General features: G+C 25.5%; 58 protein-coding genes and 1 pseudogene (1 of these 59 running past the window's edge). 12 read left to right on the top strand and 47 right to left on the bottom strand.

The window, feature by feature from the left end; all coding sequences use genetic code 11:
* Together ACQPVP_RS07205 and ACQPVP_RS07200 are read left to right on the top strand one after the other, a co-directional pair.
* Positions 1 to 929 carry the 3' portion of a DUF2828 family protein gene (locus ACQPVP_RS07205; protein ID WP_430848587.1) on the top strand. 574 nt of this gene lie to the left of the window's left edge, so 929 of the gene's 1,503 nt are visible here — the last part of the coding sequence; the start codon falls outside the window, past its left edge; it ends in the stop codon at positions 927 to 929.
* A gap of 568 nt (positions 930 to 1,497) precedes the next feature.
* Positions 1,498 to 2,493, top strand: coding sequence for a tyrosine recombinase XerC (locus ACQPVP_RS07200; RefSeq protein ID WP_430848786.1), 996 nt, complete (start codon positions 1,498 to 1,500; stop codon positions 2,491 to 2,493).
* A gap of 120 nt (positions 2,494 to 2,613) precedes the next feature.
* Here ACQPVP_RS07200 and ACQPVP_RS07195 read toward each other — a convergent pair whose 3' ends face one another.
* Complete coding sequence (locus ACQPVP_RS07195; RefSeq protein WP_430848585.1) at positions 2,614 to 2,982, bottom strand: hypothetical protein; 369 nt, start codon at positions 2,980 to 2,982, stop codon at positions 2,614 to 2,616.
* Between the two features lie 165 nt (positions 2,983 to 3,147).
* Here ACQPVP_RS07195 and lexA point away from each other — a divergent pair, with 165 nt between their 5' ends.
* Both lexA and ACQPVP_RS07185 read left to right on the top strand, forming a co-directional pair.
* Entirely contained in the window at positions 3,148 to 3,750 is a 603-nt protein-coding gene (gene lexA / locus ACQPVP_RS07190) for a transcriptional repressor LexA (RefSeq protein WP_430848583.1), read from the top strand.
* 61 nt (positions 3,751 to 3,811) lie between these two features.
* A complete protein-coding gene (locus ACQPVP_RS07185; protein WP_430848581.1) occupies positions 3,812 to 4,387 on the top strand; it encodes a metalloprotease family protein in 576 nt (191 codons plus the stop codon).
* Between the two features lie 97 nt (positions 4,388 to 4,484).
* Here the strand turns inward: ACQPVP_RS07185 and ACQPVP_RS07180 are convergent, their stop codons facing one another.
* From ACQPVP_RS07180 to ACQPVP_RS07100, 17 genes are all read right to left on the bottom strand, one after another.
* Positions 4,485 to 5,768 (bottom strand): aminotransferase class I/II-fold pyridoxal phosphate-dependent enzyme, encoded by a 1,284-nt coding sequence (locus ACQPVP_RS07180; protein WP_430848579.1) that lies wholly within the window; start codon positions 5,766 to 5,768, stop codon positions 4,485 to 4,487.
* Positions 5,769 to 5,910: 142 nt separating this feature from the next.
* Positions 5,911 to 6,144: an RNA chaperone Hfq gene (hfq, locus tag ACQPVP_RS07175; protein WP_430848577.1), complete on the bottom strand. Its 234-nt coding sequence runs from the start codon at positions 6,142 to 6,144 to the stop codon at positions 5,911 to 5,913.
* 33 nt (positions 6,145 to 6,177) lie between these two features.
* Positions 6,178 to 7,104, bottom strand: a complete 927-nt coding sequence (gene miaA / locus ACQPVP_RS07170) for a tRNA (adenosine(37)-N6)-dimethylallyltransferase MiaA (protein WP_430848575.1) — start codon at positions 7,102 to 7,104, stop codon at positions 6,178 to 6,180.
* 9 nt (positions 7,105 to 7,113) lie between these two features.
* Positions 7,114 to 9,000, bottom strand: a complete 1,887-nt coding sequence (gene mutL, locus ACQPVP_RS07165) for a DNA mismatch repair endonuclease MutL (protein WP_430848573.1) — start codon at positions 8,998 to 9,000, stop codon at positions 7,114 to 7,116.
* Positions 9,001 to 9,016: 16 nt separating this feature from the next.
* The gene (mutS, locus tag ACQPVP_RS07160; RefSeq protein WP_430848571.1) at positions 9,017 to 11,665 is read right to left on the bottom strand and encodes a DNA mismatch repair protein MutS; all 2,649 of its coding nucleotides are present in this window, start codon (positions 11,663 to 11,665) and stop codon (positions 9,017 to 9,019) included.
* A 163-nt stretch (positions 11,666 to 11,828) separates the two neighbouring features.
* The gene (gene fliB, locus ACQPVP_RS07155) at positions 11,829 to 12,986 is read right to left on the bottom strand and encodes a flagellin lysine-N-methylase (RefSeq protein ID WP_430848569.1); all 1,158 of its coding nucleotides are present in this window, start codon (positions 12,984 to 12,986) and stop codon (positions 11,829 to 11,831) included.
* A 160-nt stretch (positions 12,987 to 13,146) separates the two neighbouring features.
* Positions 13,147 to 16,398, bottom strand: coding sequence for a DEAD/DEAH box helicase (locus tag ACQPVP_RS07150; protein WP_430848567.1), 3,252 nt, complete (start codon positions 16,396 to 16,398; stop codon positions 13,147 to 13,149).
* Positions 16,399 to 16,473: 75 nt separating this feature from the next.
* On the bottom strand, positions 16,474 to 17,253 hold the full coding sequence (locus tag ACQPVP_RS07145) for a class I SAM-dependent methyltransferase (RefSeq protein ID WP_430848565.1): 780 nt from the start codon (positions 17,251 to 17,253) through the stop codon (positions 16,474 to 16,476).
* A gap of 201 nt (positions 17,254 to 17,454) precedes the next feature.
* A complete protein-coding gene (locus tag ACQPVP_RS07140) occupies positions 17,455 to 18,366 on the bottom strand; it encodes a diacylglycerol/lipid kinase family protein (RefSeq protein ID WP_430848563.1) in 912 nt (303 codons plus the stop codon).
* 155 nt (positions 18,367 to 18,521) lie between these two features.
* Complete coding sequence (locus ACQPVP_RS07135) at positions 18,522 to 19,763, bottom strand: 2-hydroxyglutaryl-CoA dehydratase (RefSeq protein ID WP_430848561.1); 1,242 nt, start codon at positions 19,761 to 19,763, stop codon at positions 18,522 to 18,524.
* A complete protein-coding gene (locus tag ACQPVP_RS07130) occupies positions 19,756 to 22,686 on the bottom strand; it encodes an acyl-CoA dehydratase activase (protein WP_430848559.1) in 2,931 nt (976 codons plus the stop codon). The genes ACQPVP_RS07135 and ACQPVP_RS07130 overlap by 8 nt, the downstream gene beginning before the upstream one ends.
* A gap of 72 nt (positions 22,687 to 22,758) precedes the next feature.
* The gene (locus ACQPVP_RS07125) at positions 22,759 to 23,787 is read right to left on the bottom strand and encodes a LacI family DNA-binding transcriptional regulator (protein ID WP_430848557.1); all 1,029 of its coding nucleotides are present in this window, start codon (positions 23,785 to 23,787) and stop codon (positions 22,759 to 22,761) included.
* Between the two features lie 82 nt (positions 23,788 to 23,869).
* Positions 23,870 to 25,387: a UDP-glucose--hexose-1-phosphate uridylyltransferase gene (gene galT, locus ACQPVP_RS07120; protein WP_430848555.1), complete on the bottom strand. Its 1,518-nt coding sequence runs from the start codon at positions 25,385 to 25,387 to the stop codon at positions 23,870 to 23,872.
* Between the two features lie 8 nt (positions 25,388 to 25,395).
* Complete coding sequence (galE, locus tag ACQPVP_RS07115; protein WP_430848553.1) at positions 25,396 to 26,382, bottom strand: UDP-glucose 4-epimerase GalE; 987 nt, start codon at positions 26,380 to 26,382, stop codon at positions 25,396 to 25,398.
* An 11-nt stretch (positions 26,383 to 26,393) separates the two neighbouring features.
* A complete protein-coding gene (locus tag ACQPVP_RS07110) occupies positions 26,394 to 27,557 on the bottom strand; it encodes a galactokinase (RefSeq protein WP_430848551.1) in 1,164 nt (387 codons plus the stop codon).
* 147 nt (positions 27,558 to 27,704) lie between these two features.
* Positions 27,705 to 29,561, bottom strand: a complete 1,857-nt coding sequence (locus ACQPVP_RS07105) for an ABC transporter ATP-binding protein (protein ID WP_430848549.1) — start codon at positions 29,559 to 29,561, stop codon at positions 27,705 to 27,707.
* On the bottom strand, positions 29,554 to 31,767 hold the full coding sequence (locus ACQPVP_RS07100; protein WP_430848547.1) for an ABC transporter ATP-binding protein: 2,214 nt from the start codon (positions 31,765 to 31,767) through the stop codon (positions 29,554 to 29,556). Before ACQPVP_RS07100 ends, ACQPVP_RS07105 begins: the two co-directional genes overlap by 8 nt.
* 143 nt (positions 31,768 to 31,910) lie before the next feature.
* On the opposite strand from ACQPVP_RS07100, the gene ACQPVP_RS07095 reads away from it, so the two are divergent.
* Positions 31,911 to 32,354, top strand: a complete 444-nt coding sequence (locus ACQPVP_RS07095) for a MarR family winged helix-turn-helix transcriptional regulator (protein ID WP_430848545.1) — start codon at positions 31,911 to 31,913, stop codon at positions 32,352 to 32,354.
* A 31-nt stretch (positions 32,355 to 32,385) separates the two neighbouring features.
* Here the strand turns inward: ACQPVP_RS07095 and ACQPVP_RS07090 are convergent, their stop codons facing one another.
* Together ACQPVP_RS07090 and ACQPVP_RS07085 are read right to left on the bottom strand one after the other, a co-directional pair.
* On the bottom strand, positions 32,386 to 32,589 hold the full coding sequence (locus ACQPVP_RS07090; protein WP_430838853.1) for a heavy-metal-associated domain-containing protein: 204 nt from the start codon (positions 32,587 to 32,589) through the stop codon (positions 32,386 to 32,388).
* A gap of 19 nt (positions 32,590 to 32,608) precedes the next feature.
* Complete coding sequence (locus ACQPVP_RS07085; RefSeq protein ID WP_430848543.1) at positions 32,609 to 32,875, bottom strand: metal-sensing transcriptional repressor; 267 nt, start codon at positions 32,873 to 32,875, stop codon at positions 32,609 to 32,611.
* 257 nt (positions 32,876 to 33,132) lie between these two features.
* On the opposite strand from ACQPVP_RS07085, the gene ACQPVP_RS07080 reads away from it, so the two are divergent.
* Positions 33,133 to 34,419: an NCS2 family permease gene (locus ACQPVP_RS07080; protein WP_430848541.1), complete on the top strand. Its 1,287-nt coding sequence runs from the start codon at positions 33,133 to 33,135 to the stop codon at positions 34,417 to 34,419.
* 15 nt (positions 34,420 to 34,434) lie between these two features.
* On the opposite strand, the gene ACQPVP_RS07075 is transcribed toward ACQPVP_RS07080, so the two are convergent.
* From ACQPVP_RS07075 to ACQPVP_RS07050, 6 genes are all read right to left on the bottom strand, one after another.
* Positions 34,435 to 35,052 carry an NUDIX hydrolase gene (locus ACQPVP_RS07075; RefSeq protein ID WP_430848539.1) on the bottom strand — a complete coding sequence of 206 codons (618 nt, stop codon included), beginning with the start codon at positions 35,050 to 35,052 and terminating at the stop codon, positions 34,435 to 34,437.
* Positions 35,053 to 35,116: 64 nt separating this feature from the next.
* Positions 35,117 to 35,344 carry a TIGR04540 family protein gene (locus ACQPVP_RS07070; RefSeq protein ID WP_430848537.1) on the bottom strand — a complete coding sequence of 76 codons (228 nt, stop codon included), beginning with the start codon at positions 35,342 to 35,344 and terminating at the stop codon, positions 35,117 to 35,119.
* 80 nt (positions 35,345 to 35,424) lie between these two features.
* Positions 35,425 to 36,117 carry a M48 family metallopeptidase gene (locus tag ACQPVP_RS07065; RefSeq protein WP_430848535.1) on the bottom strand — a complete coding sequence of 231 codons (693 nt, stop codon included), beginning with the start codon at positions 36,115 to 36,117 and terminating at the stop codon, positions 35,425 to 35,427.
* 5 nt (positions 36,118 to 36,122) lie between these two features.
* Positions 36,123 to 37,274, bottom strand: coding sequence for an MFS transporter (locus ACQPVP_RS07060; RefSeq protein ID WP_430848533.1), 1,152 nt, complete (start codon positions 37,272 to 37,274; stop codon positions 36,123 to 36,125).
* A 90-nt stretch (positions 37,275 to 37,364) separates the two neighbouring features.
* A complete protein-coding gene (locus tag ACQPVP_RS07055) occupies positions 37,365 to 37,745 on the bottom strand; it encodes a desulfoferrodoxin (RefSeq protein ID WP_430848531.1) in 381 nt (126 codons plus the stop codon).
* A 72-nt stretch (positions 37,746 to 37,817) separates the two neighbouring features.
* The gene (locus ACQPVP_RS07050) at positions 37,818 to 38,225 is read right to left on the bottom strand and encodes a reverse transcriptase-like protein (RefSeq protein ID WP_430848529.1); all 408 of its coding nucleotides are present in this window, start codon (positions 38,223 to 38,225) and stop codon (positions 37,818 to 37,820) included.
* Positions 38,226 to 38,367: 142 nt separating this feature from the next.
* Between ACQPVP_RS07050 and ACQPVP_RS07045 the strand changes: the two genes are divergently transcribed.
* Both ACQPVP_RS07045 and ACQPVP_RS07040 read left to right on the top strand, forming a co-directional pair.
* Entirely contained in the window at positions 38,368 to 39,228 is an 861-nt protein-coding gene (locus tag ACQPVP_RS07045) for a S66 family peptidase (RefSeq protein ID WP_430848527.1), read from the top strand.
* 96 nt (positions 39,229 to 39,324) lie between these two features.
* Positions 39,325 to 39,762 carry a GatB/YqeY domain-containing protein gene (locus ACQPVP_RS07040; protein WP_430848525.1) on the top strand — a complete coding sequence of 146 codons (438 nt, stop codon included), beginning with the start codon at positions 39,325 to 39,327 and terminating at the stop codon, positions 39,760 to 39,762.
* A gap of 31 nt (positions 39,763 to 39,793) precedes the next feature.
* Here ACQPVP_RS07040 and ACQPVP_RS07035 read toward each other — a convergent pair whose 3' ends face one another.
* From ACQPVP_RS07035 to ACQPVP_RS07005, 7 genes are all read right to left on the bottom strand, one after another.
* Entirely contained in the window at positions 39,794 to 40,678 is an 885-nt protein-coding gene (locus ACQPVP_RS07035) for a DMT family transporter (protein WP_430848523.1), read from the bottom strand.
* A gap of 84 nt (positions 40,679 to 40,762) precedes the next feature.
* The gene (locus ACQPVP_RS07030) at positions 40,763 to 40,954 is read right to left on the bottom strand and encodes a DUF1450 domain-containing protein (protein WP_430848521.1); all 192 of its coding nucleotides are present in this window, start codon (positions 40,952 to 40,954) and stop codon (positions 40,763 to 40,765) included.
* 258 nt (positions 40,955 to 41,212) lie between these two features.
* Positions 41,213 to 42,412: an acetate kinase gene (locus ACQPVP_RS07025; RefSeq protein ID WP_430848519.1), complete on the bottom strand. Its 1,200-nt coding sequence runs from the start codon at positions 42,410 to 42,412 to the stop codon at positions 41,213 to 41,215.
* Between the two features lie 262 nt (positions 42,413 to 42,674).
* A complete protein-coding gene (locus ACQPVP_RS07020) occupies positions 42,675 to 42,815 on the bottom strand; it encodes a hypothetical protein (protein ID WP_430848517.1) in 141 nt (46 codons plus the stop codon).
* Positions 42,816 to 43,053: 238 nt separating this feature from the next.
* Positions 43,054 to 43,539 (bottom strand): Cys-tRNA(Pro) deacylase, encoded by a 486-nt coding sequence (ybaK, locus tag ACQPVP_RS07015; RefSeq protein ID WP_430848515.1) that lies wholly within the window; start codon positions 43,537 to 43,539, stop codon positions 43,054 to 43,056.
* Positions 43,540 to 43,648: 109 nt separating this feature from the next.
* Complete coding sequence (locus ACQPVP_RS07010) at positions 43,649 to 44,512, bottom strand: SDR family oxidoreductase (RefSeq protein WP_430848513.1); 864 nt, start codon at positions 44,510 to 44,512, stop codon at positions 43,649 to 43,651.
* Positions 44,505 to 44,666: a hypothetical protein gene (locus ACQPVP_RS07005; RefSeq protein WP_430848511.1), complete on the bottom strand. Its 162-nt coding sequence runs from the start codon at positions 44,664 to 44,666 to the stop codon at positions 44,505 to 44,507. Before ACQPVP_RS07005 ends, ACQPVP_RS07010 begins: the two co-directional genes overlap by 8 nt.
* Positions 44,667 to 44,811: 145 nt before the next feature.
* Between ACQPVP_RS07005 and ilvA the strand changes: the two genes are divergently transcribed.
* Positions 44,812 to 46,011 carry a threonine ammonia-lyase gene (ilvA, locus tag ACQPVP_RS07000; RefSeq protein ID WP_430848509.1) on the top strand — a complete coding sequence of 400 codons (1,200 nt, stop codon included), beginning with the start codon at positions 44,812 to 44,814 and terminating at the stop codon, positions 46,009 to 46,011.
* A gap of 71 nt (positions 46,012 to 46,082) precedes the next feature.
* On the opposite strand, the gene ACQPVP_RS06995 is transcribed toward ilvA, so the two are convergent.
* From ACQPVP_RS06995 to ACQPVP_RS06960, 8 genes are all read right to left on the bottom strand, one after another.
* Positions 46,083 to 46,238 carry a hypothetical protein gene (locus ACQPVP_RS06995; RefSeq protein ID WP_430848507.1) on the bottom strand — a complete coding sequence of 52 codons (156 nt, stop codon included), beginning with the start codon at positions 46,236 to 46,238 and terminating at the stop codon, positions 46,083 to 46,085.
* A 63-nt stretch (positions 46,239 to 46,301) separates the two neighbouring features.
* Complete coding sequence (locus ACQPVP_RS06990; protein ID WP_430848505.1) at positions 46,302 to 46,820, bottom strand: hypothetical protein; 519 nt, start codon at positions 46,818 to 46,820, stop codon at positions 46,302 to 46,304.
* 75 nt (positions 46,821 to 46,895) lie between these two features.
* The gene (locus ACQPVP_RS06985; protein WP_430848503.1) at positions 46,896 to 47,624 is read right to left on the bottom strand and encodes an HAD-IB family hydrolase; all 729 of its coding nucleotides are present in this window, start codon (positions 47,622 to 47,624) and stop codon (positions 46,896 to 46,898) included.
* 46 nt (positions 47,625 to 47,670) lie between these two features.
* Positions 47,671 to 49,335, bottom strand: a complete 1,665-nt coding sequence (locus ACQPVP_RS06980; protein WP_430848501.1) for a ribonuclease J — start codon at positions 49,333 to 49,335, stop codon at positions 47,671 to 47,673.
* Between the two features lie 102 nt (positions 49,336 to 49,437).
* The gene (locus ACQPVP_RS06975; protein WP_430848499.1) at positions 49,438 to 50,946 is read right to left on the bottom strand and encodes a DUF1846 domain-containing protein; all 1,509 of its coding nucleotides are present in this window, start codon (positions 50,944 to 50,946) and stop codon (positions 49,438 to 49,440) included.
* 94 nt (positions 50,947 to 51,040) lie between these two features.
* A complete protein-coding gene (locus ACQPVP_RS06970) occupies positions 51,041 to 51,976 on the bottom strand; it encodes a hypothetical protein (protein WP_430848497.1) in 936 nt (311 codons plus the stop codon).
* Positions 51,977 to 52,042: 66 nt separating this feature from the next.
* Positions 52,043 to 52,378, bottom strand: coding sequence for a hypothetical protein (locus tag ACQPVP_RS06965; protein ID WP_430848495.1), 336 nt, complete (start codon positions 52,376 to 52,378; stop codon positions 52,043 to 52,045).
* 103 nt (positions 52,379 to 52,481) lie between these two features.
* Positions 52,482 to 52,673, bottom strand: a complete 192-nt coding sequence (locus ACQPVP_RS06960; protein ID WP_430848493.1) for a hypothetical protein — start codon at positions 52,671 to 52,673, stop codon at positions 52,482 to 52,484.
* A 172-nt stretch (positions 52,674 to 52,845) separates the two neighbouring features.
* Between ACQPVP_RS06960 and ACQPVP_RS06955 the strand changes: the two genes are divergently transcribed.
* Positions 52,846 to 53,235 carry a PadR family transcriptional regulator gene (locus ACQPVP_RS06955; RefSeq protein WP_430848491.1) on the top strand — a complete coding sequence of 130 codons (390 nt, stop codon included), beginning with the start codon at positions 52,846 to 52,848 and terminating at the stop codon, positions 53,233 to 53,235.
* A gap of 79 nt (positions 53,236 to 53,314) precedes the next feature.
* Positions 53,315 to 53,800, top strand: a complete 486-nt coding sequence (locus ACQPVP_RS06950; RefSeq protein WP_430848489.1) for a hypothetical protein — start codon at positions 53,315 to 53,317, stop codon at positions 53,798 to 53,800.
* Between the two features lie 32 nt (positions 53,801 to 53,832).
* Here ACQPVP_RS06950 and ACQPVP_RS06945 read toward each other — a convergent pair whose 3' ends face one another.
* The 5 genes and pseudogenes from ACQPVP_RS06945 to ACQPVP_RS06925 form a co-directional block, all read right to left on the bottom strand.
* A complete protein-coding gene (locus ACQPVP_RS06945) occupies positions 53,833 to 54,030 on the bottom strand; it encodes a hypothetical protein (protein WP_430848487.1) in 198 nt (65 codons plus the stop codon).
* A gap of 58 nt (positions 54,031 to 54,088) precedes the next feature.
* Complete coding sequence (locus tag ACQPVP_RS06940) at positions 54,089 to 54,601, bottom strand: hypothetical protein (RefSeq protein WP_430848485.1); 513 nt, start codon at positions 54,599 to 54,601, stop codon at positions 54,089 to 54,091.
* Positions 54,602 to 54,613: 12 nt separating this feature from the next.
* Positions 54,614 to 54,796, bottom strand: a complete 183-nt coding sequence (locus tag ACQPVP_RS06935) for a hypothetical protein (RefSeq protein ID WP_430848483.1) — start codon at positions 54,794 to 54,796, stop codon at positions 54,614 to 54,616.
* 17 nt (positions 54,797 to 54,813) lie between these two features.
* Positions 54,814 to 55,377: a hypothetical protein gene (locus tag ACQPVP_RS06930; protein ID WP_430848481.1), complete on the bottom strand. Its 564-nt coding sequence runs from the start codon at positions 55,375 to 55,377 to the stop codon at positions 54,814 to 54,816.
* A gap of 166 nt (positions 55,378 to 55,543) precedes the next feature.
* Positions 55,544 to 56,041: pseudogene (locus ACQPVP_RS06925) on the bottom strand (FAD-dependent oxidoreductase); the annotation flags it as partial.
* Between ACQPVP_RS06925 and ACQPVP_RS06920 the strand changes: the two are divergent.
* The gene (locus ACQPVP_RS06920; RefSeq protein WP_430848479.1) at positions 56,039 to 56,317 is read left to right on the top strand and encodes a helix-turn-helix domain-containing protein; all 279 of its coding nucleotides are present in this window, start codon (positions 56,039 to 56,041) and stop codon (positions 56,315 to 56,317) included. The pseudogene ACQPVP_RS06925 and the gene ACQPVP_RS06920 overlap by 3 nt on opposite strands.
* A 397-nt stretch (positions 56,318 to 56,714) precedes the next feature.
* On the opposite strand, the gene ACQPVP_RS06915 is transcribed toward ACQPVP_RS06920, so the two are convergent.
* Positions 56,715 to 57,284 carry a hypothetical protein gene (locus ACQPVP_RS06915; protein ID WP_430848477.1) on the bottom strand — a complete coding sequence of 190 codons (570 nt, stop codon included), beginning with the start codon at positions 57,282 to 57,284 and terminating at the stop codon, positions 56,715 to 56,717.
* Positions 57,285 to 57,671 lie beyond the last annotated feature (387 nt).

The raw sequence follows: 57,671 nt of genomic DNA, 5'->3' as shown, positions 1-57,671 counted from the left end.
ATAATATTAGAACTTCTAATTATAGGGATATTAATTATGATAATATATCTCCCTCTGTTTTAATGAAGTATAAAAAGGCTTTTTTGAGAAATGATAAGGAAAATTTTTTAAAAATAAAAAATAATTTATTTATTGAGAATAAATTATTTTTAGAGAATATTGATAATATATTTTTTAATAAGAATATTAAAAATATATCTAATATAAATTTAATTAATTATTTTCCGAATACTATTAATAATAATATTATTATTAATAGTAACAATATAGAAAACAATAGGATGATTTTAAATTTATGCAATAATGAAATTTTAAAAATAATTGAGAATATAGAGAATTTAGAGGATACTTTTATAATTAATGGAATAGAAAAAGGAGAAATAAATAAAAATTATAAAGAAATTAAAGTATTAATAAAAGCGATGCTTTTATACAAAAAAATAAATTTCAACGCATTCAAAGATTATTATTTATACTATAATAAAACTCCTAAATTCAAAAAAATAGATGAAGAGAATTTATTTTCTCATTTATGCAATTTATTTTTTTATTATACTAATGATAATATAAACTTTAACAATGGTATGGATTTGATTTTATTTACATTAATTAAAAAGAATTTTGAAAAGAGTTTTTCACCAAAATCTATATTGTTTATTTACAATAATGAGAATGACTTAAAATTTGATAATATAGATGAGATCAATGAAAAATGGATTAAAGCCGGCTATGAAATGCCTAAAATAAAACTGTGGAATTTGAATAACTTCAATGAAAATTTTTATATAAAAAAACATGATAAATTCATAATTATTAATGGATATAGTAAAAATATATGGAGTTTTTTATTGGGATGTAAAGAAATAAATAGAACAAAATTCTTAATAAATAAATTTGATAAAAGCAAATATGAAATAAATATGATATAAAATCATATTTATTTCATATTTAGTTTACATAATATTTAATATGGTTAATATATATTTTATCAAAATACATATTAATCTTTTATATTAATTTCGCTAAATATACATTTAGTGAATTTCGTAATATTGCAAGCTGAAAATGGCTGTGATATAATAAAATCAAGGCTTAACAAGATATAATTGAGGTGAAAAAATGTCTACAATACGAAAAATAACATATAAATACAAAGATTTTAATTATAGTGATGATATAAAACAACTTTTAAACATAGATTTATCAAATAAAGATAAGAAAAAACTTCACTTAGTTTACTCTAATTACTATAGTTTAGGATCTGAACGAGGTTATGAGTATATAATTGAGGATTTGTATAAATTAACTGAAATACACAAATTCTCTACAGTTCAGCTATCTGAAATTTACAATACTGGAGTTCGTAATATTCAAATATGGTTAAAAGAACTTGGTATTAACAGAACTATTAAAAAAGGTCAGAAATTGCAAAAGAAAAATGCATATTCAAATATAAATTTAAAATCTGATGAAAATAAAATTTCAACTATAGATACAATAAGAAATAAGTATGGAATTGAAAAAGTTGAAATTAAAAATTTACCACAATCTTTAATAGAATTCTTAAATTATTTAGAAACTATAAAAGGAAAATCTATTAATACTATTAAAGGATATGAAATTGATTTATCTATGTTTTTTAAATTTTTAAAAATCTATAAAGGTTTAGTGTTTGATGAATCTTTAGAATTCCATGAAGTTGATATAAAAGATATCGATAATTATTTTTTAAGAAATATAAAACTAACAGATATTTATGCCTTTTTAAATTTTGCTGAAAAACAAAGAGGTAATGGTAACTATGCTAGAGCTAGAAAAGTTGCTGCTTTAAAATCTTATTTTAAATTTCTTCAAGGTAAAGCTAAGATTATTGAAGATAATCCAACTTTAGATCTAGAATCTCCGAAAATTAATAAAAGACATCCAATTTATTTAACCTTAGATGAAAGTTTAAATTTATTAAATTCTCTTGATGAAAATAGTAATAATTATTATAGAGATTATTGTATACTAACTTTATTTTTAAATTGTGGAATGCGTTTATCTGAACTTTGTAGTATAAGAATGGATAAAATAAAGGGAGATACTCTAACTATTATAGGTAAAGGTAATAAAGAAAGAACTGTTTACTTAAATGAAGCTTGTATAAAGTCTATAAATAATTATCTAAAGGTTAGAAATGACTCTAAATGTATTCCTGAGGATAAAGAGTATCTACTACTCTCCTCCCGCTCCAAACCTATAAACAAAAGGACTGTAGAATTATTAGTTAAGAAACATATTTCTAATTCTGGTTTAAGAGATGAAAAATATACTCCACACAAATTAAGACATACAGCAGCTACATTAATGTACAAGCATGGTAATGTGGATATTAGAAGTTTACAAAGCATATTAGGTCACGAAAATATATCTACTACTCAAATTTATACACACGTAGATGAAGAAATATTAAGAGATGCAGTTAAGTCTAACCCACTTTCTAAGTTGTAGAAATCATAAATTATTTAACTTTAATAGAACGAGTTTCTTATATAATAAATGTAGGTATTAAGATAAAACTTAATACCTACTACACTATTTAAATTATAAGATATTCATTTTTTCTATATATTACTTTTTCTTTAATCTTCTAAAACCAGGAAAGATTTCTTCTGTTGCATCATCAAAATCTTCTTCTAAATAATCTAAGTCATCGATATATTCTATATGATCAAATGCATCTACATATTCTAAAGAATCTTCATCTCCATGTTCGCTAACTTCTTCTAATCTAGAATTTTCTTCGTCTTTTAATGCTTCGAGCATTTTCTTATATTCTGCTTCCAAAAACTCATTTTCTTCAACATTCTTAGCTATATCTTCTATTTTAATTGCTCTAACATCTATACCTTGTTCTTTTAGACAATCACCACAGTTGTCACATATTCTATTGGGATATATATCACATATATCGTCATCAGTATATTTATTAATATTCACTAAAACACCACCTATGATTCTTTTCAAATTTAAACGTAAAACATATTATATCAAAGTTATTTAAAATAATCAAATTATATTATAGAAAATATCATTAAAGAACATAAGTTTGATATTATAATCATTCTATGTTATAATATTTCCAATAAAGTGAGGTGTTTTGTAATGGAAGCAAGCGATAAACAATTAGAAATCTATGAGTTTTTAAAGATATATACAGAGAATAAGGGCTATCCACCCTCAGTAAGAGAAATTTGCGAAGCTGTAAATTTAAGATCAACTTCAACAGTTCACGGACATTTAAAAAGATTAGAGAAAAAAGGTCTTATTAGAAGAGATCCTACTAAGCCAAGAGCTCTTGAAATCATAGAAATGTCTAATAACAAAAAAGAAATGTTAAATATACCTATAATCGGAAAAGTAACAGCTGGGGCACCAATCTTAGCTACTGAAAATATTGAAGATACGTTTCCTATTCCTATAGATTATGTAAAGCATAATGATGAACTTTTTATACTTAAAGTTACAGGAAATAGTATGATTAAAGTAGGAATAAACGACGGTGATTATGCTATAATAGAAAAAGCGCAAACGGCCCAAAATGGTGAAATAATTGTAGCATTAATAGAAAATGAAGCTACGATAAAAACATTTTATAAAGAAAAGGATCATATAAGGCTTCAACCAGAAAATGATAGTTTATCTCCTATTATTGTTGATGATTGCAGTATATTAGGAAAATTAGTTGGTCTATTTAGAGCATATTAATAATTATAAGTCATACAATATTGTATGACTTTATTTTTTTATGTTTTGAAGGAGGTTTGTTTTGAAAGTTTCCATTTTAAAAAAAGATCAAATCCTGAATGAATCAATGGTTGATGAAAACACTCTTATAGATAAAGGTAAATTTTCTACTATAGTCTTAATTTCAAAAGTTATTGTAGCTATGGTATACGCATTTGGTCTAGGATATAGTTTATTCTTCCTTGGTGAAAATTATATAAAGGTAGGTATTAAATTTCTAAGTTTACTTATTATTTCATATATATTTATAGACTTTCCCTATTCATTTTTAAAGGCTTTATTTTTACCTAAAGTATTCAATAAAGATACTATTAATCTACAGGTGAATCCGTATACGCTTGCCATAGATATATCATCAAGAATAAATATATCTATAGTAAGGATTATTATGTCTATAATAATTCCTTTTATACTACTAGCCATTATACCAACTATAGCTAGCTATATACTGGAATTTAATATGTATTTATATTTATTAGCTTCTTCATCAGCTATTATAGCTACAAAAGATATTATTTATTTAATTTTAATAATTAAAAAATATTCTAAAGGGAGTAAGATTAAGCTTTCTACAAATCAAATTATTTTTTATTTATAGATATGTAAAAGTTTCTATTATAAAAGTGTGATATAGTAATTCTTATTAAAATGCTTATTACATTGAAAAATAAGAATAATATATATCACACTTTTTATTAATTATTTAAAATATTATTTAGAGAAATCAGTATACCTATCTTTGCATGATCGAAAGTTAATCCACCTTGAAGATAAGCGATATAAGGTTCTCTAATAGGTGCATCTGCAGATAATTCAATAGAAGAACCTTGAATAAATGCTCCAGCTGCCATTATAACCTCATCAGTATATCCTGGCATAGCCCATGGTTCACATTCAACAAAAGAATCTATAGGTGAACCTTTTTGTATTCCCTTACAAAATTGAATTAATTTATCTTTGTCACCAAATTTAATAGCTTGAATTATATCACTTCTTTTTTCATTGTATTTAGGAAGAACTTCAAAGCCAGCAAGTTCCATTATTCTAGAACAAAATACAGCTCCCTTTACAGCTTCCATTGCTATATGAGGTGCTAAAAATAAACCTTGATATAATTGTCTCATAACGCCAAAAGTTGAACCACACTCTCCTCCTATTCCTGGAGTCGTTAATCTATAAGCAGCTTGTTCAACATATTTAGCTTTACCTGCTATATATCCTCCTGTTGGAGCTATTCCACCACCTATATTTTTAATAAGTGATCCTGAAATTAAATCTGCTCCAACATCTGTTGGTTCAATAGTATCAATAAATTCACCATAGCAGTTATCCACAAATACTATTACATCTTTTCTTATATCTTTTACAAATTTAATTACTTCTCCAAGTTCACTTACTAAGAAAGAATTTCTCCACCCATATCCTGTACTTCTTTGTATATGTACTAATTTTATTTTATCATCATTTGATAATACTTCTCTTATTTTTTCAAAATCAAATTTTCCATCTTTCAAATCAACTTGTTTATAGTTAACTCCATATTCCTTAAGAGATCCTATATTTTCTTTACCGCTTATACCTATAATATTATGAAGAGTATCATATGGAGCTCCTGAAATACATACCATAGTGTCTCCAGTTCTTAAATTTCCCATAAGAGCACATCCTATTGCATGTGTACCATTGACAAAGTGAGGTCTAACTAAAGCACTTTCAGTATTAAATACTCTTGCATATACCTTATCTAATGAATCTCTTCCTATATCGTCGTAACCATATCCTGATGAATTAGTAAAATGTGACTCACTTATTCTCTCATCTTGAAAAGCCTTTAATACTTTTAATTGATTGTATTCTCTTATATCATCATAAGAACTAAAAACCTCTTCTACATCCTTTAAGGCCTTCTTATATAATTCAAAAGTGTTTTCTTTAAAGTTTAGAGTTTTCATCATCAAATCTTCTGTTTGTTTAAGCATAGTATACCTACATATTAGTTATCTAATATGTTACTCCCCTTCCTTATATAAAAATTTTATTATCATAAAGATAATATTATCACATTTTATAGTTTTTTCAAATACTTACCTTATATACAGAATAAAAAGTAGACAAATTTGCCTACTCTTCATCATTGTTAAATAATATTGCTTTTGAAGGAGTTATAGTTGTGATTGCATGTTTATATACTAGCATTTGTTTACCATCACTATCTAAAACAACAGTAAAACTATCAAAACCTTTAACGTATCCTTTTAATTGAAATCCATTTGTTAAATAAATAATAACCTGTATTCTATTCTTTCTAGCTCCATTTAAAAAGATATCTTGTAAGTTATTAGGTTGTTTAATCATCCAAGCCACCTCCATAATACTATAATATATACTTTATGAATTTAAATCATTTACTATTCTCATAAATATCTCTTTCTCACTTAAATCATCTTTATTTATAAAAATAGCTCTAGGATCTCGTCTAAACCATGTTAACTGCCTTTTAGCATAGTTTCTAGATCCTTTCTTTATCATCTCTATAGCTTCATCGTAAGTTATTTTATTCTCTAAATAATAGAATACTTCTTTATAACCTATACCTTGCATTGACTGCATAAGAGAATTATACCCAATACTCTTTAATTTTATACATTCGTCAATTAATCCATTTTCCAGCATAATATCTACTCTAAGATTAATTCTTTTATAAAGCTTTTCTCTATTCATGTTTAAAACATAATAGTTAACATCATAAGATCCGTTATAAAATTCATCTCCTGAATTAAATGAACTGAAAGGTTTATTTGTAAGCTTATAAACTTCTAAAGCTCTTATAACTCTCTTTCTATTATTAGGATGAATTTCTTTATAACTTATAGGATCTATGTCTATAAGCATATTATGAATATATTCATTACCATGTTCTTCAGCAAGTAGTTCTAATTCCTCTCTATATTCTTCATCACTATCTGCTTCTGTAAAATTCATATTACAAGTAAGAGCATTTATATAAAGACCAGTGCCACCTACTAGTATTGGCAATTTATTTCTTGATAAAATATCTTCAATACATTTTATAGCCATACTCTTATATTCAGCAACAGAAAAAGGAGTTTCCGGACCTACTACATCTATCATATGATGAGGTATACCTTCCATTTCTTCATTTGTAATTTTAGCAGAACCAATATCCATGTACTTATATATTTGCATTGAATCAGTTGATACTATTTCACCATTTAATTCTTTTGCAAGTTTTATTGATAAATTAGTTTTTCCAACAGCGGTTGGTCCAGCAATAATTAATACTTTTTTCTTCATTGTTTCTCCCTATACTATTCTTCTAAATTTCTTATCTAAATCGTAATTAGTAAATTTAATAATTACAGGTCTACCATGAGGGCAATGGAAAGGATCATCAATATATCTTAAGTCATAAACTAGCTTTTCCATCTCTGACTCATTTAAATAATTATTAGCTTTAACTGCAGCTTTACATGCTAATGTAGCGATTCTATTATATTTTACTTCAGTAGTTTTACCACTACCCAAACTTTTAATATTATCTAAAATATTCATAAATAGATTTTTGGCATCAAGTTTACCTAGAAAATATGGAACCTCTTTTATAGCAATAGTATTGCCACCAAAGCTTTCTATCATAAAACCTGCTCTAGAAAAAACATCTAGATTTTCTTCATAAAAACAAAAATCATCTGTAGTCAAATCTATTAAAATAGGAACTAATAAATTTTGAACTATAATATCTCCTTCCTCTATGTTCTTTAAGTACTTTTCAAACAATATTTTTTCATGAGCAGCGTGTTGATCGATAATATATAAAATATCATCATATTCTGCTAATATATACATTTTATTAAATTGTCCTATAACTCTTAGATCTGGAAATTTAGCTACTTTTTCTTTTGTACTGTCAGTGCTTATATAATTTAATTCAGTCTTTCTTTCATAAACTATAGGTCTATCGATATTGTTAGATATTGTGGGCTTAATAATATTATTTAAATTTCTTAGACTATTATATAGTTCCTCTTCCTTCTTTACTTCTTCATAGGATATATTAGCTAAATCTTTACTAATTAATTTTTCACTCTTAGATTCTTTGGGTTCATTAATAAGTTCGTTAATATTAAACTTTATTTCTTCAACTGTATTTTCTTTATTTTCTTCTACTTTTTCTTCTTCTGGTATATAAAAATCTTCAAAAACTTCGTTTTTAAAAGCTTTATGTACAGAATCAAAAACTTTTTTAAATATTCCTCTATCTTCTTTAAACTTAATTTCAGCCTTAGTTGGATGTATATTTACATCTACGAATTCAGGATAAAGATCTAAAAACAAAACAAAGAATGGGAACTTATTAACAGTCGCAAAAGATTTAAAAGCATTTTCTACAGCAACTACAATAGTCTTATTCTTAATATATCTACCATTTACAAATATACTTTGATTGTTTCTAGATCCTCTTGATATCTCTTCTTTTCCTATATAGCCATATAAAGAAATAGAATCTTCCTTGTTTTCAAAGTAAATTAAGTTTTCACTAATGTTTTTGCCGTATATAGTCCTTATTACATCTATTAGATTACCTGTACCATAAGTATGTAATACCTTCTTACCGTTATTATAAAATTTAATAGACCTATCTGGATGAGACAAGGCTATTCTATTAATTATATCGCTAATTAAAGCACCTTCTCTTGAAATAGATTTTAGAAACTTCTTTCTTGCAGGAACATTATAAAATAAGTCTTTAACCTCTATTATAGTTCCTTTATTAGTACCTGTATTATTTAAAGATAATATTTCTCCACCTTCTATAATAATCTCTGAGCCAAAATCATCATCTGCTATTTTACTTTTGAGACTTACCTTCGATATTGCGGCTATAGATGCTAAAGCTTCTCCTCTAAAACCAAGAGTCATAATTGAATATATATCATCTACATCTTTTATTTTGGATGTTGCATGTGGCAAGAATGCTTTTTTAATATCATCTCTATGAATCCCATGACCATCATCTATAATCCTAATTAATGAGATTCCACCCTCTTCTATTTCAATAGTTATATTCTTTGCACCTGCATCTATTGAATTTTCCATTAATTCTTTTACAACAGAAGAAGGGCGTTCAACCACTTCTCCTGCAGCTATTTTGTTAGAGGTATGTTCATCTAATATATTGATTCTCTTCATACTCTACCCCCTTGATTTACTTTAATTTCTTAGCTTCTAATGTTAACTTATATAGTGCATTCATTGCATCCATAGGTGTTAAAGACATAACATCTAAATCAGCTATAGAATTAATTAAATTATCTTTCTCTATTGTTGAAAAATCTAACTGATAATTCTCTTCTTTTTTTGCTTTTTTATTAGTTTTATGCTTTTCTTCTTTATCTATAGCAACTTCCTTATTTGCTTCGTATTCTTTAATTACTTCACTATGTTTACTATCATCTTTATTTCCTTCTAATGAAGATAAGATTTCTTTTGCCCTTTCAATAACTTCATTAGGTAATCCAGCAAGTTTTGCAACCTCAATTCCATAAGATTGATCTGCTCCACCTTCTATTATTTTTCTTAAGAAAACAATATTATCATCTACCTCAGTAACAGCAACTGAATAATTCTTTACGCCATCTATATTACCTTCAAGCTTAGTAAGTTCATGATAATGAGTAGCAAATAAGGTCTTACATTTAAGTTTATTATTTTTAGAAATATACTCTATAACAGACCATGCAATGCTTAATCCATCATAAGTTGATGTTCCTCTTCCAACTTCATCTAATAGAACCAAGCTTCTTGAGGTAGCATTTCTTAATATATTAGATACTTCCCACATTTCAACCATAAAGGTAGATTTACCTCCAGCTAAGTCATCAGAGGCACCAATTCTAGTAAATATCTTATCACATACTGAAATATTAGCAGATTTTGCAGGAACAAATGATCCTATTTGTGCCATTAATGTTATTAATGCAACTTGCCTCATATAAGTAGATTTACCAGCCATATTAGGACCTGTAATAAGTAATAATCTATTATCATTTGTATTGAGTGTTGTGTCATTTGAAACAAATTCACCATTTCCAATAACTTTTTCTACTACAGGGTGTCTACCTTCTTTTATTTCTATTATGCCTTCTTCATTTATTGATGGTTTTATATAATCATTTTCTAAAGCAATTAATGCTAAAGTAGATAAAGCATCTAAATTACCTATTATTCTAGCGCTTTGCTTAAGTCTTGGTATTTCTTTCTCAATAGCTTCTCTTATTTCAATAAATAAATTATATTCTAAAGATATTAGCTTCTCTTCTGCACCTAATATCTTATCTTCCATTTCTTTCAACTCTTGAGTGATATATCTTTCTGCATTAGCCAATGTTTGCTTTCTAACATATCTTCCCTCTGGTATAGAAGAGTAATTAGCTTTAGATATTTCTATATAATAACCAAATACTTTATTATACCCTACCTTTAAGGACTTAATCCCTGTAAATTCTCTTTCTCTATTTTCTAAAGCAGCAATCCACTCTTTACCATGAAGTTTTGCTGTTCTTAAACTATCAACTTCTTCATTGTATCCATCTTTAATTATATTCCCTTCTTTTAAAGATATAGATGGATCATCCAAAATAGATTTTGTTAAAAGATCTTTAATATCGATTAACTCATCTAAGTCATTAAACCACTCCTTTAGTATACTAGAATTTGCTTTAGATAAATGTTCTTTTATTCCTGGTAGTTTTTCAATAGAATTTCTTAATGATATTAAATCCTTAGCATTTACATTTTTATTAGAAATCTTACCAACTATTCTTTCAATATCATAAATTTCTTTTAGTAATATTCTTAAATCTTCATTAAAATAGCCATTACTAAATAGTTCCTCAACACCATTTAACCTCTTTTCAATTTCTTTTTTTATAATTAGAGGCTCTTCTATCCACTTTCTAATAGCTCTTCCCCCCATAGATGTTGAAGTTTTATCTAGAACCCATATTAAACTACCTTTTTTTGACTTTTCTTTAAGACTTTCTGTAAGTTCTAAGTTTAGCCTAGAGTTTCCATCTATAGTCATATAATTTACTATATCGTAATATTCTAAAAGATTTATATTAGTTAATGTAATTTTTTGAGTATCATAAATATATTTAAGTAAAGCCTTTGATACATACTTAGATAATTCATTTAAACTTGATACACATACCTCAGAAAATTGATTAATAAGCTCATCTTCAGTACATATTGATTTAGTTAAATCTCTCTTTGTAATTAAAGCTTGAGAAACAGATGTTATTTCTGATAAAAGCCCTTCATTTATATTTTCATCAACTATTATTTCTTTAGGGTTAATTTTAGTTATTTCATCTAATAAAGTCGCTTTAATGGCAGAAAATGAAGTAACTTTAAATTCTCCTGTAGATATATCTGATATAGAAACTCCAAAATTACTATTTTCTTCAATTATGCACATTAAATATGTGTTTTTATATTCACTATCTTCAGATGATTCGATAAAGGTACCTGGTGTGATAACTTTTATAACATCTCTTTTTACTATTCCTTTAGCTGCAGCAGGATCTTCTACTTGTTCGCCTATAGCAACCTTGTATCCTTTATTAACTAGCCTTGCTATATACGAAGATGCTGCATGGAAAGGAATCCCACACATAGGTGCCCTTTCATCAAGTCCACAATCTCTACCAGTTAGTACTAGTTCTAATTCTCTAGAAGCAATTTTTGCATCCTCAAAGAACATTTCATAAAAATCACCTAATCTAAAAAATAAAATACAATCTTTATAATTTTCTTTTATCTCAAAATATTGTCTCATCATTGGAGTTAACATATTCTTATACCTCACAAACATAAATTTAAGTACAAACCTTGTAAATATAAGGTTTTATGACTATTATACTATAAAGTAACAACAATAAAAAGTAATAAGTTATAAAGCAAAATAAGAGAGTATCGAATAATAAATCTTATTTAATTACACTCTCTTATTTTATCTAGTTACATAAAGTTATTATTAAGTTTTCAATATTAAATTCAACTCTAGTTTCAAAGAGCTCTTCTAAAATATCTATATTTTCCTCTAAATGCTCTATATCTCTAGAGTATATATGTACTATATCTACCATGTCTTCGTCTAAAAGCTCTTTGTTTTCTAAATAACGTATTATAGACAACTCCCTAATTATTATAAAACTTACTATAGCAAATTTAATTTTTGCTAATACATCATAATCAAATACTGATTTCATAAAATACCTAAATACATAATATACAAGAATTTGTTCAAATTGATATTCATTATCTTTATAATATGCATTAAAACTATTATTAAGATTTTGGTAAACTTCTATATCCTCTTCATTTTGCCAAAAATATCTCAATGAATTTTCTAATCCTAATATATCATTTGGCTTTATATGTTTTAAATCTTTAAATATATTAAGAATTTTATAGATATTAATGTATTTTTCTTCTAGTCTATCATTAAACTTTTGAAGAGAATTAATGGTTTTATATACATATACTTTATTTAAATACTTCTCATTAACATCTTTAATTGTATTTATATCATTTAGATCTATCTTCTCTTGAATTTCATTTATAAAAGAAAGAATTATACCACATCTATATTTTAATTCTTTTTCTCTATCTTGCAATATATCAAAAACAATTTTTCTACATTGCATAAGATTCATGTAAATATTAGGATTTATGTCATTATAGCTATTAACTTCCTCATTGTTTTCTGCAAGTTGAAATTTTACTTTTTCTTTTTTCCCTAATATTATCCTTGAAGCTTCAGGACATGATAAAGATATACCAACTTCACGCAAATTCCCAAACTCCTCTAAATAACGTGGATATTGTCTACAAGTGTAGCATAATCCATCTGATCCTAAATTACTATATATATCACATAAATTACTTTCATTTAAAAAGGAACATCTATCTCCTTTTAAAAGAAATATATTATCACCATCATCATTAATTATTTTACTTCTTAGTTCTTCTCCAAATTTACCTTTCATAGATATATATTTTTCGTAGCTTTCGTTATCAATTACTATTCCCCATCCAGCGCAACAAGTATCTTCACATCTATCAGCAATGCATTTAAATTCATTAAAATAATCTGGTGTTCTTATTTTCATTTTCCCCTCACATCTTATTAAGTATAATATTGTATTCTTTTAATATAATAATTTTAATACTCAACTTAAATGTATTCAAGATTATATTTATTTTTATATTTATATTCACTTAAAAAGTAGTTCATATATGATTAATTTAATCAATTATGAACTACTTTTACTAAATTGAAAATAGATTTAATATATCTTCATCACTTAAAGCATTTATATTTGATGTTTCCATACTATTATCTATTATCTTTTCAATTAATTTTCTCTTTTCATCTTGAAGTTCTACTATTTTTTCTTCTATAGTATTTTTAGAAATTAATTTAATAACTTCTACTACATTATTTTGGCCAAATCTATGAGCCCTATCTGTTGCTTGATCTTCTACAGCAGGGTTCCACCAAGGATCAAAATGAATGACTATATCTGCAGAAGTTAAATTTAAACCAGTTCCTCCAGCCTTTAAACTTATTAAAAATACGGAGTTATTTCCATTATTAAATTCGTTTATTAAATGTATTCTTTTTTCAGATGGTATACTTCCATCTAAATAGCTATATGATATATTTTCATAATTTAATCTCCTAGCTATATTTTTTAATACTGAGGTAAATTGTGAAAATACAAGAATCTTATGACCTTCTTCTATACCTTGATTTAGTAACTCAATTAATGAATCTATTTTCCCACTAGTACCTATATAATCATTTATTAATACAGATGGATCTAAACATATTTGTCTTAATTTTGTTATATATGATAGTATCTCAATTTTACTATTTTTTAATTCATCATCTTTAACTTTCTTTTCTATTAGATTTTTAGCATAATCAGAATATATAGTATATACTTTTTCTTGTTCTTCTGACATTGAAACCAAAAGTTTCTTTTCAATTTTTAAAGGCAATTCTTTTATTACATCTTTTTTATATCTTCTTAATATAAAAGGCTTTATTAACTTGTTTAATTCTTCTAGAACTTCATTAGATTCATGTAACTTTTTATAGTATCTAACGCTAAAGCTATTTTCATCAAACAGATATCCAGGCATTACAAAATCAAAAATTGACCATAATTCCATAACAGAATTCTCTATAGGTGTACCTGTTAATGCAAACTTTCTATTTGCAGTTATTTTCTTTACTGATAATGCATTTTGAGAATTACTATTTTTAATATACTGAGCCTCATCTATAAAACAATAATCAAAATTAATATTGCTATATAGATCTAAATCTCTTTTTAAAATATTGTAAGTTGTTATTATAACATCATATTGATTAACGTTATTTAATATATTTATTCTTTCGTCCCTTGATCCATTAACAACTATCCATTTAATACTTGGAGCAAACTTTTCAATTTCATTACCCCAATTATAAATTAATGACGTAGGAGCAATAATTAATGTTTTAGATGGAAGAGTCGATAAAATGAATGTTATTGCTTGTATTGTTTTACCAAGGCCCATTTCATCTCCTAGTATTCCACCAAAACCTAAGTAATCCATTGTTTTTAGCCAATTGAATCCTTCTTTTTGATAAGGTCTTAGACTGGCACTTAAAGTCAACGGCTCACTAAAGTTTATTTTCTTAACATCCTTAATTTTTTTTTGAATTTTAGTTAATTCATTTTTACCTTTAATATATCTTAAACTATTTTCTTTAATAAAATCACTAAGAAATATTGCTTTATTTTTATGAAATGCTACTTTATCATCCTCAATATTGTTTTCAACTGAAAGTACATCTAATAGCTTTAAAAAGTTTTTAAGCTCAATTTCTTCTAGATCTAAATACTCACCGCTTTTAAGCTTAAAATACCTTAAATTATCTTTAAACGCTAGTAAAACATCTTTTATTTCCTCATTAGAAAGATTATCTATATTAAATTTTAATTCAAAATAATCGTACTTTCCTGCTTGAATTTGCCCTATTATATTTTTATTATTAACTTGCTTTATAACCTTAAAGTTTTCTGAATAAAATACTTCGCCTATTTCTTGTAATTTATTTATATCATTTTTAAAAAAATTAAATATATAATCATCTCCAAGCAATAGATAAAATTTATCACCTGAAGCTTCGAACCCTAAAGCTCTTAGAATTGATAATACATTTCCTTCTTTAGTTAAGTCCCTATAAATAATTTTATTTTTGTACTCATGAAAAATATTAAATTCATGTTCTCCATATTTAACTTTCAGAACTAAAGTTATATCCTTATTTATTTTATCAAAATAGAAGCAAAATTTAACATCCTCATTAACAACCTTATCTTTAATGGATTTGTTTATTTTTACATAATCTGACAATGTATAAAGTTTTGGCAGTAAACTTGATAGTATTCTAAACTCTTCATTTTTATTTAATGAAATATAGTTACTATTTTTAAATGCGTCTAGGTACTTAGAAATATTATGGCAATAAGCAAAGCTTGGTAAATAAATACTACTTCCATATAAAAACACTGTATTTTTCTTATCTAAAATTTCTGGTAATCCATCATCTAGTGATAATATATATTCATTACCTAATTCTTTTAAATTGAACTGTAAGTTAGGCTTATCATAAATTATCTCAGTATCTACAGGCCTATAAAAGAAACCATCATTTAAATAAATTCTATTTTTAGATATAGTATCAAAAAATTCTCTTATTAGAAAATCAGGAATAATTATAGATTTTCCATCGATAAACCTCTCTTGCCTTTTAACAAAATTTAATTGTAAATTTTCAATATCTTTTATTTTTTCAATAAAACTAATTATTTTACTTTCTTTAATTCCTAATCTCTGATATCTTAAGTCAAAAATATAATCTTTACCATATTTTATTGGTATCTTATTATAAATTGAGATTAAGAGTTGATTTATATCTTTTATTACATATAATTTGTTTGAAGATAGTCCTTTTAAACCTATTTTAAATTCTGCGGTAATTTTGTTTTTTATTCCTCTTCTATTTATATATACTTCTAATTTTATTTCTTCTTTATTTTCTTCTTCTAATAGTAAATTTAAAATACTATCATTACTTTTAAAAATATTATTTACAGCAACTGTTGGAGTATCTACCTTCTTTTTTATATCTTCATAATTATCTAAGTCTTTTAAAAATTTATAAAAAGTAGCAAATAGATGTTTGCAACAGTAATTTTCTTTACGAAATTCATTTTTTTCAAAGTCTTCACAAGAACAATATGTAGATAATATAGACTTATTTTTTATATCTATCTCAATTTTATTAACATATTCATTATAAAAGTCTTCAGACAAGACTTTTGAATTTATGTAAAGTAATCCATTATCTGAAGATAAATTAAAATCAGATATTAAATCCTCTTCTAAAATTCTTTTTCCTAAAGTCTTATCTTTACCTGATACACTTTTATTAAATTTATCTAATAATAATTCTTTAATCATATTAATCACCCTAAAAACAATATTCTTTTATTATAACAAAAAGAAGTGGTTTTATCCACTTCTTATACTAGTTACCTATTTACTCTTTTCTCCGTAAAAAAATAATTTTAAAATCATAATTGAAGAATAATTTAAGTTAAAGAAGTCATTATATTCCTTAAAAATTCCACCTAATCTCGGATCATTTTCTATACCTTTATCTAGATTAAATTTAAAATTTTCTTTGCCTAAAATATCACTATGATTAATTACTGCTTCAATATTTAAATTTTTAAAACTTAACTTTTTTAATAAAGTTAATAATATTCGTCCTATTTCTCTATTTCCATTTATTGATGTTTGATATTTAGAGAGATTAGTGTTTAAATTTTCTATTAATTCATTTTTAGGATATGTTAATCCCCAAAGTTCGCTATCCACGTCTATTATAATTACTTTACCACCTGGTTTTAATATTCTGTATATTTCTTTTAAAGCTATAATTGGATCACTTAAATGTTGAAATACAAATCTAGCTATAACTATATCAAAGTATTCATCTGGGATAGTAGATTTCATTATATCATCTTGCATAAATGTAACTCTATTCCCATAATTATTAAGCATATTATGTGCAAAATTAAGTAAGGGCTCATCATTATCCAAAGCTATAACTTCTGAGTTATGAAAGTTATCTAATAATATTTTAGTATAGAAGCCAGGACCACTTCCTACTTCTAAAATGACACTATCATCTTTTATACCTAAGTTTCTAAGCATTTTAATTTCTCTATCTGATCCAAAATTAGCTTGTTTTTGTAATCTCAGTAATTCCTTCTGAAACCCAATTTGTTTATAAATATCACTATATGGCATTGTTTTCTCCTAGGATTATTTTATTCTATATAGTATATACTTAAAATGACCTTTTGTTCTTAGACAATTGTAAAGTAGTTTAATTAATAAATTATCTTATATAAGAATGAATGAAGCATTATATTAGAATATAATATAGATATTATAGCTATAAAAGCATAGCAAAATAAAAATACTCTATTAACTATATACTAGATATTATTATGGAACTAAAAAATTTATTGCCTTTGTCTCTAATGAAATATCTATATCTTTATTAACTAATATTTCACCATCAATACAAGTAGTAAATCTGTCATTAGATTTAATATTTATGCTCTTACATTTTCTATATATAATGTATTCTTTAATAGAGTCATTTTCTAGATGATTACCTTCTTTATAAATGTTAATTAATTTAACTAGTTTTAATCTTGGAACATTCTTTATTAAACATATATCTATTAATCCATCATTTATTTTTGCTAATGGAGTACCCTTATATCCTCCACCATATGTCATTCCATTTGCAACTACACATAATAGAAAATCTCCATGTATTAACTCTTTATTATCTATAATTATGTCTAATGTATTATGCATTTTATGAAATAGTGAATAAAAGATAGATAAAGTATAGGCTCCTTGTCCACTTATTAATGGAAAGCGCTTAAATTTATTCATATTTTCAGCAACTTTTGCATCAAATCCTATATTACATAAATTAATTGAATAAATATTGTTTACTTTTAATAAATCTATTTTTTCATTACTAAACTCTAGTTGTTTATCAATATCATAAAATCTAACTTTTGACTTAAAATTATTTATAAAATCATTACCTGTTCCATATGGAATCACTGAAACAAAGGCATTTTTATATCCTATTAAACCATTAATAACTTCATTTAGAGTTCCATCGCCTCCACAAGCATAAAATCTTAAATTACCATCTTCTGATTCACAGATAGATTTAGTAAAATTTGTAGCATCGTATTTTCCTTTTGTAATATAAATTCTATATTCTTCATTAATATCTTTAAAAGCTTTTTTTATATCTTTAGTTATCTTTTCAGAAATATTAAGTTTCCCTGCTTCAGGGTTTATTATAAAAAAGTGTTTAGTATTAGTCATAATTTTACAATTCTCTTTCTTTATACTTTATTTAAAATTAGTATACTATATTAAGAAATAATTATCATTAATTGCAATTTATTTATATCAAGAAAAAAATTAGCTATACCTATGTATTACATTATAGATATAGCCCTTTTTTAATATTATTTTCTTTATAAGAAAAGATTTATACGTGCATTAGATAACATTAATTTAATTCTATTTTCTTGGTTTATTTTGGATTGAGATGGGTCATAATCAATTACTACTATATTAGCTGTAGGATTGTTATCAACTATCTTTCTAATAGCACCTCTTCCAACTATATGATTTGGTAAACATCCAAAAGGCTCAGCACAAATTATATTATTTGTACCTGAATGTATTAGTTCTAACATATTAGCAACTAACAGCCATCCTTCTCCCATTTTTACTCCATATCCAATATATCCATCAGCTGCTTTTCGTATCTCTTCAAAATCTGTTGGTGGCTCAAATTTCGAATTTTCTTTTATTACTTTGTTTATCTTTCTTTGGATTTTCAAAATAATTTTGTATCCTAATGAAGCAAACTTGGATTTTAGAAAGCCCTTCTTATATAACTTATAATCAATAACAGAGTTTAAAATGCAATAATTTATAAAATCCATAAGACCAGACTGAACTACTTCACAATCTTCTTTTACTAAAAATTCCTCAAGATGATTATTCCCCATTCTAGAATATTTCATATAGATTTCTCCAACTATTCCAACCTTAATTTTTTCAGTCTTATTAATTTTTATATCATTAAAGGCTTTGACAATTGTTTTTGAAATTTTATTAACCTTTAAATAACTTAAATATGAAAAGTTATTATTTAAATAACCAATCATTTTTTCTAACACTATATCACATTCACCCTCATTAATTTCATAAGGTTTAACTTTATTATATAGACACATTATAAGATCACCATATATTACAGCGTAGAATAGCTTTAAAATAAGGCTTGGACTAATTTGTAATCCTGGATGTTTTTCGATTCCGGATACACTTAAACCTATAGCTGGTACTTCTGAAAATCCACTGTTTTCCAATGCTTTTCTTATTAAATGAATATAATTAGAAGCTCTGCAGCCTCCTCCTGTTTGAGACATAAGAAGTGCAGTTTTATTAATATCATACTTTCCACTTTTTAATGCTGAAATAAACTGACCAATAACTATCATTGCTGGATAACAAATATCATTATTTGAATATTTTAATCCAGCATCGATTATATCTGTAACATCATCTTCTAAAAATTCAATATCAAACCCATAATCTTTTAATATTTTGTCTAAAATTTTGAAATGAATTGGTAACATATTAGGAACTAATATCTTATAATTTTTCTTCATTTCTTTAGTAAAAATCTTATAATCTTTATTCATTTATTTCCCACCTGTTCTTTATAGCTTCAACCATACTTCTTATTCTTATCCTTGCAGCTCCTAGATTATTTGTTTCATCTATTTTTAATTGAGTATATATTTTACCATTTTCTTCTAAAATAATTTTGATTTCATCAGCTGTTATTGCATCTGTACCACAACCAAAGGAAACTAATTGAACTAATTGCATATCACTATTTTTCACAATATATTTAGCAGCATTAAATAGCCTTGCTTGATATGTCCATTGATTTAAAATATTAACCTTAACATTTTTATGATCAAAAGGAATAGAGTCTTCTGTTAATATAACAAGGTTTAATGAATTCATCATTCTATCTATACCGTGGTTAATTTCTTTATCCACATGATAGGGTCTTCCTGCTAAAACAACAATTAACATATTGTTTTTCCTTGCATAATTTATAGCTTCTTCTCCCTTAATTAATATATCTTTTTTAAATTTTTTGTATTCATTTATTCCTAAACTATAAGCCTTTTCAATCTCCTTTTTTATTATCCATGGATAATAATTCTTTAAACTAGTATATAAATTTTCAATAGTACTTTTACTAGAATTTAAGTCTAAATAAGGACTTATAAAATTACAATTATTTAAATTATAAACATTATTTTTTATAACTTCAGGATAATAAGCTACAACTGGGCAATTATAATGATTATCAGATATTCCTTCATCATAATTAAATGTCATACATGGATAAAATATATTATTAACCTGCTTTTTAATAAGACTTTCTATATGTCCATGAACTAACTTAGCTGGATAACAAGCTGTATCTGAAGGTATAGTATACTGACCATTTAAATATAAATTTTTAGAAGAGGCATCCGACAAAACTACTTTTATTCCTAATTCATTAAAAAATTTAACAAAGAAAGGTAAGTTTTCATACATGTTTAATACCATCGGTAAGCCTATAACACCATTTTCACCGCTATTATTTTCATATTCTAATAGTTTTGAATATTTATATTCATACAAATTAGGAATATTCTTTTCTTCATATTTACCTGTTGGTCTAGAGCATCTATTACCAGATATATATTTTCGTACACCATTAAAAGTATTTATAGTTAAATTACAATTATTTGTACATAATCCACATTTAGCACCTTTAGATGTGTGTGTAAAGTTTATTAACTCTTCTTTACTTATTATTTTTGACTTTAATAGATTTTTATTTTTTACATATATTGCAGCTCCATATGCCCCCATTAACCCTGATATATTTGATCGTGTTACGTTTTGATTTAGTTCTAATTCTAAGCTTCTCAAAATAGCGTCATTACATAATGTACCACCTTGAACTATTACATTTTTACCAATGTTTCTAGTTCTTATAACTTTATACAATGCATTTTTTACAACACTAATTGATAAACCAGCAGAAACATCTTCTATAGTTGCACCATCTCTTTGTGCTTGTTTTACAGAGGAATTCATAAAAACAGTACATCTTGATCCTAAATCAGCTGGATGTTTGGCAAATAAACCTAGTTTAGAAAAAGTTTCAACATCATATCCCATTGCTTTGGCGAATGTCTCTATAAAAGAACCACATCCAGATGAACATGCTTCGTTTAAAATAATACTTTTAATAGCTTTATTTTCTATTTCAAAGCATTTAATATCTTGTCCACCTATATCTAATATAAAATCTACATTAGGATTAAATTTACTTGCTGCAATATAATGAGCTAATGTTTCTACTAATCCATAGTCTATTCCAAAAGCTTTTTTTATTAATTCATCTCCATATCCAGTAACCGAACTTCCTTTTATATTAATTCTGTTTCCGAAATTTTCATATATATATTCTATTTGCTTTTTTATTACCTTTACTGGATTACCTTCATTATGAGCATAGTATTGATATAATATATTACAATCATCATCAATTAAAACAAGCTTTGTAGTTGTACTTCCTGCATCTATACCTAGATAGACATCACCTTTATACTTATTTATATCTCTAATTAAAACCTTAGCCTTATTATGCCTTTCAATAAACTTATTATATTCACCTTCATTTTGAAATAACGGCTTAACTTCTTTTTTTATGTCTAAATTACTTTTATTATTATTTAGTATTAAAGTCAAGTCTTCATATGTATAACTTATGTCTTCGTTTGTAGAAAATAATGCAGCTCCTTTAGCTACAAAAACTTCTGCATCTTCTGGAACTATTCCTTCATTTTCATTTAAATTTAGTTTTTTTATAAACATACTTCTAAGACCTTTATAGAAATATAATGGACCACCTAAAAATAATATATTTCCCCTTATCTCTCTTCCTTGTGCAAGACCACCTATAGTTTGATTTACTACTGCATCATAAATACTTATAGCTATATCAGATTTATTTGCTCCTTGATTTAATAATGGCTGAATATCAGATTTAGCAAAAACACCACATCTTGACGCAATAGGATAAATATTTTTATATTTAAAACTAATTTCATCTAGTTCCTCTACTGTAATTCCCATTAAACTTGCCATTTGATCTATAAATGCACCTGTACCACCAGCACAACTAGAGTTCATTCTTTCTTCTAATCCATTTGTTAAATAGATTATTTTAGCATCTTCTCCACCTAATTCTATTACTACGTCAATATTATTAAAAAGCTTTTTAACTCCTATTGTGGTAGCAAATACCTCTTGTACAAAAGATATTCCTGAATCTATAGCTAGACCATATCCTGCTGAACCAGTTATAGAAACTTTTAACTTATTATTTTTTACTATATCTTTTATATTATTTAGTTCTTTTAATATTGTTTCTTTAACTTTTGTTAAATGTCTTGTGTAACTTTTATAAATAACATCATTTTCTTCATTTAGTAGGACCAATTTTACTGTAGTTGAGCCTGCATCTATGCCTAGTTTATATACCACTTATATTACCTCCACTCATATATTAATATATTTAATCAAGCCCTATAAGCATATATTCTTATAGGGCTCAAATTATACACATTTACAGCTATCTCTTATTATTAATTTAACTGGTAATACTATCTTTTTACTTAAAGATCTTTTACCTTTTATTCTCTCCATTAAAACATCAAGAGCAGTTTCTCCCATAAAATCAGTAAATACTTTAACTGTTGTTAAAGAGGGAGATAAATATTGAGCTGTTGCTATATCATCAAAACCAACTATACTTATATCATTTGGAATATTATAACCTTCTTCTTGAATGGCTTTATATGCCCCTACAGCCATTGGATCACTTGCTATAAAAAATGCTGTTGGTATTTTTTTTAGCTTCAAAGCTTCCTTCATTAAGGAATACCCATCTTCTAGGGTAAAGTTTCCTTTGAATACCCATTCACTCTTAAAATTATTAATTTCAGTCATAAAATTTCTATAGGTAGCTTCCCTATAGTTTATTAATTCTACTCCATCATTATTATTATTATTATTATTATTATGAGGTATAACTTTAGCACCAATATATCCAATATCTTTATGTCCTAAATAATATAAATAATCTAAAGCTTTTTTAGCTCCATATTTTAAATCTACTACTATAGAATCATAATCCCATTCTTCTGGAGATGAGTCTATAAAAACAATATTTTCAGTTAAATCTTTAATCTTCAATATTTCTTCATTTTGAAATATACCAATAGCAATTATTCCATCTAAATCCTTATAGCTATATGAATCATCATTTAGTATTTTACTAAAATATAAAGATTTAAAATCAATACTTTCTTCCATACATTTTTTTTCTATAGCCATTCTTATAGATAAAAAATACGGATCGTTTAATTCTTTAGTTTCAGTAAATGAACATACTATACCAATATTATATTTTTTTAATTTACTCTTTCTCTGTTTTATTGTAACATAATTCATTTTTTCAGCTATGCCCAAAACTCTTTTTCTAGTTTCTTCTGAAACATTTAAGGTTTTATCTAAATTTAGAATACGGGAAACTGTTGAAATAGAAACTCCAGCAGCCTTTGCTATTTCCTTAATAGTTGCCATATTACACACCCTTACTAACTTAAATTTATAACTTAAAAATACAATTAAAGATGAGGCATTTTCTATAATGCCTCATCTTATTTCAATAAATTGTTAACTTTAAGCTATTAATATATCTATGCATAGCTTCATTTCCTTCATCGTTCCACTTAAAAACTCCACAATGCTCTAATACTTTAGTAAATACAATACCGATTTCGTTTTTTACAATATCATCTACAGTTTCAGTAGTAATATTTAAATTTTTTCTCTTAATTTCTTCATACCATTCTAAGTGAACTTTCATATTTTCATTGCTATAAATAGAATCTTTTTTAGTAGTTAATGATGTTTTTATAATTTCTAATTCATCTTTTAATCTAGCTGGCAAAACAGCAAGTCCTAAGACTTCTATTAATCCTATATTTTCTTTCTTAATATTATGAAGTTCTTTATGTGGATGAAAAATTCCATCAGGATATATATCACTAGTTCTGTTATTTCTAAGAACTAAATCTAATATGAATTTACCATCTTTCATTCTTGCTATAGGCGTTATAGTATTATGAGGAATAGAATTAGTAAAAGCATAAACATCAACTTTATTATCACTGTAATTTTTCCAATGATTTAAAATTTTGTTAGCTAATTTACTTAACTCCAATTTATTCTTACCTATTAATCTTAATACAGTTAATGGCCATTTTACAATAGACAATTCAATATTTTCATAATTTTTTAATTTAAATTTTATAAAATCTGGAGCTCTATCCATAGCAAATTCATAATTTCCACCTTGATAATGATCGTGAGTTAATATTGATCCACCTACTATAGGTAAATCAGCATTTGATCCTATAAAATAATGTGGAAACTTTTCAACAAATTCTAAAATTCTATCAAAGGTATTTTGAGTAATCTTCATTGGAACATGCTCACCAGAAAAAACAATACAATGTTCATTATAGTAAGCATATGGTGAATATTGTAAAAACCATTTTTCATCTTTCAAAGTTACTGGAATTATTCTAAGATTTTGCCTCGCAGGATGATTTATTCTTCCTCTATACCCTTCATTTTCCTTACATAATAAGCACTTAGGATATTTTGAATGTGGAAGATTTTTAGCAGCAGCTATAGCTTTAGGATCCTTCTCTGGTTTTGATAAATTAATTGTTATATCTAAATCACCATATTCTGTTTTAGATTTCCAAACTAAATTCTGAGCAATTCTATCTGTTCTAACATAATCACAAGATTTACTAATATTATATAAATAATTAGTAGCTTTCTCTTTTGATTTTTCATATCTAGAATTAAATTCTTTAATTACTTCAGAAGGTCTTGGCAATAAGGAACCCATTATTTTAGTATCTAGTAAATCTCTATATATAGGAGTATTAGATTCTAATATACCTTTTTCAAAAGCATAATTTAATATATTATTTAAAATATCAGTAGGCGTTGATAAATATTCATCATCTATATCCAAATCTTCATATTCATCTAAATTTAAAATATTTAATAAAGAATTTCTAATATATATTTCGTCTTCTTTTTTAAATAAATCATGATTTAATCCATATTGAATTAATCTTTTAATTTCTCTATAAATTCCCATAATAACACCTACTTATTGAATCCAGTTGGATTTTTTTTATGCCAATTCCAAGCTGAAGATATTATATCTTCAACATTAGTATATTTAGGCTCCCAATGTAATGTATTTTTAGCTTTTTCTGCAGATGCGATTAATCTAGCTGGATCTCCAGCTCTTCTTTCACAAATTTTAGCTGGAATTTCATGACCCGTTACTTTTCTTGCTGATTCTATCATTTCTTTTACAGAGAATCCATTACCATTTCCTAAATTAAATATATTACTAGTATTTTCTTTTCTTAAATAATCTACTGCAAGAATATGAGCATTAGCTAAATCTATTACATGAATATAGTCTCTAATACATGTACCATCGTCTGTATCGTAATCATCTCCAAATATAGATATAAATTCTCTCTTTCCTAGAGGTACTTGTAATATTAATGGTATTAAATGAGTTTCTGGACTATGATCTTCTCCAATATTTCCACTTACGTGAGCACCAGCAACATTAAAATATCTTAACGAAACATATTTTACTCCATGGGCAATGTCAGACCATTTCATCATTTTTTCCATAGCAAGCTTTGTTTCTCCATAAGCATTAGTTGGTTCAGTTTTATCAGTCTCAACTATAGGCATTTTAGTAGCTTCTCCATAAGTTGCTGCTGTTGATGAAAATACTATTTTCTTAACATTATTTGCTACCATAACCTTTAATAAAACTTCTGTTCCATGAACATTATTATTATAGTATTTTAATGGATTAGTCATACTTTCTCCAACTAATGAATTAGCTGCAAAATGTATAACTTCTGTTATATTATTTTCTTTGAATACTTTATCTAACTCTTCTTCATTTCTTATATCGACATTATAGAATTTAGCATTTGGATTAACTGCTTCCTTATGACCTGTTTCTAAATTATCTACTACTACAACTTCTTCTCCTTTTTCTATTAATTGATAAACTGCATGACTACCAATATATCCTGCACCACCACAAACTAAAATCATTTTAATACCTCCTAAATTTCTCTAGTTCCATTTCCAACATTGGCAATATAGAAACTAGCTTCATATCCTATTTTTTCTTTATAACCTTGTCCTACATTTTTTATAAAGTCATCAACATTATCTTTTTTTACTAAAGCAACTGTACAACCACCAAACCCTGCTCCAGTCATTCTAGCTCCTAAAACACCTTCGTGTTTCCAAGATAATTCTACAAGTGTATCTAATTCTATACCAGTAACCTCATAATCATCTCTTAGAGAAATATGTGATTTATTCATAAGCTTTCCAAAAGTAACCAAGTCATTGATTTCTAAAGCATCTTTCGCCATTAAAGTTCTTTGATTTTCATATACAGCATGTTTAGCTCTTTTTATTCTAATATCACTTTTAATTAGCTCTTTATTTTCTTCAAATTCATTTATAGAAAGGTCACCTAAAGAAGTAATATTAAGTTTAGCCTTTAATTCTCTTAAAGCCTCTTCACATTCGCTTCTACGCTCATTATACTTAGAATCCGCTAATCCTCTTCTTTTATTAGTATTAGCTATTATTAATACTTCATCTTTTAATTTTATAGGACAATAATTATAATTTAGTGTATTACAGTCTAGTAAAATTGCATTATTTTCTTTTCCCATTCCTATGGCAAATTGATCCATAATTCCACAATTCACACCAACAAATTTATTTTCTGCTTCTTGTGAAAATTTGATTAAATCAACTCTATCTATATTAAAGTTAAATAAGCTATCCATCATAACTGCAATTAATAGTTCTAATGATGCTGAAGAAGATAATCCTGCACCATTGGGTATATTTCCATAAACAGCTACATTAAAACCTCTGTTTATATTATAACCATGTTTTTTCATTACATCAATTACACCCTTAGGATAATTAACCCAATTATCATCTTTTTTATATTTAATATCATCTAAGGAAAATTCAATGATTCCTATTTCTTCAAAATTTCCTGAATACATTCTAACTTTACTATCATCTCTTAAGCTTATTACACCATAGGTTCCAAAGCTTAAAGCACACGGAAAAACATTACCACCATTATAATCAGTATGTTCTCCAATTAAGTTAACTCTTCCAGGTGAAAAAAATGTTCTTGTTTTATTATTATCTCCAAAAACTTTTTTAAAGATGTTATTGATTTTATCTCTCATAATATCGCTCCCCATTAAATATTTTATAATTATTTACAATTAAATATTATCATATATAGAAAACTATTTCAATGAAATTTTACTAATATTTTACTAATAATTTTACCTATTATTTTACTAAATAAAAAAAGGCATTTCTGCCTTTTTTTATGATGCTTCACTATTTTCAAATTGACTATTATAAAGACTTGCATAAAAGCCTTTCTTTTCAAGTAATTCTTTATGATTACCTTGTTCTATTATATCTCCATCTTTCATTACAAGGATTAAATCAGCGTCTTTTATTGTAGATAATCTATGAGCTATTATAAAGCTTGTTCTTCCATTCATTAGATTATCCATAGCTTTTTGGATTAAAACTTCAGTTCTTGTATCAACAGAACTAGTAGCTTCATCTAAAATTAGTATTTTAGGATCTGCAAGTATAGCACGAGCTATAGTCAATAATTGCTTTTGCCCTTGAGATACATTACTTGCATCTTCATTTAACTCCATATTATATCCATCTGGTAATGTTTTTACAAAGTGATCAACATGGGCTGCTTTTGCTGCTTCTAAAACTTCTTCATCAGTAGCATCTAATCTTCCATATCTAATATTATCCATGATACTTCCGTTAAATAACCATGTATCTTGTAGAACCATACCAAATACTTTTCTTAAATCACTTCTCTTAAATGAAGTTATATTAGTATTATCTAGTAAAATTTCTCCCGAATTTAATTCATAAAATCTCATAAGAAGTTTTACTATAGTAGTTTTACCTGCTCCAGTTGGTCCTACTATTGCGATTCTTTGACCAGGTTTAATTTTACTTGAGAAGTCATTTATTATAATTTTATCTTCATTATATCCAAAGTGAACATTCTTAAACTCAACCTCTCCTTTAATTTCATTTATATCTACAGGTGTAGATAAATTATCTAACTCCTCTTCCTCTTCAAGGAATTCAAAAACTCTTTCAGCAGCTGCTGCTGTTGATTGAAGAACATTAGCAATTTGTGCTGCTTGAGATATTGGTTGAGTAAAACTTCTTATATATTGGATAAATGATTGAATATCTCCAACTTCTATAGTTTTCTTAACTGCTAAATATCCACCTAATATAGAAACTAAAACATATCCTATATTACCTATAAAATTCATTATAGGCATCATCATGCCTGATAAAAATTGAGATTTCCAAGCCGAATTATATAATGTTTCATTTAATTCATTAAATTCTTTTACAGCTTTCTCTTCTCCATTGAAGGCTTTCATAATATTATGACCACCATAAATTTCTTCAACATGTCCATTTACGTGACCTAAGAAATTTTGTTGCTCTTTAAAATACTTTTGGGATTTTTTTACTACAAATGATATTAATATAGCCGATAAAGGAAGTATTAATACAGATACTAAAGTCATACTTACACTTATGGATAACATCATTATTAAAACACCAATTAGAGTAGTAAATGATGTGAAAATTTGTGATAAACTTTGGTTTAAAGTATTACTAACTGTATCAACGTCATTTGTAACTCTTGATAAAACTTCACCATGAGTTAATTTATCAAAATACTTTAAAGGTAACTTATTTATTTTAATAGAAATTTCTTTTCTAAGATTATAAGAAACCTTTTGTGCAATTCCAGACATTATATAACCTTGTATAAATGAGAAAAGAGCACTGATTAAATATAAAACTGCAAGTATAATAATTATTCTACCAATGTATTCAAAGTCTATTCCAGCTCCAGTTGTTCCTGAAACTTTGCTTACTAGACCTTCAAATAGTTTTGTTGTAGCCTTACCTAATATCTTAGGCCCAATTATTGAAAAGGCTGCACTTCCAATTGCAAAAATAAGAACTATTATTATTGATAATCTATATGGTTTTAAATAATTTAATAGTTTTTTGCTACTTCCTTTAAAATCCTTTGCTTTAGCGCCACCATGCATGGCTCCACCCATAGGGCCGCCAAAACCCATAGGACCTTTTTGTCTTTTATTACTCATGCATTAGCTCCTCCTTTGAAAGTTGTGATAATGCTATTTGTTTATAAACTTCACAAGAATCTAATAATTCTTTATGAGTCCCTTTTCCTACTATTTTACCTTCATCTAATACAATAATTTGATTTGCATCTTTTATTGTACTTATCCTTTGGGCAACTATTATCATAGTAGCATCTTTAATGTTTTCTTTAATAGCCTTTCTAAGATTAGAATCTGTTTTAAAATCTAAAGCTGAGAAGCTATCATCAAATATATATACTTCTGGTTTCTTAACTAAGGCTCTAGCTATAGAAAGTCTTTGCTTTTGTCCTCCAGAAACGTTAGAACCACCTTGTGAAATTTCAGTATTATATTTTTCAGGTTTTGCTTCTATAAACTCTGTTGCTTGAGATATTTTTGATGCAAACTCTATATCATTATAACTTGCATTTTCCATACCATATTTTAAGTTGCTTTCTATTGTTCCTGAGAATAAAACTCCCTTTTGAGGAACATAACCTATTTTGCTTCTTAATTTCTTTTGGTCTACATCTTTGATATCTATACCATCTAAAGTTATACTACCTTTTGTTACATCATAGAATCTAGGCATTAAGTTTATTAATGTAGACTTACCACTACCTGTACTTCCTATTATTGCAGTAGTTTCACCTGGCTTTGCTGTAAAACTTATATCTTTTATCACATAATCTTCAGCACCTGGGTATTTAAAGCTAACATTTTTGTATTCAACAATTCCTTTTTTATCTTTTGGAAATTCTTTAGTTCCGTTGTTCTTTATAGATAAATCAGTAAATAATACTTCACTAATACGATTTGCTGATACAGAAGCACGAGGAAGCATTATAGATATCATTGATATCATTAAGAACGACATTATTATTTGCATTGCATATTGCATAAATGCCATCATATCGCCAACTTGCATTGTTCCTAGGTCAACTTGATGAGAACCAACCCATACTATAAGAATAGTTAACCCATTCATTATAAACATCATAGCCGGCATCATCGAAGACATTAATCTATTAACAAAAAGATTTGTTTTTGTTAAATCTTTATTTGCCTTATCAAATTTTTTCTCTTCGTATTTCTCTGTACTAAAAGCCCTTATTACGAGCATGCCTATTAAACTTTCTCTTGTAACTAAGTTGACTTTATCAACTAATTTTTGAACTGATTTAAACTTTGGCATGGCTAAGCTAAATAATGTTCCTACTAAAACTAGTATTAATATTACCCCAACTCCTATAACCCAAGTCATATTTGTATCTGTTTTCAAGACCTTAAGTATACCACCAATACCTAAAATAGGTGCGTAGAATACTATTCTGAATAATAAAACCATAAGCATTTGAATTTGTTGAATATCATTTGTACTACGAGTTATTAATGATGCAGTTGAGAATTTATCAAATTCAGCATTTGAAAAACTTGTTACTTTTTCAAAAACATCTTTTCTTAAATTTTTACTAAGTCCTGCTGCAATTCTAGAAGATATAAGCCCAACTATTACAGCAGCCATCATGCTTATAAATGCTATACCAAGCATTTTAAGTCCAGCTATTATAATATAATTTGTTTGAAGCTTATCCGTATCAATTCCTATTGCATTATATTCATTTTTAACAAAGGAAACTGAAGCTTGTTTTAACATGCTTTCTGGCATTTCATCAAATTGAGAATTAATACTATCTAACATACTATTTAGATTTTCTTTTGGTATCATACTTAGAATTTCAAATGGATCTGCTCCTTCAGGTAAGTTCATTTTTTCATTATAGTCCCCTGATTCTAACCCTAAAACTATAAGCTCTGGCTTAGAAAGAAGACTATTTATTTTTTCTAAAGTATCTTCATCTTTTGAATTAATTTCTAATAAAGTTTCAGTTTCAAGACTTGGATACTTGTTAAGATATTTATCAAGATCTTTTTGAGATAAATTATCCTTATTTATAATTTTATAATTTTCTTTAACAAAATTATAATCATCCTCATTCATAAAAATAGAAAGCTTTTCAAGTTCACTTTCTCTTATTATTTTTGGAACTGAGTTTTCAATACCTCCTTGTTGTATTCCTACATTAACTATATTTGACATATAGTCAGGAAGGGATAGCTCACTAATTGCTTGAATAAATAATAGTACTATTACAATCGTTATTGAAGCTATAAATGGTTTTAAGTATTTAGTCAGCTTAAACATTAAATTAATCTCCTTTCAAATACAATTTATTCTGAATATATATTTATTATATTTTCATAACTATTATATGTCAATAACAATTATAGTTGTATAACTAAAAAAAATAATATATAATAGATATATAATTATCTAGGAGGGGTACTATGAGTAATTCTATGCCTAAAGAGATTGCGAATGATTTAATGACATTATTGTTTGAAATTCATAATAAATTATTCAAATTCAATGAAATAGGAAAAAATGATGTATTTCCGCCATCACATATAAAAACAATTTTTTATTTACATCACAAAAAATCAGTATCAATTTCTGATATTGCAAAATGCTTGGATATATCTAAATCTAATATGACTCCTATTATAGATAAACTAATAGAAGAGGATTTTGTGGAAAGGTTTAATGATCCAAAAGATAGAAGAAAAATAAATGTTCAATTAACTGATAAAGGTGAAGATTTTATAAAAGAAAAATTAAGTGATTTTAAATGTGTTTTATCAAATAAAATTTCAAGATTAGAAAATCATGATTTAGAACATTTAGGCGAATTAATAAAAGAAATGCAAAATATAATTATAAAATTAAAATGAGTATCAAACTATTTTGATACTCATTTTAATTTTATAATATAGAAACTACATCATATCCTTCTTCTTCAATAGCATCTATTAATATATTATTTTCAACCTCAGTTTCTACTACTGCCTTTTTATTATCTAGGCTAACTTCTAAAACATCAACTCCAGTAATTCCTTCTAAAGCTTCCTTAACATGTGCAACGCAATGGTTACAACTCATACCTTCAATATTTATTACTTTTTTCATTTAAAAACCCTCCTTAATATTATCTTGTTATTACTTTATCTAATATTTTCATTATTTCATTGATTTTTTCATCACCGTTACCATCTATGAATGCATCTTTAACACAATGAGATAAATGATTTTCTAAAATTATTAAATTTGCTTTTTTTAATAATGACTGAGAAGCAATTATTTGATTAGATATATCTATACAATATCTATCTTCTTCAATCATCTTTATTATTCCTTCAATCTGTCCCTTAGCAGTTTTTAACGATTGCAAAGCCTTCTTTCTTTCATTATTCATTTTATACCTCCCCACCCTCTAGGGGTGTCTATAAGTTAATTATAGTATTTATAAAATTTTTGTCAATATTTTTCCTATAGATAGGATTTCATTAAATAAATTACTTTATTCAAAATTATATAATAATAATTTTAATATTATTTTTAGTATAAAAAATTCAATTTTATCTATTTTAAATTTTAAATTTAATGTTATAATAATTAAGCATCTTAGATGTGGGTGGGCGAGGGAAAAAGAAAAGAGGTTTTACAGAAAGGATGGACAAATTATTTAAACTTAAAGAACACAAGACAAATTTTAAAACCGAGCTAATAGCTGGTTTGACTTCTTTTTTTGCCGCAGTATATATTGTTGTGGTTAATGCAAGTATATTAAGTGATGGAGGTATTTCTCAAGAGCCACTTATAATCGCAACTGTTCTAGCTTCCTTTATAGGGTGTTTATTGGTTGCACTTATAAGCAATTCTCCTCTTGTAATAATGCCTGGCATGGGCATTAATGCTCTTTTTACCTATACTATTGTATTAGGAATGGGATTAACCTTTAATCAGGCATTAGGAAGTGTGGTTATAGCTGGATTATTATTTTTAATTATTGCTATGACACCATTATCTAATATTTTAGATAATGCGATTCCAAATTCTTTGAAGGAATCAATTACTATTGGTATAGGCCTATTTATAACATTTTTAGGACTTCAAAAAAGTGGTCTTATTATATCTGACCCTTCTACTTTTGTAAAAATAGGAGAATTATCAAACCCAAGGATAATATTTTTTATTTTTATTTTTATACTAACAGTAATACTTTTTGCTAAAAATATTCCAGGTAGTTTTTTGATTAGCATTATAACTGGTACAATAATAGCAATTGTATTTAAATTTGTAGATGTGTCAAACTTAAACTTTACATTACCAAATTTTTCAGAGTACGAAACCATACTATTTAATATTGACTTAAGTGAAATTTTTAATTCTAAGTTTTGGATTGCAACATTTTCTTTAACTTTAGTTTTACTTTTTGAAAATATTGGATTATTACATGGGCAAATTAATGGGTTATTAAAAACTCCTGAAAAACAAAATAAGGCATTAAATGCAATAGCTTTATCAACAATAGCTTGTGGACTTTTTGGAACTAGTCCATCAGTATCTACAGTAGAAGGTACTGCTGGTATAGCTGCAGGTGGAAAAACAGGGTTAACTTCATTAATAACAGGTTTCTTACTATTAATATCTTTATTATTTATTCCTTTTATTAATATAATTCCTAATGAAGTAATTGCACCAATTTTAATAATAATAGGAAGTTTAATGATTAAAGGAATAGTTCATATTGATTTTAATGATATTTCAGAAGCAATTCCAAACTTTTTAATTATTGTATTAATTCCATTAACATTTAGTATAATAGATGGAATAGCTTTTGGATTTATTTCATATACCATAATGAAAATAGCAACTAAGAAGAATAAAGACATTTCTTTTTCTATGTATATAATATCAGTTATATTTATTATTTACTTTGTTTTAAATACAATTTAAAAGCTAGGGTTAAACCTAGCTTTCATTTTTTATAACTTTTAAGAAATCTTCCAGTATTAATGCAGTCATTCCCCAAATGTTATACTCACCATAATTATAAAATAAGGATTTATATATTCCTTCCTTGAATTTATATTTTTCACCTCCATTAATAAGGTGGAAAGGAAACTCTTTATTTCTATCAACATTCAATTTGCTTATTACTTTTAAAGGCTCTATTTTTAATAATTTATCTAATGAAGTTAAAAATATATGATCGACCTCATCAGTGTTAATATTTATATTATTGTAATTTTTTACATATCCTAAAAAAGGATGAATTATTAATCCATAATGAGTTACAAGTAAATTTAAAGGAGTAACAATCTCAAAATCATCAATATTTAAGCCTAGTTCCTCGCAAACTTCTCTTTTTACAGCATTTTCGGCACTTTCATCATCTTCAATTTTACCGCCTGGAAAAGATATATCTCCTGGTTGACTTCTCATATGGAAAGCTCTTACTTCAAATATTATATTTGTTTCATTATCTACATCTACCATCAAAATAGCAACAGCTGCTTTTTTCATAGTATCCCAACCATTAATATATGAAGTGGAATTGCTATATTTTTTTATTACTTCTTCTATCATATTTATACTTCCTTTATAATATAGTAAAAGCCTCCTAATTATTTTACTAAGGAGGCTTATATTTCTATTCTTCAATAATTTTATTTATAATTTCCACTCTTTCATCACCTAAGTATGGATATAACTTTGATGAAAATACTCCATCTTTATAAACTCTATCTCCATTTGCAGAAACTATTTTTCTAATTTTTTCTTCTAATTCCTCATAACTTATTAAGAACTCTAAATAATTGTCTATTAGATCCTTTAAACAAGTTGCTAATTCTTTTGGATTTTTATATACTGATCTCATGTTTGTCTCCTTATATTATCTAAAGTAATTATATAATTATTATAAAATTAATAATTAAAATTTTCTAGTATATTCTTATATTAATATCCTATTTTTAAAATAGATATTCCATTATTTTTAAGCCATTTTTCTGAATCTCTATAATTAGAAATAAAACTTTCAACTAAATTCCAAAAATCTTTAGAATGATTCATATGCTCTAAATGACATAATTCATGTGTTATTATATAATCAATAACTGAATATGGCATTAAGATAAGTCTCCAGTTTAATCTTATCTCTTTTTTACTATTGCAACTTCCCCAGCGTGACTTTTGATTTTTTATAAATACCTTAGAGGGAATTAAATTATAACTTCTAGATAAATTAGTTAATCTATTAATTAAAATTTTATTAGCTTGCACTAAATACCATTTAGCTAATAGAGTATTTATATATTCTTTATTTAAGTTCTTAGTTTTTATAAAAATAAATTCACCATTAATATCTATTTTTTCATTTTCAGATTCTTCTATTTGTTGAATATATTGATTTCCTAAAAATAATATTTTATCTTTACTATTTAAATAACTATTTTTAATTTTATTTATATTGTTTATTATCCATTTTTCTTTTTTTATAAGTATATCTTCTATATATTTATAACTTATACCTATTGGAGCATAAACAATTATTTCTCCATTAAAATCTAATTTTATAGAAATATTTTTTTTGTTTTTAAATAAGACAGTATAATAAAAAATATTATTGTTTAAACTAATAACTCTCTTCATATATACTAACTAACCTTATTTTTAGGTTTTGGTAAGAAAATAAAGAAAATAACTACAGAAATCACTGATAAAATAAATGCTAATATATACATTCCAAAATATCCAAAAATTCCTTGAATAAAGCTATATATTGATGGATATATAAAGTTTGATCCACCTGTGCTTAGAACAGATAATATGGCAAATGAAGTAGCTATTAATTCATCACTTAAAATATCTCTTAGATATTTAAATAAAAAACTTAAATATAATCCATACATAATCCCATGTAATTGATCACCAAGAACAATAAGTATTAAATTCCCAGATGAAAACATTAATATTTTTAGAGCTACAATAGATAAAGCTATTACCAAGGCATTCTTACTATTTGAATTACTAAAATATTTAGCAATTATCATAAAAGCAAAGAACTCAATAACTACTCTAAAGCTAATAGAAGCACTGTATATTTCATTTGCTTTATTTACATCTCCTACAACATCAACTAAATAAGAAGAATAAGCAAAATCTAATCCCATATAACTACCCATACCTAAGAAAACTACAATAATTAGTAAAACTATATTTCTATTCTTAAATAAGTCTCTAAAATTAACTTTATTTATATCTTCTTTTATTCTTACATTAACTTTAAATTTAAGCATAATAACGAAAAACATTGTTGCAACCATTACTAATGCTAAAATATGAAGAATTCTATATCCAAATTTATTAATAATAATTCCTGAAATAAAAACTATAATTGCATATCCAATAGAACCCCATTTTCTTACATCAGAAAATTCATATTTACTTTTTATGCATAGTTCTTCTATATAAACCTCAAATATTCCAGCTATAGAACCTAATATTGCTCCATAAAATGGTGCAAATATAATAGTTAAATCTTTATTAATCATCATTAGACCAATAATAGTTATAAAAACAAAAGCTAAATATGTTAATATAAATTTATTTTTGTTTTTAGATTTAGAAAATCTATTTGACAATATTGGCTGAAACACTAATGTAAAGAAAGCACCAATTGAAACAATTTTTCCAACTTCGCTTAATGATAAGCCTATTTCCTGATTTAAGTACGGAAAATAAAAGGTTGATAGAATACTAAAAACTCCAAATGTTAAAAAAGTAGTTATCCCATAATATTTTTTCATTTGTATTAACCTCCAAGATATTTTTCTTATATAATATAATAATTTTTAGAAAAATAAAAGGCTATCTAAAAAGATAGCCTAAGAATTTAATTATTTATTACTCCATAAGCCGTGTAGATTACAGTATTCTCTAACTCTATCTACATAACCTTTTACTTTAAATGTAGCCACAGGCTTTTCACCTGGAGTTAAGCTTTGTCTTTGAACTAGTCCATCTTTTGTTATTACTTCTATCCATTGGATAAAGTGTTCTGCTACCATAGGATGTTCAACTTCTCCAACCTTAACTACTAATTCCCCATCTTTTTCTTCAGCAACAGGTATATGTTTTTCAACTGCTGCATCAACAGTATTTTCATTTAATAATGTCATTGGTTTACCACAACATACTAAAGTACCGCCTCCAACATTTAAAATTTCAACCATGTTACCACAAACTTCACATTTGTATACTTGTAATTTTTCTATCATTTAAATCACTCCTTCATAATTATTTGTATGCTTTTACTTTACTACTTTTATCTAAAATTTACAATTTTTTTATTATACCTTTATAGCTTCTTCTGCTAGATTTCTTACATATACATAGTCATTTACTTCAAAATACTCATATTTTATACTGATTTTTGTATTATCTAATAATTCTAATTTTTTTTCAAGTAGTGATTCGGCTTTCATTGGTAGTTCTACATTTTTGTTATTTAAATAATCAATTATTAATAAGTTTGTGCTGTAGACATTTATACAATTGGCAGTTTTATCATTTAAAATTTCATTGATTCCATGTAAAATCGCATAACAATGAGCTTCTATTATAGTACCTTTTCCAACCATTTCTGAAAAAACCTTTTCTTCTCCTCTATCGTTCAATATTACTCCACCTATCCCTATACTGCTTTGTAAATTTCTTGTATTGTTACAAAATCCACTGACATAAAGTCTATATTTCATATATCCTCCACTTATAAACTTATACTTTATAAACTATTCCTAAATTTTATTTATTATTCTTAAAAAGTAACTAAAGTTTTAATTGCATTTTCTATATTTATATTTATACTTATACTAAATACTAATAAATAAGGAGGATATAATGGGTATATTAAAAGAAAATGATACTATTGGATTAATATCTTGTTCAAATGGATTAGATTATAATATGAAAGATAAAATTAATGAATTAATTTCTTTATTATCATCAATGAAAATAAATGTAATTAATTCTAATGCTTTATATAGAAATATTGATGGGTCAACTGCTAATGGAAAATTTAGGGCAAATGAACTTATGAGTTTATATGATAATAAAGATATTAAAGCAATCTTTGACTTATCTGGTGGAGACTTATGTAATGAAGTACTAGATTATTTAGACTATGAAAAAATAACATCTTCCCCAAAGCCTTTTATAGGATATAGCGATTTAACTGTAATATTAAACGCATTATATAGTAAAACAAGATTTATAAATTATAATTATCAATTAAGAAATTTAATTAGAGAAGATAGTAAAAATCAAATTAATTATTTCAAGGAAATATTTTTGTTAGATAAAGATATAATAAATCAGATTAATTATAAATTTATAAAAGGAAATTATATGGAAGGTATTGTGATAGGTGGAAATATTCGTTGCTTTTTGAAACTTGCAGGTACAAACTATATTCCATCATTTGAGAACAAAATTCTATTTCTAGAAGCTTTAAGTGGAGATGTTAACAAAATTTCTACTTTCATTGCTCAATATAAGCAAATCGGAGCTTTTTCAAAAATTAATGGTATTATCCTTGGTACTTTTACAGAGCTTGATAAAAAATATAATAGTAATTATATAGAAAAATTATTTTTAGATAAATTAAAGAACTACAATATACCAATAGTAAAAACTTCCGATTTAGGTCATTCTCCTAATTCGAAATTAATTCCTATTGGTAAGAATATTACACTAAAATAGATGACTTTTCCATTCTTGAAATAATATTTTATTAAAGTTATAATTTATATCATAGTAGACCTTTGTTTATTATAATATATCATTTGAGGTGAAATTATGTTAAAAGAAGAACTAAAAAAGAATGAAATAGCATCAATGAAGGCTAGAGATAAACAGAAAGTAAGTGTTTTTAGATTAGTTAATTCTGAAATTAAAGCTTATGAAGTAAATGAAAGAAAAGATGCTACAGATGAAATAGTAATAAAAATAATAGAAAAACAAATTAAACAATTAAAAGAAACTTTACAATATTCAATCCAATTAAATGATGAAGTTAAAATTGAAGAAGGTAATTTTGCAATTGATTTGCTTACCCCTTATCTTCCAGCACAATTAAGTGATGATGAAGTTAGAGCTATGTTAAAAGAAATAATTCAAAATGGAAATTTTGGACCTTCAGATATGGGTAAAATAATGAAAGAAATAATGCCTAAGGTTAATGGAAAGTTCGATAGATCTAAAATTAATCCTATGGTAAAAGATTTACTTAAATAACAAGAAATCCTCCTTTAATAGGAGGATATTTCTATTTTACTTTAAGTTTATCTAATTTATCTAATTTTTTATTATATATAAATATATAAAATGAAGCTGTAAATATTATAATATATCCAACAAAGCTTAAACTATCTGGAAGTACTCCAAATACTATAAAGCTTATTATAGCTGAAAAAATTATATTTGAATAATCAAATATCGATATTTCCTTTGCTGGGGCATATTTATAAGCTATAGTAATACCAAATTGACCTATACTAGCAAAAATTCCTGCCATTAATAAATAAAAAAGTTGTAAGGATGTCATAGGTTTATACACTAATATCATTAACGGGAATATAACTATTAAAGAAAATAATGAAAAAAAGAAAACTACAGTATAATGTTTTTCTTTTGATCCCAATGTTCTAAGGCATGTATAAGCACCTGCCGCAAAAACCGCACCTAATATTCCCATAATAAAAGGTAATAAATCTACATTAAAACTTGGTTTAATAATAAATAAAGTTCCCATAAAAGCAATAATAATAGCTATAACTTGTTTTAAATTTATCTTCTCTCCTAAAAATATAGCAGAAAATATTATTACAAAGAATGGACTCAGTTTATTAAGCATGTTTGCATCCGATAATATAAGTCTATCGATTGAATAATAATTAAGAACTATTCCTATTGTTCCTAATGCTGATCTTAATATTAATAACTTTTGACTTTCTTTTTTACCAAAAAAGCTTTCTTTATTTTTTATAATAAATATTAAAGCAACTATACATGAAACTAAATTTCTGAAAAAGGTTTTTTGAAATGAAGGTAAGTCACCTGCTAACTTTACAAAGGCTGACATTCCTGCAAATCCAAAAGCTGAAAATATAATGAAAATAATTCCTTTAACTCTATTACTTAAATTACCCATTTTATCACTCCTTTCTAAAATATAATACATCTATTTTAAATAAAAATCAAAAAGCCTCAGATATTTACTCTAAGGCTATTAAAACTATTCTTCAATTTGACTTATAAAGCTATCTTCTGTTTCTGCTTCAATATATTTTCCGTTAGCATATCCAATTAATAAGCCATCTCTTCCACCGCATTCTCCTATGCAACCTACTTCTACATTTTCAGCTCCAAATTTTAATTCTAATTTATCAATATCTACACCTGAACATACTGGACAAACTGATATCATAATTACTCTCCTTTTAACAATAAATTTATTAATTTAATTATATTAAGAATAATTATTATTTACAAACTCTAATTATCCAAAGTATTTCTTATTTTCTTTAGTTTTCTCATATTATCTTATTTATATTATAAATTTTGCAATATTAAATTTTATAAAATTAAATTTCATCAATAGTGTTTTTATTTAGTATATATTAAAAATAAAAGCAGACATTAATAGCCTGCTTTTAATCACTATATTTATTTATATGGAATTAAATTATTTATTACTAACTAATTTGACAGTATCTCTTGCAATCATAAGTTCTTCATTAGTTGGGATTTCATATACTTTAACTTTTGAATCTCCAGTTGATATTTCTTGAATTTCACCTCTAACTGAATTTTTTTCATCATCTATATTAAATCCAAAGAATTCAAGGCCTCTCAAACATTCTCTTCTTGTAAATGAGGAGTTTTCACCTATACCAGCAGTAAATACTATAACATCTACTCCACCCATTATACCAGCATAAGCAGCAATTTGAGCTCTTACTTTATAATGGAATATATCTAAAGCAAGTTTAGCTCTTTCATTCCCCTTTTCTGCTTCTGCTAAAACATCTCTAAAATCTGAGGATACTCCTGATATACCTAGTACACCAGATTTCTTATTTAATAATTCATCTATATCATTAATAGTATATCCATGTTCTTCTACTAAAAAACTAATAACTGAAGGATCTATGCTTCCTGATCTAGTGCCCATCATAACACCTGCAAGTGGTGTGAAACCCATTGATGTATCTATTGATTTCCCTCCCTTTACAGCAGCAAGAGAACATCCATTCCCTAAATGACAAGTAATTATTTTTAAATTCTTAATATCTTTTCCCATAACTTCTGCAACTTTTTGAGAAACATACATATGTGATGTTCCATGGAAACCATATTTTCTAATACCGTACTTTTCATATAATTCATATGGTAAAGGACAAATATAAGCTTCTTTTGGCATAGTTTGGTGGAATGCAGTATCAAATACAGCTACCATTGGTGTATTAGGCATAAGTTCCCTACAAGCTTCTATTCCTATTATATTAGGTGGGTTATGAAGTGGAGCTAAAGATATGCAATCTCTTATTGATTTTAAAACAACGTCATCTATTATAACAGAATGAGAATATTTTTCTCCTCCATGTACTACTCTATGTCCAACAGCTCCTATTTCGTCCATTGAATTAATAATATTATGTTCTTTATTTACTAATGCACTTAGTACATGTTGTATTGCAGCCTTATGACTCGGCATATCTTTTTTAATAATATATTTATCTTTGCCATCAACTTTTTGAGTCAAAATTGATCCATCAATGCCTATTCTTTCAACTAATCCTTGAACTAATGATTCTTCTGTTTCCATATCAATTAATTGATATTTTAACGATGAGCTTCCACAGTTAATTATTAATGTTTTCATTTAAATTCTCCTTTTTGTGTATTTATATCTTTAATTATATAATACACTAAAAATCTATATATTCAAATTGATAGATTATTGAATATTTTAGAAAAAACCTAAATATTAGCTAAATGAATCTTATTTCCATATAATTACCTCAATTTTACTAAAATTCTTATAATCTTCCATATATAATAACTACAAATTAAGTTGGTATATATGGAAGTCTAAGTTTTAATTAATCTAAGCTAGATCTGTTTCAATTAGAATAGTCTTCTAATTATTTTTCATCTATACTTATAAACATCAAAATACTTCGCCTGTCACTTGCAAAGTTTCCTTTAAGCAAATCATCATAATTTAACTTTTCTCCTTCAGCATACCCAAAGTAAACCATTCTAATATCTAAAGTTTGTAACATTTATATAATTATATAGTTTTTATTTTAATATACTTATAAAACTCTACTTTATTAAAAATTCAAATTTACCTTTTACAACATTACTTAAATCATTAGGATTTATTTTAATTTGTTGACCAATTTTTCCTGAACTAATAATTATAAAATCTAATTTTCTTGCACTTTCATGTATAAATATTTTATAATCATGCTTTAATCCAATTGGCGAACAACCACCGGTTTTTATTTATATACTAAATTATTTTATTAAATATTTAAACTGACATGATACTACATTTATTAAATCCATCGGATTTAGTTTAATTTGATAACCAATTTTTCCAGCACTAACAACAATAAAATCTAATTCTTTAGCACTTTCATGTATAAATGTTTTATATTCTCTTTTCTGACCTATGGGGGAACATCCCCCACGCAAATAACCTGTGTATTTCATTATATCCTTAACATGAATCATTTCCACTTTCTTTTCTCCAACTATTATAGCTGCTTCTTTCAAATTTAACTCTTTCGCTACTGGAATAACAAATACATATAATTCTCTACTTGTTCCTTGTAATACTAAAGTCTTAAATACATATTCCTTGTGAATTCCTATTTTATTTGCTACTGATATACCATCTATTTTGCCGTCATTACTTTTGTAAGTAAGTATTTCGTATGGAATATTTGATTTATCTAATATTCGCATTGCATTTGTTTTACTAATTTTTTCTTTAGACATAATACACCTCATAATATGGTTTTAATTTATATATATTAAATTGTATTATAGGTTCATAATTTGTCAATAATTAACTTATATAGTAGTATTATATTTAAAGAATTTATTGTTATGAATTCACAATTTCTCCTCCATTTACATGAATAGTTTCTCCAGTTATAAATGTAGCTCCATCACTTGCTAAAAAAACATATGCTTCCGCTAATTCTACAGGCTGAGCTGCTCTCTTCATAGGATTATCTTGGCCAAAAGTTGAAACTTGTGTTGCATTAAATGACGCTGGTATAAGTGGAGTCCATACTGGGCCTGGTGCAACTGAATTTACTCTTATACCTTTAGTAACTAAATTTAAAGCTAATGAACGAGTGAAAGAAGTTAAAGCTCCTTTTGTCATTGAATAATCTATTAATGTTTCATTGCCTTTATATGCAGTTATAGATGTAGTATTAATAATACAATCCCCTTTTGTTAAATACTTTAAAGCTTCTTTAGTTATAAAGAAAGATCCAAAAACATTAGTTTTAAATGTTCTCTCAAATTGTTCTGTTGTTATATCAGTTAAATTATTACATACATGTTGTTCAGCTGAATTATTTACAATAATATTAATTTTATTAAATTTATCTCTAACAGTATTAATCGAAGAAATACAAAATTCTTCATTACCAATATCCCCACTTATTAATAAACATTCTCCCCCTATAGATTCGATTTCTTTCTTTGTAATTTCTGCATCTTGATGCTCATTTAAATATATTATAGCGACCTTAGCTCCTTCTTTTGCATAAGCAATTGCTACAGCTCTTCCTATTCCACTATCACCACCTGTTATTATTGCAACCTTATCTTTAAGTTTTCCATTTAGAACAGAATTACTATTCTTAAAAATTGGTTTAGGATTCATATTTTCTTCTATTCCAGGTTGTACATTTTGATGCTGTGGCTGAAAGTTTTTAGGAAAATTATTATTCATTTTTATCCTCCATAAAGTTATATTCTTCTCCTAGTTTACTAGTTTTTACACTTTCTAAATAATTTGTTTTATTTACTATATTATTTTCAAATTTTTTGACAGCTATTTTTGTGAAGTTTCCAATGTTACTTATATCATTTAATGAATTTTTCATATTATTTGTCCCCTTTCTTTATATATTTATATCTATTATTCTATTATTTCTAATAAAATATACTTTTAATAAAATTTAAAGTATTCATATATTCATTAACCAGTGATATAATAATTATTATAAAATTTGCTAGGGGTGGAAATATATGCATTTGAAAGAAATAAGAAAAGCTCATAATAATATAAAGGATATAATAAATAAAACTCCATTATTATACAGTCCAATTTTTTCAGCAATAAACAATTGCTCTCTATATATGAAATGTGAGAATTTACAAATTACTGGTGCTTATAAAATTAGAGGCGCTCTTAATAAAATAAGGACTTTAAGTGAAGAAGAAAAAAGTAAAGGCGTTGTTTGTTCTTCTGCAGGTAATCATGCACAAGGAGTTGCTTATGCAGCTAAATTATTAGGAGTAAACTCTACTATTGTAATGCCTAAAAATACTCCTTATCTAAAAGTTCAATCAACAAAAGAATTTGGTGGAAATGTTGTGTTACATGGGAATTGTTATGATGATGCTTTTTTGAAAGCAAAGTTTATAGAATCTCAAAATAACTCAGTTTTTATTCATCCTTTTAATGATATAAATGTAATTTATGGACAGGGTACTATTGCTTTAGAAATTTTTGAAGAAATTGAAAATATAGATGTAATATTATGCCCTATAGGTGGTGGTGGTTTAATAAGTGGTATTTCAGTTGCTGCTAAAGAATTGAATCCAAATATAAAAATAATAGGAGTACAAGCTGAAGGTGCTAATGCAATGGAACAAAGTTTTAAGTATAATAATATAGTATGTTTAAATTCAGTTAATACTATTGCTGACGGTATAGCAGTAAAATGCCCTGGAGAACTAACTTTTAGTATTATAAAAGATTATGTTGATGATATAGTTACAGTTTCTGATAAAGAAATTGCTGAATCTTTTTTAATTTTATGTGAAAAACATAAAATATTAGCTGAAGCATCTGGTGCTGCTTCATTAGCTGCACTAAAAAAACTAAATTTAAGTGGAAAAAAAGTAGTTTCTATAATAAGTGGAGGAAATATAGATATGCTAACTATTTCATCTCTAATAAGTGATGGCTTAGTTGAAAGAGGTAGATTATTTTGTTTCTCTGTTGAACTACCTGATACTCCTGGACAACTTCAAGAAATTTCAAAAATACTATCTGAATTAAATGCCAATGTTGTTCAACTTGAGCACAATCAATTCAAAGCATCAAATAGATTAAAAAATGTTTTACTAGAAGTAACTGTTGAGACTAATGGAATTGAACATATAGAATTAATTAAATTAACTTTAAATGAAAACGGATTTAAAATTATTCAAATGTATTAATATGTTTTTTAATTTAAATTAAAAATGGTGAAAAACTATAAATATAGTTTTTCACCATTTTCGTTTAATCTCTATCTAAATTTTCTTCTTCCTCTGTTTATTTTCTTATATAGCTTTGCATTTTGGATAATATCCATAAAGTCATCAGCCATTTCAACTAAAAGCATTCCTTTTGATCTGCCTTTTCTAATTGATCTTTTCATTTTCTTTATTAATTTATTTTTCATAATTATTACCTCCTAAGGTTGTACTTCAATATTTATTTTTCCCTTAAGAGCTTTTTTTATTATTTAAACTATATTACATATTATAGAATTTATAAAATCTTCTTTTTTGGAATTCAAATAATCTCCATAATAATATTTATCATTTGTTTCCTCATTGTTTTCAATATTGATCTTACTAAGTAAAAATGAATTTATATCCTTTGAGTATCTTAGTTCAATTTCTTCTTTGATTGCTCTAAATTCTTCAAGTCCACCATTTTTTCTATATTTTCTTATTAAAGAATCTAAGTAAGTGTTATATTCCTTTATTTTATAGCATATTTTTTCTAAATATGTTTTTTTCATTTTTATATAGTTTTTTTCATAATCTAATTTTATTTTCATCAATTCATTAATTTGATATTCATTATTCATAATTTTGAATATAACTTTTTCTCCATTAAAAGAAGAACTAATAATTAAATTGGCTAAATCTCCATTTTCCTTTACTTCTTCAAGAAAAGATTTTCCACCTACGATTTCAATTGCTTTTCTTAATTGCTTTATTTTTTCTTCTACTAATTTATTTTCTATAGTTAGCATATTCTTCTCCTTAAATAATATTAATTACATAATTCTTTAATATTATATAACCTAAGAAGTTTATTGTCTATTTTATTATATTAGATTTATACAATTTACATTTAGACTATAAGTTACATCTTTACGTTCAACTATAACTTTTATTTTGTCTTTTATTTCTTTATCTTCCATTACTTTATCTAAAAGTTCTTTTGTTGGATTTATTGCGTATGGAATTCCTACAGATTTAAACATTGTTATATCTCCTGAGGTATCACCATAAGCATAACTTTTACTTAAATCAATATTATATTTACTTTCAAATTCCTTAATAGCTTTTAACTTACTTTCGTGATCCCACATAGGTATAACTTCACCACTATATTTATTATTATCATCTAGTTTATATATAGTTCCTTTATAATCATTCATATAATACTTTTTAGACATTTCTCTAACTAATTCCATAGGAGATCCTGAAATAGCTATTACAATATGACCTTGTTCTTGATGCCACTTAATTCTTTCTCTACTAAAAGTGTAAACTCTATCACCCTTTTGTTCTATAACTTTTTTAGCAATATAATCTATATGATATTTATCAATACCTTTTATAGCTTCAATATAAATATCTACCATTTTTAATAAGTATGCATCATAATCCCCTTGTCTTTTATCCCATTTTAAATAAGCTGGTCTTACATCTTTATACCACTTATTTTCACTTACTAGTTCATATTTTATTATCTTCTTAAAAACTTCGGTAATTAATCCTTCTCTATATATTGTTCCATCAATATCAAAAAATGCTGCTACATTCTTCATAAAATCCCTCCATTTCTGTTTTAATATATATTATATAACATTTTTTCTAAATTTCCATAATTATTGGTATAATTGTTGGTCTTCTTTTTGTTCTATCATAAATATATCGTTCTAAAGCCTTTTTAATATTAGTTTTAATTAAATACCATTCTAAAATTTTTTCATCTAAACAATTTTGTAATTCTTCAGTTGCAATTTCCTTTAGTTCATTTATTAATTCTTCAGATTCTTTTACATATACAAAACCTCTAGTAATTATATCAGGACCAGCTATTATGCTATAACTTTCTTTTTCTATTGTTACTACTATATTAACTAATCCATCTTGAGCTAAATGTTTTCTATCTCTTAATACTAATGTTCCAACATCTCCTACTCCTAATCCATCAACTAAAACTGTTCCTGAATGAACCTTTCCTGAAATTTTTGCTTCTTCACTATTTATTTGGAGTATTTTCCCTATTTCTAATATAAAAACATTTTTTGATTCCATTCCAAGTGTGACTGCTAAATCTTTATGATGTTTTAAATGTCTATATTCACCATGTACTGGCATAAAATATTTAGGCATAGTTAATCTATGGATTAATTTTAATTCTTCTCTATATGCATGACCTGAAACATGAACTTCTTCTAAATCTTCATATATAACATCTGCTCCTTTTTTAAATAGTTCATTTATAACTTTTAAAATCAATTTATCGTTTCCTGGTATTGGAGATGCTGATATTACAAACAAATCATCTTTTTCAATTTTTATTTTTCTATGATTACCATAAGCAATTCTAGCTAATGCAGCCATTGGTTCTCCTTGACTTCCAGTGGTTATAATTGTTATATTTTCATTATTATAATTTCTGATTTCATCTATTTCAACAATCATATCTTCTGGAATATATAAATATCCAAGTTCTAATGCAAGTTTAGATATGCTTTCCATACTTCTTCCTGAAAAAGCAACTCTTCTATTATTTTCTATAGATGCATTTACAATTTGTTGCATTCTATGTATATTAGAAGCAAATGTAGCAATTATAATTCTTCCCTTTGCCCCTCTAAAAATTCTATTGAAAGTATTCCCTATAGATTTTTCAGACATAGTGTAGCCACTTCTTTCAACATTTGTACTATCAGCCATAAGCAATAAAACGCCTTCTTTTCCTATAGTAGAGATTCTATCTAAATCTATGACTTTATCGTCTATAGGTGTTAAATCAATTTTGAAGTCTCCTGTGTGAAAAATTACCCCTAATGGAGTTTTTATAGATAAACAACAAGATTCAGCAATACTATGAGTACTTTGTATAAATTCAACACTTAAGTCTTGAAAAGTTACTTTTGATCCGGGATCAACCTCAATAAGCTCTGTTATTTCTACTAAATCATGCTCTTTCAGCTTAGTTTCTATTATAGCTAACACTAATTTTGTTCCATAAATAGGAACATTTAATTGTTTTAATATATACGGAATTGCACCTATATGATCTTCATGCCCATGTGTTATGAAAAATCCTTTAACTTTTTCTTTATTATCAATTAAATAACATATATCTGGGATAATTAAATCTACTCCATACATTTCTTCATCGGGAAAAGCTATTCCACAATCTATAACTATTATCTCATCTTTAGTCTCTATAACAGTTATATTTTTTCCAATTTCTCCAACTCCACCTAATGGAATTACTTTTACAAATAAATCCTTATCCATTGAAAAACCTCCTATTCTAATAGGAGTAGTATTTCCAAAAAATCAATATAAAATTAAAAATGTTAAAAATTAATCCCTCAGAAAATTCTAAGGGATGTATAATTAATTATTATAATATAAATTTTCACTTTGATATTCAGAATCACAAGTAATATCTATTCCCAATCTTCTAAAGGTTTGTTCATCATTGTGTGATATTATAGTTGTTGAGTGAGCTTGGCATTCTTTTAAATGTGATAGCTTATTTAAAGCCACTTGAGCTGTAGGATTTGTAGCAGCACATATACTTAATGCTATTAATACTTCTTCACAATTTAAAACTGTATTTTTTATTCCTAAAGTTTTAAACTTTAAGTTTTGTATTGGTTCTAAAATTACTGGAGAAATTAAATGTATTTCATCAGAAATATTAGCAAGATGTTTAATCGAATTTAATATAACTGCTGCTGGAGCATCCATAACTTCTGATCCTCTTCCAGTTATTATTGTACCATTTTCAAGTTGTAATGCTACAACTGAGGATACTTCACTCTTATTATTTTCATTTTTTTTCTTTAATGAATATTCTCTTGCAGGAAGCACAACTCTTCTATCACTCTCTTTAAGATTTAACTCTTCCATAATTAATTTTGCTCTATTTGCAACTTCCTTATCTACATATCCTTTTTTATATTCACAAATAGTTTTGAAATATCTTCTAATAATTTCTTGTCTAGATGCTTCTTTAACTACATTGTCATTAACTATTCCAAAACCAACCCTATTAACCCCCATATCTGTTGGTGATTTATAAATTGATTCTTTTTTGGTTATTTTTTCTATAATTCTTTTTAAAAGTGGAAAGCTTTCTATATCTCTGTTATAATTAACCGCTACTTTATTATAAGCATCAAAATGGAATGAATCTATCATATTTACATCTTTTAAATCAACTGTAGCCGCTTCATAAGCTATATTTAAAGGATGCTTAAGAGGCACATTCCAAACAGGAAATGTTTCAAATTTAGAATATCCTGCAACATTACCTCTTTTATTTTCATGATATAATTGACTTAAACATGTTGCTAATTTTCCACTACCTGGCCCAGGTGCAGTAACTACTACTATTGGTTTAGATGTCTCAATATATGGATTTTGTCCATAGCCTTCATCACTAACAATAGTGTCTACATCTGTTGGATATCCCATTGTTGATTTATGTTTATATACTTTTATGCCTCTTCTTTCAAGCTTATTAATAAATACTGTCGTAGCAGGTTGTCCATCAAATCTTGTAATTACTACACTATTTACATCTAACTCGTAAGATCTTAGATCATCAATTAATCTTAAAACTTCTAGATCATATGTAATACCAAAGTCGCCTCTGATTTTATTTCTTTCTATGTCTCCAGCATATACACAAATAACTACTTCAACTTTTTCTTTCAATTTCTGAAGTAATTTAATTTTAGCATTTTCATCAAATCCTGGCAAAACCCTTTTTGCATGTAAATCATACATTAATTTTCCACCGAATTCTAAATATAGCTTATCATAATTATTTACTCTTTCTAAAATATATTTAGATTGCTCTTCTAAATACTTTTTATGATCAAATCCTATCTCCATATCTCTGCCTCTTTCCTTTATTCTTTAAGTAACTCATTCATTATACAACAAAATTTTCCTACTTTCTATAAAAATTAAAGCATATGTATATAAATCATATACATATGCTTATAGGTAAAATCATTATCATTTTGCCCTTTATATCACACTTAGGTTTCTTAGGCAAAATTATATTCTTAGATTTTAATAAATCTAAATATGGGTCTATAGATTCTAAAATTTTTTCATAATATTCTTCTTGTGATGATTTTCGTAATAAACTTATGCATTTATTATCATCTTCTTTAATCATCATTACTTTCCCGAAAATTTTACATGAACATTGTATAAAGTCTACAGAATTATATCCATTATTAACAAAATTATTTTCATTTATAGCTAATACCAAGGAAGTTTCTCCTGTCTTTAGAACTAAGTCACCTGTACCATTTTTGCTTATTGAATTTTTTAAACTTACTAAAAGACGTGAAATTATTGTAAAATCAAGTTCTTTTAACTTATTTTTATCTAAAAAAGAGTTTAAAAAATCGACACCATAACAATTAATACTTTCTATTAATGTATCTATATATAATGGAATTGAAATTTCTTGAACACAACCACTAATTTCTACATAATCTCCAACTTCTACATCTCCATCAGCAATTGCTTTCATATCAACAAGATTTCTAACTCTATTGTTAGAATACATATTAGTTAACAATTCATTATGAAGAGTAAAGACAGTTCTAATTTTTTTTATTTCTTGCTCATTTCTATCAAAATCCCTACCTTCAAATCCTAGATTTCTCTCATTACCATCTTGAAAATGCTCTTCACAAGTATTATGTTTACTTTTATATCCAGATATTTTATCTTTTTGATCTTTATAATCAATTCCTTTTGAACTCCTATCCCCTATTCTGACATTTCCTCCAATAGTCCTATCTCTAATTCGTCTATAGGTTCTTATATCAATATATCCATTTAAAGCTAATGAACTCAAATTTTTAATTAACAACTCGTCTAAATATACAAGTAAGTCTAACACTTTTATCCTCCTAGGAATTCATGCTATACACCATATTATATTAATATTTTATAATTTTAATAACTCTTACCTTTCTTTATTTTTGCTTAGTAAAATTTTTTCTATTTCCTTCAAAATTTCATCATCATCTTCTTTTACTTTTAATGTTCCAGATTTGTTATTTTCAATTATTTTAAATATAGTTACTTCATCTTCTAACTCTTTTATTTTTTTATTCAATTCAATTTTATTTTTTTCAGATAATTCTAAAGAATACACTTCTACACCACAAATACTACATTTACCTATTAACTTTTTATAACTTATCTTACCTATATTAAAATCCTTATGTTCTGTTACACTCATAACAATAATTGGCTGTATCTTTCTACATTTTTCACAAAAGCATCTATCTTCAATCATAATTTCACCTCTAATTTATTTTACCATATACACATGTTTAATATAATAAATTTTATATTACTAAAATAAAAGGATGCAGAATCTGCATCCTTTTATCACTTTATTACCAACATCCGCCTAATAAAAATAACCACAATAATGGCCAAGCACCACCGAAACCACCGCAACCGCCACCGAATCCGCCACAGCCACCATTAAAGCCACCACCGAATCCGCCACAGCCACAACCGAAGTTTCTATTACATCCGCAGCAATTATTTCTACAACAACAGCTATTGCATGATCTCCTTGACATGTTTATCAACTCCTACTCTTTCGTATAGTATATAATACTCTTTAGGTATTAATTTTGTTCTGTTTATCTTTTTTTATTAATAATCATTTACGAGTATTTTATTTACTACTATATTATAAATTGTATTACACCTTACTATATGATAATATTTATATAAACAGGAGGTATTTTTATGGAAAAAAGAAATAGACTTGTAGCACCTAGGAATGTTGTAAATACAAAAATGCTTTATAGTTTCTATATTTTAAAAGAACTTGCCAAAGGTAACACCATTTTTGGTAATAAAGTATTGGAAGAATTTAGAAATCGTTTTTCAAATACTTCTCTCCCATTTCCAGTTTCATCAAGTACTATATACGAAACTCTTTATAATTTAGAAGAAAAAGGTTATGTTAAAAGTAACTGGACTGGAGATGAATTTTTAAATAAAAGAAGTAAAAAAGTTTATTCAATTACTGATTCAGGAATTCAATACTATAAAAATCATATTACAGATTATATAGATAATTTAAATAGAACAAAATCCACTTTAGATATAATAATCGAAATGTTAAAAAAATAATAGTTTAGAATTAAAATTTGGTATCTTTTTATAGTTAAGTAAATATTATATTTTATATACTATTTTCCAAGGAGGAACTATGAAAAAACCAGATAATATTGATAACTATAATAAACTAAATATATGTTATTTACATTCAATAGAAAAAAATATATATTCTTATACTTTAAATGAAGATTTTCTTACCATATCTTTTTGTAATGTTGATTTCAAAAAATATAAAACTATTAATGTATTTCTAAAAAATATAAAAACTAGAGAATTATTAAAATGTAATTCTTATATTAATAAAAGTAATTTAATAATCAATTTAAAAGAATTAAACTATTTATGTACTGATTATGAATTTAGTATAATTGTTTTTCTTGACGGGAATAAAAATTCTGATTTAATATATCCTAAATTCAGTTATAAATCAGATCAAGGAAGAGCCATTATATCCAACTCTAATAGCAGTAATTTAAAATGGTATCTTAGAGTTTTGGAAAATGGCAAGTTAAGATTATCTACTATCTATTTATTTTCAAATTGTGATAGTAGATATGATAATCAAGTTATAATGTAAAAAGGGTACTTTTCATAATGTACCCTTTTTAATTAATAATATTTTGAATTTAAATTTTCTAAATAGCATTTTTTTGAACAGTATATTCTAAAATCTTCATTTTTTATATATGCTTCTCCTAAATGTATAATTTTATTACATAAAAAACATTTTAAAATCTGACACTTCTCATTGTCTTCACTATAATATTCTTCACTTAAATTATAAAAAAAGCTTTTCAAATTATTCATAAAAACCACCTATATCATATAATACTTATTTTATGATATAAAAATTAAATTTATGAATTTATAACAAATCATTAATTTTAGCTATATTTAAATAATCATTAATATCATCAAAATAATTATAGAATAATGGAAATCTCATATTATAATTTCCCCATATAGTACAATGAAATTTATAAAAATAAAATGTTATAAAAAATAATTCTCTTGTACATAATTTTGTAAGCAAATTAATATATTTTTTATTTTCAATCTTATAATATATGTTTTGTTCATTCATTAATTTCAGTAATTTATCAAAAATCTTTATATCTTCATTATCTAGATTACGTTTAATAAAATTAATATTTTCATTATTTAAATTATTTTTATAAAAATCTATTATTAAAAAACCTTCGTTTAAATCGAAAAACATCTCAATAGATTTTATAAAATTTAACTCTGCTTCTTTTTTATTATTTTTATTTGAATATAATTCAATGCAATCATAATTATCAAATCCATCTAAAATATTATTAAACTTAACCTTTATAATATTTTCAAATTCCATTTGATTTATAATTTTTAAATCCATTAAGACTTCTCCTTAATTTATATCATTCCATTTATTCACTTTATCTCTAACCTCTTTAATTAAATCATTTAAAGTTTCAGTTTCAATTTCCATTAATTCATTTAATGTTTTATTCTTAATTACTTGCCTATATTTAACTACTTTACTATGATCTATATTCCACAATTCAAAAATTTTACTTTTTTCAATATTCATTAAAAATCACCTTCATATTATTTTATATAAAAATTTGCTTTTAACATTCCCTCTTTATCGTATGAAGAAACTCCAATTTTATTTTTAGTAATTTCACTATTTTCAAATAAATATGCATTATAAAAAGTTAAATCTTTTATAACATCTCTTGTAATATAGATAACTAAAAATTCATTTTTTTCTTTTACTAAGGAATTTAATATTATATTATTAAAAAAATCAATTCTATTTCTTGATGAAGTTTCTAAAATTTGTATATAACCATTAGCAGGTTTTTCTTTGACTAACTTAATTAAATTATATATTGCTGATAAATCTTTTTCTAAATCAAACTCTCTTAATATTTTCATTTTTTCTTTTGAATTATTAATATTCTCAAATTCATATTCATACCAAGAAATTTCTGCATTTCTTATATCATTATTTTTTTTATTAATAACTGAAAACCCTAAAAGTTTTCCTAAGGTAAGAAAATATTTATTTTCTTTTTTTATAATATCTATATTATTGCTATACTTATTTAATCCAAAATTTATATAATTTCTTATAAAACCATTAAATATTATCATTAAATCTAACATAAAATCTCCTCTATGAATTATTTATATGTATTTTACCATAATATTATTTTTCTTTCATTAATATTGTTTTTTTTTCTTTTTATATTCTATTTATTCATCATTTACGAGTATATCATTTAAGATATATAACTTAGAAACAAGGGGTGATATTTATCACCCCTTGTTTCTAAGTTAATTTTTGCTCAAACACATTGTCCAAATTAACTTTTTTAACTCTTTCCTTTATTTGATTTTTATCAATAGTATATAATCCTAATTCCTTCATTCTATTAAAATATTCTGATCCAGCGAAAGTATATCTACTTTTTCTTCCCTCTCTTTTTGCTGCTTTTTCATTAGCATAAGATATTATATCACCTATAGCAATAGATGAAGGCAGTATTAGCAATGGTATTCCCATTGCTAATCTTACTGCATTATGACCAGCTAAACTTCCAGTAGCAATAGCTTCTGTATGTCCAACAAACAAGCCTGATTTTTCTCCAGCACAAAATAAATTATCAACCCCTTGCACTTTTAAGTCATTAGTCCTTGGTGCTACAGATAGGTATCTAATTGAGTTTCCTTTACTCCCTGCATAAGGATCAACATATTTTGCATATTCAAGACCTTTTATCTTCCTTAATTTTTTTAAAGGATAATAAGTTGTCATTAGCTTAGCATGTTCTATGAGAATAAAAATACAATATATAAAGAGATATTCAAAACTATTGAAAATACTCAATCTAACATATATTATAATCTACCAGAGAGGACCCTAAAAGATAAGATTTATAAATTAAGAGTAAGTAATGGCCTTACTCAAAAAGAATTTGCAACCAAAACTGGAGTTAGTTATTCTTCAATATGTAAATATGAAACTGGATATAATATCTCTTCCAGAAATAAAGAAAAGATCTGTACTACTTTTAATATTTCTTTAGATTATTTGAATTTATAAATGAATAATAAAAAACACCTTTTTATTTATATGTATAAGAACTAATATCACTGTCTATAATTAAACTAATAAGTTAATATTATTAAAATCAGTATTTAAAAGTCAGCTAACAAAAATAACACCTAACAAAGCGTAAGTTAGGTGTTATTTTTTGATTTTATTTAGTTTAGGAAATTTTAACGTAATACTTAATAATATCTATTTTACAGGTTTATGGTCTAAATGAGTTTAATAGACGAACGGGATTTTTAATAAGTATTACCTAATTATATTTTATTTTCTAATTGTATTGTAGTCAATATATTTTCATACATTTTTTAACATTTAAAATAACCTAGATTACTCTGGGTTATTTTCGATATATATGAACTAGATCATATTCATACTAATTTTCAATTTATTTATAATATATTTCTTGCCCATCTATTTCTATTTCTTCGGTATATTTATTTTTTATTGTTTCTAAAGATTCTGTAACTTTTTCACCTGTTCTTAAATCAAATAGGTTTCTGCTATTTTGTTTACCATCTTTAGTTTCAAATAAATAATTATAACCTCCGATGTGAATAATCTTATCTATCTCTTCTAAATTTTGATTTGATATTTTTTCATTTTGTGAAATCATACTATTAATTGCATGATTTCCATCAAATGAAAAGCTTGATACAACATTATCACCTGTAGATATATCTATCTGTATAAAACCTGTCCCTTTACCATTTGTTCTAATTTCATATATATACCCATTAATATTATCATCTAAATCATATAAAGGAATAACATTATATATTTCAGATGAACTATCCCAACTCGATTCTTCTAAAGAATCTGATAATAATGTAATTTGTTCGTTAACAAAATTAAGTCTTTCATCATTCATAGTTGCCGCCTTTTTATTAAATGGACTTAATATAAAAATACAGCACGCTAGTAAAATAAAAATTAGATATTTAATATTTTTTTTCATTCTCTCTCCCCCTATAATAATATATATTTATATTTATATTTTACTCAAATTTTACATTTATGTAAATAATTCATTGAAATATGAATAGTGTTTGATAAAATAAAAAACTGTCACGCAAGGTTTTATATCATATATAAATAAAAAAATAATTTCATTTTATTAACCGAACAAAAAAATAGCACCTAGGCAGGGATATATCTAGGTGTTATTTTTTGTTTTATAGAGAATTTTTAAATGGGTAATACTTATTAACTTCTTTATGTATATAGTGTGTGGTTATGATAATATTTTATAGGTTTTAACGGATTTATTAACAAGTATTACTAATTATATTTTATTTACTGTTATAATTGTAGTCAATATTTTTATACATTTTTTAATGAAGAG

It is taken from the genome of Clostridium nigeriense, assembly GCF_050585265.1.
Classification (GTDB): domain Bacteria; phylum Bacillota; class Clostridia; order Clostridiales; family Clostridiaceae; genus Clostridium; species Clostridium nigeriense_B.
The sequence above is the reverse complement of the archived record's forward strand: the minus strand, read 5'-3'. Positions and strand labels throughout refer to the sequence as shown.

Excerpts from the sequence above, each read along its gene's own strand:
- lexA (WP_430848583.1), top strand. The coding sequence starts at position 3,148 with ATGGAAGCAAGCGATAAACAATTAGAAATCTATGAGTTTTTAAAGATA.
- ACQPVP_RS07180 (WP_430848579.1), bottom strand. The coding sequence starts at position 5,768 with ATGCTTAAACAAACAGAAGATTTGATGATGAAAACTCTAAACTTTAAA.
- hfq (WP_430848577.1), bottom strand. The coding sequence starts at position 6,144 with ATGATTAAACAACCTAATAACTTACAAGATATCTTTTTAAATGGAGCT.
- miaA (WP_430848575.1), bottom strand. The coding sequence starts at position 7,104 with ATGAAGAAAAAAGTATTAATTATTGCTGGACCAACCGCTGTTGGAAAA.
- mutL (WP_430848573.1), bottom strand. The coding sequence starts at position 9,000 with ATGAAGAGAATCAATATATTAGATGAACATACCTCTAACAAAATAGCT.
- mutS (WP_430848571.1), bottom strand. The coding sequence starts at position 11,665 with ATGTTAACTCCAATGATGAGACAATATTTTGAGATAAAAGAAAATTAT.
- fliB (WP_430848569.1), bottom strand. The coding sequence starts at position 12,986 with ATGAAAATAAGAACACCAGATTATTTTAATGAATTTAAATGCATTGCT.
- ACQPVP_RS07150 (WP_430848567.1), bottom strand. The coding sequence starts at position 16,398 with ATGATTAAAGAATTATTATTAGATAAATTTAATAAAAGTGTATCAGGT.
- ACQPVP_RS07145 (WP_430848565.1), bottom strand. The coding sequence starts at position 17,253 with ATGCCATATAGTGATATTTATAAACAAATTGGGTTTCAGAAGGAATTA.
- ACQPVP_RS07140 (WP_430848563.1), bottom strand. The coding sequence starts at position 18,366 with ATGACTAATACTAAACACTTTTTTATAATAAACCCTGAAGCAGGGAAA.
- ACQPVP_RS07135 (WP_430848561.1), bottom strand. The coding sequence starts at position 19,763 with ATGAATAAAGATTATAAGATTTTTACTAAAGAAATGAAGAAAAATTAT.
- ACQPVP_RS07125 (WP_430848557.1), bottom strand. The coding sequence starts at position 23,787 with ATGGCAACTATTAAGGAAATAGCAAAGGCTGCTGGAGTTTCTATTTCA.
- galT (WP_430848555.1), bottom strand. The coding sequence starts at position 25,387 with ATGGGAATTTATAGAGAAATTAAAAGATTAATTCAATATGGATTAAAT.
- galE (WP_430848553.1), bottom strand. The coding sequence starts at position 26,382 with ATGATTTTAGTTTGTGGTGGTGCAGGATATATTGGTAGTCATGCAGTT.
- ACQPVP_RS07110 (WP_430848551.1), bottom strand. The coding sequence starts at position 27,557 with ATGAGAGATAAAATCAATAACATCTTTAAAAAAGTTTTTGGAGATAAT.
- ACQPVP_RS07105 (WP_430848549.1), bottom strand. The coding sequence starts at position 29,561 with ATGAGTAATAAAAGACAAAAAGGTCCTATGGGTTTTGGCGGCCCTATG.
- ACQPVP_RS07100 (WP_430848547.1), bottom strand. The coding sequence starts at position 31,767 with ATGTTTAAGCTGACTAAATACTTAAAACCATTTATAGCTTCAATAACG.
- ACQPVP_RS07095 (WP_430848545.1), top strand. The coding sequence starts at position 31,911 with ATGAGTAATTCTATGCCTAAAGAGATTGCGAATGATTTAATGACATTA.
- ACQPVP_RS07090 (WP_430838853.1), bottom strand. The coding sequence starts at position 32,589 with ATGAAAAAAGTAATAAATATTGAAGGTATGAGTTGTAACCATTGCGTT.
- ACQPVP_RS07085 (WP_430848543.1), bottom strand. The coding sequence starts at position 32,875 with ATGAATAATGAAAGAAAGAAGGCTTTGCAATCGTTAAAAACTGCTAAG.
- ACQPVP_RS07080 (WP_430848541.1), top strand. The coding sequence starts at position 33,133 with ATGGACAAATTATTTAAACTTAAAGAACACAAGACAAATTTTAAAACC.
- ACQPVP_RS07075 (WP_430848539.1), bottom strand. The coding sequence starts at position 35,052 with ATGATAGAAGAAGTAATAAAAAAATATAGCAATTCCACTTCATATATT.
- ACQPVP_RS07070 (WP_430848537.1), bottom strand. The coding sequence starts at position 35,344 with ATGAGATCAGTATATAAAAATCCAAAAGAATTAGCAACTTGTTTAAAG.
- ACQPVP_RS07065 (WP_430848535.1), bottom strand. The coding sequence starts at position 36,117 with ATGAAGAGAGTTATTAGTTTAAACAATAATATTTTTTATTATACTGTC.
- ACQPVP_RS07060 (WP_430848533.1), bottom strand. The coding sequence starts at position 37,274 with ATGAAAAAATATTATGGGATAACTACTTTTTTAACATTTGGAGTTTTT.
- ACQPVP_RS07055 (WP_430848531.1), bottom strand. The coding sequence starts at position 37,745 with ATGATAGAAAAATTACAAGTATACAAATGTGAAGTTTGTGGTAACATG.
- ACQPVP_RS07050 (WP_430848529.1), bottom strand. The coding sequence starts at position 38,225 with ATGAAATATAGACTTTATGTCAGTGGATTTTGTAACAATACAAGAAAT.
- ACQPVP_RS07045 (WP_430848527.1), top strand. The coding sequence starts at position 38,368 with ATGGGTATATTAAAAGAAAATGATACTATTGGATTAATATCTTGTTCA.
- ACQPVP_RS07040 (WP_430848525.1), top strand. The coding sequence starts at position 39,325 with ATGTTAAAAGAAGAACTAAAAAAGAATGAAATAGCATCAATGAAGGCT.
- ACQPVP_RS07035 (WP_430848523.1), bottom strand. The coding sequence starts at position 40,678 with ATGGGTAATTTAAGTAATAGAGTTAAAGGAATTATTTTCATTATATTT.
- ACQPVP_RS07030 (WP_430848521.1), bottom strand. The coding sequence starts at position 40,954 with ATGATATCAGTTTGTCCAGTATGTTCAGGTGTAGATATTGATAAATTA.
- ACQPVP_RS07025 (WP_430848519.1), bottom strand. The coding sequence starts at position 42,412 with ATGAAAACATTAATAATTAACTGTGGAAGCTCATCGTTAAAATATCAA.
- ACQPVP_RS07020 (WP_430848517.1), bottom strand. The coding sequence starts at position 42,815 with ATGTTACAAACTTTAGATATTAGAATGGTTTACTTTGGGTATGCTGAA.
- ybaK (WP_430848515.1), bottom strand. The coding sequence starts at position 43,539 with ATGTCTAAAGAAAAAATTAGTAAAACAAATGCAATGCGAATATTAGAT.
- ACQPVP_RS07010 (WP_430848513.1), bottom strand. The coding sequence starts at position 44,512 with ATGAATAATAATTTTCCTAAAAACTTTCAGCCACAGCATCAAAATGTA.
- ACQPVP_RS07005 (WP_430848511.1), bottom strand. The coding sequence starts at position 44,666 with ATGAAAAATTCATTAAATGATATAAGTAACATTGGAAACTTCACAAAA.
- ilvA (WP_430848509.1), top strand. The coding sequence starts at position 44,812 with ATGCATTTGAAAGAAATAAGAAAAGCTCATAATAATATAAAGGATATA.
- ACQPVP_RS06995 (WP_430848507.1), bottom strand. The coding sequence starts at position 46,238 with ATGAAAAATAAATTAATAAAGAAAATGAAAAGATCAATTAGAAAAGGC.
- ACQPVP_RS06990 (WP_430848505.1), bottom strand. The coding sequence starts at position 46,820 with ATGCTAACTATAGAAAATAAATTAGTAGAAGAAAAAATAAAGCAATTA.
- ACQPVP_RS06985 (WP_430848503.1), bottom strand. The coding sequence starts at position 47,624 with ATGAAGAATGTAGCAGCATTTTTTGATATTGATGGAACAATATATAGA.
- ACQPVP_RS06980 (WP_430848501.1), bottom strand. The coding sequence starts at position 49,335 with ATGGATAAGGATTTATTTGTAAAAGTAATTCCATTAGGTGGAGTTGGA.
- ACQPVP_RS06975 (WP_430848499.1), bottom strand. The coding sequence starts at position 50,946 with ATGGAGATAGGATTTGATCATAAAAAGTATTTAGAAGAGCAATCTAAA.
- ACQPVP_RS06965 (WP_430848495.1), bottom strand. The coding sequence starts at position 52,378 with ATGATTGAAGATAGATGCTTTTGTGAAAAATGTAGAAAGATACAGCCA.
- ACQPVP_RS06960 (WP_430848493.1), bottom strand. The coding sequence starts at position 52,673 with ATGTCAAGGAGATCATGCAATAGCTGTTGTTGTAGAAATAATTGCTGC.
- ACQPVP_RS06955 (WP_430848491.1), top strand. The coding sequence starts at position 52,846 with ATGGAAAAAAGAAATAGACTTGTAGCACCTAGGAATGTTGTAAATACA.
- ACQPVP_RS06950 (WP_430848489.1), top strand. The coding sequence starts at position 53,315 with ATGAAAAAACCAGATAATATTGATAACTATAATAAACTAAATATATGT.
- ACQPVP_RS06945 (WP_430848487.1), bottom strand. The coding sequence starts at position 54,030 with ATGAATAATTTGAAAAGCTTTTTTTATAATTTAAGTGAAGAATATTAT.
- ACQPVP_RS06940 (WP_430848485.1), bottom strand. The coding sequence starts at position 54,601 with ATGGATTTAAAAATTATAAATCAAATGGAATTTGAAAATATTATAAAG.
- ACQPVP_RS06935 (WP_430848483.1), bottom strand. The coding sequence starts at position 54,796 with ATGAATATTGAAAAAAGTAAAATTTTTGAATTGTGGAATATAGATCAT.
- ACQPVP_RS06930 (WP_430848481.1), bottom strand. The coding sequence starts at position 55,377 with ATGTTAGATTTAATGATAATATTTAATGGTTTTATAAGAAATTATATA.
- ACQPVP_RS06920 (WP_430848479.1), top strand. The coding sequence starts at position 56,039 with ATGTTCTATGAGAATAAAAATACAATATATAAAGAGATATTCAAAACT.
- ACQPVP_RS06915 (WP_430848477.1), bottom strand. The coding sequence starts at position 57,284 with ATGAAAAAAAATATTAAATATCTAATTTTTATTTTACTAGCGTGCTGT.